This is a genomic window from Serratia sp. CY31944 (assembly GCF_052169175.1).
In the GTDB taxonomy this organism is placed as follows: domain Bacteria; phylum Pseudomonadota; class Gammaproteobacteria; order Enterobacterales; family Enterobacteriaceae; genus Serratia; species Serratia sarumanii.
This window is the reverse complement of record NZ_JBJNLG010000001.1, coordinates 169,626-223,226: the sequence shown is the minus strand read 5'-3', so window position 1 is coordinate 223,226 and position 53,601 is coordinate 169,626. Positions and strand designations below refer to the sequence as shown.

Here is a 53,601-nt window from a genome sequence, read left to right as displayed (position 1 = left end):
GTGGATACTGTTCCCTAACCCCGGTGTGGCGTTGGGCCTGCGTGCCGGTATGTTGTTGAGCGAAATTTCCCGTTCTACGCTGTATTGATTTATCCACGGCGGCGCCCTCAGCGCGCTGCCGTTATTCCCTTCATTATTTTAGTCTGCTATTTCCCGCTATTTTAATTGCCGTAAGGCGAATTTTATTCGTTCTGAAGAGATTCCCTTATGTGAATGAATAAAAGGCGGTGTCAGATGATTAGCTGAAAGTCTTAATTGCCTGGTGAATATGTTAAGACAAAAATGTGAAATAAGTAACGTTTTTAATAACCATGCTAATTTTATTGTTACTTTTGAATCGCGCAGAAAGCACGCAAAACGAAACCTAAATGCACCATATTGGTGCGTTGCACCATTTTGGTTATAACTTATGTGGCAAAATATTCATATATTCAATTGGTTGTGTGATGTTTGTTTTGTAATGTTTAGTTACAAATAAACATGCTTTCTCCTCGTTGTTTCATGAACTTTTTGATTTTAAGTTTTGATTCATGATGCTAATGTCACATCACCCCCGTATTAGGGGTGCTCATAAAATACCAAAAGATAAAATCACAGCCCAAATTATAAATGGGCGTGACGGGCAGGGTTCTAATTATAATATCTAGGAAAATAAATGATGAAACGCAGTGTATTAGCCTTAGCTGTCGCCCTCGGGGCGATCACCTCCTTCGCCAACGCGGCTGAAATCTACAATAAGGATGGCAATAAACTCGACCTGTACGGCCGCGTTAACGCCAAGCATTATTTCAGCGACAGTAAATCCAACGACGGTGATATGACCTATGTTCGCCTGGGCTTCAAAGGCGAAACGCAAATCAATGATCAGTTGACCGGGTACGGCCAGTGGGAATACAACGTCCAGGCCAATCACGACGAAGCGCAGGGCACTACCGGCACCAAAACGCGTCTGGGCTTCGCGGGGCTGAAATTCGGCAACTACGGTTCTTTCGACTACGGCCGAAACTACGGTGTGGTCTATGACGCCGAGGCCTACACCGACATGCTGCCGGAGTTCGGCGGCGACTCCTACAGCTATACCGATAACTTTATGACCGCCCGTTCCAACGGTTTGGCCACCTACCGCAACCGTGATTTCTTCGGTTTGGTGGACGGCCTGAATCTGGCGGTGCAGTACCAGGGTAAAAACGATAGCGACGGCCGCAGCGTGACCAAGCAAAACGGCGACGGTTACGGCCTGTCTCTGGACTATCAGGACATCGGCGGTTCCGGCATCGGCGTAGCGGCGGCGTTCTCCGACTCCAACCGCACCAGCGCTCAAAAAGCGCTGCAGTACGGTAAAGGCGACAGCGCCACCGCATGGACCACCGCGGTGAAATACGATGCCAACCAGGTTTACCTGGCTGCGATGTATGCCGAAACCCGCAACATGACGCCGATCAGCGTCAACGGCACTTCCGGTTTCGCGAATAAAACGCAAAACTTCGAAGTTGTGGCCCAGTATCAATTCGAGAACGGTCTGCGTCCTTCCGTGGCTTACGTGCAGTCCAAAGGCAAGGATATCGAAGGGATCGGTGATGCCGACCTGGTGAAATACGTGGAAGTGGGGGCGACTTACTACTTCAACAAAAATATGTACACCTACGTTGATTACCAAATCAACCAGCTGAGCGACGATAACAAACTGAAATTGGCCAACGATGATATTGTTGCCGTCAGCCTGACGTATCGCTTCTAATCTGCAATTCTCTTACCTTCATCCTGTGTCGGGATTGGTAATCAGGCGGGGCGCAAGCCCCGCCTTAGCTCGTTGACAAAGGCGGAAAAAGCGTGGTTTTTCCTTCTTTGTGGTGAGCAACCGAAAATCAATGAATTGATTTCCCTTATTTTAAATGCTGTTTTCGGTAAACCTGGCAATGTCATCAGGCTTGTCATTCACCTCAGGCGGGGCGCAAGCCCGGCCTTCGTTTTATCGGGATCTCAGCCTTTGGGCGCCAGCCCGACCAGCTCAATGGCGGAACGCAGCGCGGCGAAACGTTGCTGATCCTGCTCACGCTCTATTTCGTTCACCAGCTGTGAAAGAATATTGCTGCCGGAGACCTTTTTATGGTTTTGGATTAACTGCAACACTGCGTCGCCTAACGCCAGGCTGACGTCGTGCAGCAGAGTTTCATATTGCTCGTTGGAGTGAGCCGATGCTGGCATGACCTTTCTCTGTCTCTTTCTTCTTCGGGAGCCGCAATTTAGCAAAACAGCGGCCTTATGCCTCGGAGGAAGACGCAGTTTCCGATGAAATCAGAAATTCCTCAGCGTCGCGCGGGGAGGGCGTTAAAAATCCGAATATTCGCTGGCTGGCAACCAGAAGCCGTCGATAAACTCTTCCATGGGATAACAGCCGGCGTGTCGCAAGTTCTGTTCCTTCATTGCGACCAGGCATTGCGGCTCGTCGCGCAATATGTCGACCACCATTTCACTGCAGCCACCATCCAGATAACAGACAAACATCACCAATGCGTACATCGTTGCACGCCTCCTTCGTCGAGTTGCTCTGTCTGCAACAGTGTAGGTAAAAAAGCGCGATTTTTCAGCATCATTGCGCGATTAATCGCCACCGAAACGCCGTTGACGACACTTTCGGAATACTCTAACCGTTTCTGACGTCGTGAGCGGATGGCATATCCTTTTGTCGATGCTAAGCTTAACAAGCCTTACTTAAACGCATTAGTGAAACCATCAAAAGGAGTGAATATGGGCTTGTTTAACTTCGTCAAAGAAGCGGGCGAAAAACTGTGGGACACAGTCACCGGCAATGCCTCCGCCGAAGATCAAGGCGCCAAACTCAAGGAGCATCTCGATAAGAGCGGCTTGCCGGGCACCGACAAAGTCAATGTGCAGGTGATCGATGGTAAAGCCGTAGTGACCGGCGACGCCGTCAGCCAGGAGTTAAAAGAGAAGATCCTGGTGGCTGTCGGCAACGTGGCGGGCATCAGCGGCGTGGAGGATAAGGTGGCGGTGACGCAACCCGACGCCGAGAGCCGCTTCTATACCGTGAAGAAGGGCGATACGCTGAGCGCCATCTCTAAAGAGATGTACGGCAACGCCAATCAGTACAACAAGATTTTCGAAGCCAACAAGCCGATGCTGTCGAGCCCGGACAAGATTTATCCTGGGCAGGTGTTGCGTATCCCGCAATAACGCGTCGGTCTGCCATAGCCCGGTTGCGTACCGGGCTTTTTTTTGTCCTCTGCAATAGGCGTCTCTTATTTCCCTGCGATCTTGATGCCGGTTACATTTCCCCTGTGTACCCGCTCGCTTGCCGGCAGGCGCGGTGTTGACCCTGATGGGGAAAATTGATAGCGTCATCCCCCGGTTGAGCCGGAACGACCAAGGCGGCAACGTTGGCGCCTTATTCTGAGGGGATGTTTTGCCCCGTCAAACAGCAATGCAGCAGTTGAACGAGTGAAACCGATTTAGTGAAACAACAGCGTAACGCCTCAACGGATAAAAACTATCGAGAAACCTTGGGTGATGCGCAATTTGCGATCGTCGTGTTGGCGGTGGCGTCCTGCTCACTGATTATCTTTACGCTGGCGGTCACGCTGTGGGTGACCTGACGCGATTAACTAGGGGAGATAAAATGGAGCCTAATCTCCATGATGAGACCAAACTGCTGGCGATTATCGGCCTGTTGGTGTCTGTGCTGCTGGTGGTATCAATTCTCTTTGGCGTGACCTATTTCTCCGATCTCAGGCACGCGCAGGACGATATAGACATCATGAGCTGCTATATCAAAGCGTCCTGATCCGCGCAACTGCGCCTGAGCGTCGCCGCTCTGTGGGGAAGCTGTCTTGTGTTAAGCTTGGGCGGTTACCCTTGGCGAATCGGCGCCATTCAGGAGGTTTTTGCGATGAGTCAGTCACGTCCTACGCTCTCTTCACCTGCACGCGAATGCCCTGTCGTTGACGGCGTGCGCCAGATACAACGTATTGCCGTGCGTAACGCAGAAGTGGGGGGCATCCCGATCAACCGTGCGTTACCAACCCGGGAGCGGCGCACCGTCGGCGCCTGGTGTTTTCTCGATCACGCCGGGCCGACGGTCTTCAACGGCACCTCGCCCGGCATGGATGTGGGGCCGCATCCGCACATCGGGCTGCAAACGTTCACCTGGATGATAGAGGGGGAGGTGCTGCACCGAGACAGCCTCGGCAGTGAGCAGGTGATTCGCCCGGGCCAGGTTAATCTGATGACCGCAGGGCGCGGCATTGCGCATACCGAACAGTCGGTGGGTGAGCAACGGCGATTGCATGCCGCACAATTATGGATCGCGCTGCCGGCCGAACATGCCGACATGGCGCCACGCTTCGATCATTATCCTGACTTGCCGCAATGGCAGAATAACGGCGTGAATCACCGTTTGCTGGTGGGGGAATTTGGCGCTTACCGTTCACCGGTGTTTACGCTTTCGCCATTAATCGCCATTGATCTGGAATGGCAGGAAGCGGCGAGGATCGAATTGCCGCTGCGCGATGATTATGAAATCGGCTTTTTGCCCCTTATTGGTGCATTTGAACTTAATGGTGAAACTTTTTCACCTGATGAGTTCGCCTATTTGGGCATGAAGAATAACTCTATTGGGTTAAATGCGCAAAAGGGCAGCCGGGGATTATTAATCGGTGGGGCGCCATTAAACGAAGAGGTCCTTATCTGGTGGAATTTTGTTGGCCATAGCAAGGCTGAAATTACTCGGGCTCAGCATGATTGGGAACAAGGGGCGCCGCGCTTCCCGGCGGTTAGCGGTTATTCTGGTGAGCGCATGACCGCGCCACGCCTGCCCTGGAGCGATGTTTGATAGCGTTAGGATATAATCGCCGCGATTATTCGGCTTATTTCGCTCTAATAAGGCGCAATTAATGTGATCGCGGCTCCAGCTTTACGACAATATAAGGTTTATCGGCGGAAAAGTGATCTGGCGCATATAATGACAGCGAGAAGAAGTTTAGGATAATCCTCAGGAAGTAAGGTTGTCTCCCGTTAGTCAGATGTCAGTGAGGTCATTATGAGCCAGGTACTCTATCGTGCAAGACTGTCCCATGTCGTGGTTGCCACGGCGCTGTTTTGGGCCTCTGTCGCGGCATTGTTGGTCGCCGTATTAAACTAACCTCAAAAAATGACTCCTGCATAAACCCGCCTCGGCGGGTTTTTTTATCTCCGCCGATGGGAAGATGAGAGGCGGAGTTTATAATTGATGGCATCTTCAATAAACGACCGGGATCCTCATGAAGCTCTTTGCCGATATTTTGCTGCTGCTCATCGCAGCGCTCCATCTTTATATCCTGGTGCTGGAAATGTTCCTGTGGCGTACGCCACTCGGCAGGCGCGCATTCGGCACGACGGCGGAGTTCGCCGCCGCCACCCGGGTGCTGGCCGCCAATCAGGGGTTGTACAACGGCTTTCTGGCGGTGGGGTTGGCATGGAGCTACTGGCGTGGGGATATGGCGCTGCAGCTGTTCTTTCTCGGGTGCGTGTTGGCGGCCGGCGTGTTCGGCGGGCTGACCGCCAGCCGCAAAATTCTGTGGGTGCAGGCGCTGCCGGCCGCGATCGCGATACTGGCTGCATGGGCGGCGCGTTAACCCGCCGGTTTGCGGCGGGCTTCAGGCGGATTTTTGGTGAATGACGTGCAGCGGCGGATCGATATGCAGATCGACGCTCAAATCCTGGCGGAAATCATAGGGCGTGATATTAAAACGCTTTCTGAACATGTACGTGAAGTGAGACTGTGAACCGAAGCCAAAGTCCAGGGCAATATCGAAGATCGACGCTTCACTGCTGCGGAGTTGGTAGACCGCGCCGGCCAGACGGCGTTCGCGAATGTATTTGCCGAGCGAAATTCCCGTCGCTTCTTTGAACAGCTTCTGCATGTGCCACAGCGAGTAGCCGGAGTACTCGGCCAGCTCTTCGAGATGGATCACTCGTCCGAGGTGAGTTTCGACCCATTTGCTGAGGGCGCAGACCAATGAGAGGTGGTGTTCTTGTATCATCAGTGCGTCAGTGTGAGACCTACATAGCGATGAAGTATACACAACTTGCCGCCGTGGACAAAAACGCCGCCGGTGTCGGGCGGCAATTATTCGGAAAAACCGCGTAACCGCCGCTTGTCAGCCGAAAGGAAAAACGGCTAATCTGAGACGGTCACCGCCTCGGTGGGGGACGCAAAGAAGGCCGCAGCAAGTAACCGCCAAAACAGAGTCAGCCGTAACAACTCAACGTTGATGGGGTGATCGCATGTTAATGACAGTGATTATTACTCTGGTTGTAATCGTGGGCGTCGGCGCTTTTATGGCGATGCCGGTGATGAGCATGAAAAACGCGGAAGGTGTGGGAGGTGAAGAACCGTGAGAGCAAGAGATATTGCACGCCGCTGAGCGGGGCGAACGCCAATCGGGAAAGCCTGGGTCAGAAACCCGGGCTTTTTGTTGCGCAGGCGCTCAAACGTTTTTCCGCTCGACGGTTTCCTCTCCCCAATAAAGCTGGTCGGCGGTGGTTTTGGCAAAGGCCTTCTCCAGCGCTTCGTCGCTGCCTTCTTCCCAGATTTTCTGCGCCAACACTTCGTCGTTCCCTGCCAGTTCAAAAATGGCTTCGGCGATCTCCACCGAAGTTTCACGCACTGTCGCCCAGGATTTCACATTGTGATTCGCCATAACTTTCTCCTGTTGGTTGTGGCTTGGGGGTGGTTTTTGCCACCGTCATGCTGCAAGTATAGGCTAATCCGCCGCGGGCTTTTGCCCGGCGGTGCGCAGAAGGGGGAAAAAGACGGGGAGAGCGGGCAATGGCGCGGACGCCATGCTATTCTGTGCGGCGTTTGAATCAAGAAGGAAAGTTATTATGTCTGACATGCTGAGCAACGAGCAGGAATTGGCTTCCGATCTGGTCGCTTGCCAACTGGTCATCAAACAGATTCTGGACGTTATCGACGTGATTGCGCCGACCGAAGTGCGCGACAAGATGGCGGGTCAGCTCAAAAGCATCGATTTCTCCACGCACCCTGCTGGCGCCGATCCGGTGACCCGCCGAGCGATTGACAAGGCGATTGCGCTGATCGAGATGAAGTTTACCCGCAACTGAGGCGGAGCCGCCGCAGAGCGGCGGCGTCGGGCGGTGGCGGTTAATCCACCACCGTTTCGATTTTCTTGAACAGCGGGCAGTCGGCTACGCCGATGAAACCGTTGTCGCCATTTACGTACTGGGCGATCGCCACGTTACGCGCCGTCAGGTATTTGCACTGCAATCCCAACCCGCCAACGTTTTTGTTGCTGCCGATCAGCACGCCGTAGCCCGAGATCAAAAAGCCGCCGTAAATGACCGCCAACACCAGTACCCACTTAATCAATTTACTCATCGCATTTCCTCGTTGTCCCTGAGGGAGCATCTAGCCACGGCGCGCATGCGAGGGCAAGGGTAACAGTCTGAAAACCGGGCGATAGCCAGAAATCTAAACGAAAAGTTAAACTTCGTTTAACTTCGCTGTGATAACATGCGCGATAGATTACCCAGATAACAATGAGGCTGCTAAATTTGTTGCGAAAAAAAATCCTCGTGATAATGACGGCCGTCGCTGCCTGCCTGTTTTTCTACCTGCTGGCGCTGGACAGCTATTGCGACGATGGTGGAAATTTTGCGTTGGGCATCTGTTCGGTGACCCGCTTCGTACCCTGGTAAGCAATTTTCGGCAGGGATGTTCGCACGGCCGCCGCGAGTGTTAAGATGGCGGCCTGAATGTCGCAGTAGATAGGGTTTTTCATGTACGATTTAGGTTTTGGCCAGAACGGCCTGTTGTCACTGGCCCTCGCCGCCGTGGCGTTGCTGGCCGGGCTGTGGGTTTGGTTCCTGGTGAACCGCGCCAGCGTGCGCGCCAACGAGCAGATTCGCCTGCTGCAAGAGATTGCCGAGCAACAGCGTCAGCAAACGGCACTGTTGAAGCGTATGGCGCACCGCGCTGGCACTGACGGCGCTGCTGCTGACGACGACGATCTCAGCCCCGCGCTGGATTTCAAAGGTTTTATCCCCGAACGTTGAGCATGATGCTCCGGCTGCCGCTGCCGCCGGGGCGCCTCAGTAAAACACCATGCCCTGATAAGGTTTTTCCCGGCATGCCGCCAGGCGGCTGGCCAAATCGCCGGCATGGATCTCCAATTGATGCCCATCAGGATCGAGAAAATAAAGTGATTCGCCTTCGCTGCGATTGCTTTTCCACTCTTCGACGCCGGCCTGGCGCAACCGCTGGCTGGCCTGTTCAATGTGTTCCGGCGCTACGCTGAAGGCGTAATGGGTGTAATCGCGCTCGCGTTGTTGCGTGCGCCTTTCATCCAGCGACAGGCATAGCCACAACGGCCCCAACGAAAGATAGGCGCCGCCTTGCCAGCGGGCGTGCGGGGTAAAACCCAACAGATGACGATAAAAATCGAAGCTGCGATCGAGATCGCTGACGGCAAGCGTCAGGTGATTGAGGCCGGTCAACATGCATGCGTTTCCTGGGCGCAGAACAGAGAGAAAAGTGTACGCAGGCGCTCAGGAAAGATAAAGGGGGCAAAGCATTAGTAGAGATAATGTGAAAACCGGCGGCGCTGTCATAAAACTGTCGTACAGACATCGTAATGTAGCGCGAACCTTACGAAAGATGGATGAAGCCGATGATTAAATGGTACGAAGAAAGCGATGCCGAAGTGAACCGCAGCATCGCGCTGCTGACCGGAGAGAACCCGGACAAGTGGTATCCCTACGGTGGTGTGAAAGGTAAAGATTACTGCAAGAATCCCTCCGATGCCTGGCCGATCATTTGCGCCAACAAAATCAGTCTGAACCCCGATAACCAAAGCGACAGCCCGCAATGGCAGGCGCGCATGAGCACCCAGGGCGGTGAATGGCAGGCGGACAGCGCAAGCCCGCTGCGCGCGGCGATGATCTGCTTCCTGATGAGCCGACAGGCTAACTGAGTCAAAAATACCGGTGATTGGTAAGAGTTTCTCCTTTTTCTAATAACAGAGCTGTCGTTGGCGGAGGCTGTTTATGAAGCGCATTATCAAAGGTGATAAAAACTTGTCTCATCTGGTGATTGCCCATGCGGCGATCGATCGTCATGCCGAAAGCTTCGGCCAGCGCCGTCAGGGCTGGCCCTCGACCTACCTGATAAAATATCAAAACGATCGCGTGGCGGTGGAAGTGGTCACGCGTAGCCAATCTTATGTCGCCACGCTGATGATCGGCGCGCGCAACCTGACCAAACTGTGCGGAATGCCGGGCTAAACGCCGCTCTTATCCGCTTTCTCACGGTAAAAAAATCGCGCTCCGGCCTGCCGTCTCGGGGCGCTTCTCCTTGATGCTCACGGGGTTAAGTGTTAAAAAGCCGCCCGCAGATACATTTATTGATTGGTGAAATCTTGGCCGACAGCGGCAAGGGTGTACGCCATATGAGGATAAGATGGGCGGTCAGCATCAGGATACTCCGCTAAAACGCGGCTTAAAAAACAGACATATACAGCTTATTGCCCTCGGGGGCGCCATCGGTACCGGTTTATTTCTCGGCATTGCGCAAACCATTAAAATGGCCGGCCCCGCCGTGCTGTTGGGCTACGCCATCGGCGGTTTTATCGCGTTTTTAATCATGCGCCAGCTGGGCGAAATGGTGGTGGAGGAGCCGGTCGCCGGATCGTTCAGCCATTTTGCCTATAAATATTGGGGCGACTTCGCCGGCTTTCTTTCCGGCTGGAACTATTGGGCGATGTTCATTCTGGTCGGCATGGCAGAACTGACCGCTGTCGGCATCTACATTCAGTACTGGTGGCCGGAGATCCCCACCTGGGCCTCCGCCGCGCTGTTTTTCGTGCTGATCAACCTGATTAACCTGGTGAACGTGCGCCTGTACGGCGAAACCGAGTTTTGGTTCGCCATCATCAAAGTGGTGGCGATTGTCGGCATGATCGTGTTCGGCGCCTGGCTGTTGGTCAGCGGCAACGGCGGGCCGCAGGCCAGCATCACCAACCTGTGGCAGCAGGGCGGCTTTATGCCGCACGGCTTCTCCGGGCTGGTGATGGCGATGGCGGTGATCATGTTCTCGTTCGGCGGCCTGGAAATGGTCGGCATCACCGCGGCGGAAGCCGCCGATCCGCGCCGCAGCATTCCCAAAGCCACCAATCAGGTGGTGTACCGCATTCTGATCTTCTATATCGGCTCACTGACCGTGCTGCTGTCGCTCTATCCGTGGGGGCAAGTGGTGGAGGGGGGCAGCCCGTTCGTGCTGATTTTCCATGCGTTGAACAGCAATCTGGTGGCGACCGTGCTCAATGTGGTGGTGCTGACCGCCGCGCTGTCGGTCTACAACAGCGGCGTTTATGCCAACAGCCGCATGTTGTTCGGGCTGGCCAGCCAGGGCAATGCGCCGCAGGCGCTGACGCGGGTTAACAAGCGCGGCGTGCCGGTGCTGTCCATTGCGCTATCGGCGTTGATTACCTCGATCGGCGTGCTGATTAACTACCTGATGCCCGGCAAGGCGTTTGAGCTGCTGATGGCGCTGGTGGTTTCAACGTTGGTGATCAACTGGGTGATGATCTGCCTGGCGCACCTGAAATTCCGCGCCGCCAAGAACCGCCAGGGCGTCATTCCCAGCTTTAAGGCGCTGTGGTACCCGTTCGGCAACTACCTGTGCCTGGCGTTCCTCAGCCTGATTCTGGTGATTATGTATTTCAGCGAAGGGATCCGCATTTCGGTGTTGCTGATGCCGGTGTGGATTGCGGTGCTGTGGTGCGGGTTTATGCTGACGCGCCGTAAAGGCACCAAGCGTTAATCGGTATGCTGCGGAGGCGTATTGCGCGCCTCCGCTTCTTTTCTCGTTAGCCGCGCGGCATAAAGGCGCGCCCCTCACTATGCCCCCGCCCCAGCAGTTTCCGACACAGCAGCAGCAGGGTGCTGATCACGTCGATGGCGACCACGCTGAGCATCAGCAGGGTCAGCATGAAGAATCCGAGCAGCGAACCGCCCAGCACCACCAGCGGGGCAGGTACGCGCAGACGGCGCAGCTTCATGGCGAAATACATTTTCCAGTATTGCTTCTGCGCCAGCAGCGCGCTGCGAATACGGCGCCCCAGGCCGATGCCTGATTTGCGGGATGTAGAACGACTCATAACTTCTCCTTTTCTGTATGCCCTACAAGTCAATCACAAAGATCTTAAGAGAGTCTTAACGGGCTCTTGGCGGCCCTGGCTGTCTCACCGGAGTGAGACAACAGCATACGGCAAAAGGTCCCGAGATGCAGCGCACGGCTGACAAAGTGCGAGCTTCATCGGGTTTGTTACACTGAAAGTCATGCCCGTGCAGGGCGCAGTGGTCGGGAGAAAAGGCAGGATGAAGAGAATCAACCGTTATTACGACGCGGCCAAGGCGCATCACACGCCGGAGGGATTTCGCAACCCGGAACCCTCGCAGCGCCAGGAGGGCGACCTGCAGCGTTGGCAGGATGAACGCAAGCGGCAGGGGCTGCCCAGGCCGCCGCAGCAGGGCTACGCGCAATTTACCGAGCGTTGGTGGCAACCCGCCGATCTCAGCGGCGGCGATGACAGCATTTGGTGGCTTGGGCATGCGTCAATGCTGCTGCGGCTGGGCGGGCGCTATATCCTGATCGACCCGGTGTTGTCCGAACGCGCATCGCCGCTGAGCTTCTACGGCCCGAAGCGCAGAACGCCGACGCCGCTGACGGTGGGGCAACTGCCGGCGGTGGATGCGGTGCTGATCTCCCATAATCATTATGATCATCTCGACAGGCGCACGGTGCGGCAGCTGGCGCGGCGCTTTCCACAGGCCGAGTTTATCGTGCCGCTCGGATTGAAGCGCTGGTTTCGCCGCTATCGGCTGAAGGTGCATGAACTGGACTGGTGGCAGAGCCTGTCGCTGGGCGAACTGACGGTCTACGCCACGCCGGCGCGGCACTGGAGCATGCGCACGCTGTGGGATCGCAATCGCTCGTTGTGGTGCGGCTGGGTGATCCATCATCCGGTGCTGCGGTTTTATTTTTCCGGCGACAGCGGCTATTCGGAACGGCTGGCGGAGATCGGTCAACGGCTGGGGCCGTTCGACGTGGCGGCGCTGCCGATTGGCGCCTATGCGCCGCGCTGGTTCATGCAGGAGCAGCATATGGATCCGCAGCAGTCGGTGACGCTATATCGCGAGCTGAATCAGCCGCGCGCCATTCCCATCCATTGGGGGGTATTCGAATTGGCGGACGAATCGCTCGACGAGCCGCCGCAGCAGTTGAACCTGGCGCTGAGCGAGGCGGGGCTGGATCAGCATCAATTCCACCCGTTGAAGATTGGCGAGCGCATCGCGTTGCAGGACTCGCAGCAAGCGTTCTCTCTTCGCCCTGCGGTACCGGGGAAAGAATAAGATCAACGGTTTGAAAGCGTGGCGGTAATTAGCAGAATCGATAAGCACGGGTGGTGATTCAAATAACCACCCGATCTTCAAGATTTAATTCCATGCCACACTTTCGCTATTCATAAGATTATTCCGGTTATTCAGACTCGTGGCTTTCGGATTATTTAGGATGAAACAACCGGCCAGCGGGAGAGGCGTCTGGAGGTTGCATGCTTATGCAACCGTTGCCCGCGGTACCCGCTTCACTTGCGCCTTCCGACGCGATGGGGTTCTCACCCTGTGGCGGCAGGGTTGAAGACCGACGATGAATGCGCTTTCCGGCGCTAAAGGGTCGGAGGAGCATTGAATAAATTGGCCCCCGTTCATCGATATTCAAATGTTGCATATGACATTCCATAAAGATTCAAATTTTTTAACGCTATAAGCGGCAAAAAAGCGAAAGTGCCGAGAAGGAGAGGCGTCAAAACGATGAAAGTTTTGTTAAAACGCTATCAGAATGCGGGGTCTGGCGCCGTGGTTTTGGCAAGCAGAAAATAGCCGATGCTTCAACATCTTTTGGGCTATTTAAGCAAATGCGGCGCTCGACCGTTTCAAATATGTGCGACATGTCGTTCAGTGATTAAAAATGGCTTGCCATCGCATACAGAGTATGTGATAACGCATCTGGGTAAAACGAGGTACAGTTCTGTATATGTGTGGCATTTTCAGTAAAGAAGTTCTGAGTAAAGACGTTAGCGTTGAATACCGCTTCTCTGCCGATCCTTATCTTAGTGCCTCAAGCAGTAACGACTCTAGTTTGTCTATGTAACGCCCACGGGCGGTTTAAACAATCCAAAGGAAATACTCAAGATGGCAAAGATCAAAGGTCAAGTTAAGTGGTTCAACGAGTCTAAAGGTTTCGGTTTCATCACCCCGGCTGACGGCAGCAAAGACGTGTTCGTACACTTCTCTGCAATCCAGGGTAACGGCTTTAAAACCCTGGCTGAAGGCCAGAACGTTGAGTTCGAAATCCAAGATGGCCAGAAAGGCCCATCTGCAGTAAACGTTACTGCTATCTAATCAGCGTCAGCTGTACAAAAAGCCCGCCTCCGCGCGGGCTTTTTCGTTTCCGTCATCCGGCGGCGATGATGATGCCGGCATACTGGTTGCGGCCTTTGATCCCCGGATGCGTCGGATCCTGCGCGCGCCGATGGCTGTTGCGGCGATAGCTGGTGTACTTGAAGCGCTGCGGCCGCTGCGGGTCGACGTCCGGCGTGCAGATGGTGCAACTGCCGGCGCGGTCAACGGCGGCGAAGCCCAGCGCCGCCAGCTTGTGTTCGGCAATCGCGGCCAAATCCAGATGCCGGTAATGCGGGCTGATCAGCGTGGCGGGCAGCGGCAGGCGCTGTTTAAAATTCTCCACCAGCGCTTCGTCGACTTCGTAGCAGCATGCGCCGGCGGCGGGGCCGATAGAGACCACCCAGTCGGCGGTGTCGCCGTCCTGGCGAATGCGCGCTGCCATCTGTTCCAGAATGCCGTCCAGCAACCCGCGCCAGCCGGCATGAACCGCGGCGATGGCGCCGCCGTCGCGGCGGCTGAACAGCACCGGCAGACAGTCCGCCGTCAGCACGCCGAGCAGAATGCCGGGCTGGCGGGTGTAGAAGCCGTCGGCTTCACCGCACGCCTGCGCCGGTTGCAACACCTCGACGATACGGGTGCCGTGCACCTGCTTCTTTTCCGGCAGCGTGGCGCTGTAGGGCAGCAGATGCCCCGGCAGCAGCGCGAGTTTGCTGCCGAAGCCGTGCTGAATGTGGGGCACCGCATCGAGCAGCGCGGAACGATCGCTCATAAGTTATTTTCACCTGCGTGAGAAAACAGACTCACAGTGTAGCCAGCTTTTTCCCCGCTTGACCAGGTGTTGTTGGCGGCGAAAGCGAGCGGGGATGCGCCTTGCATCGAGCCGACGCCTTCTTTAGACTAGCCGCGCCCTGTCTTTCTGGAAGCCCATTCATGTCCTATCAATGCCCCCTGTGTCATCAACCGCTGCATTTTTCATCGCAACACTGGCGTTGCGACGGCAATCATCAGTTCGATCAAGCCAAAGAAGGCTACGTCAATCTGCTGCCGGTACAGCACAAGCGATCGAAGCAGCCGGGAGACAGCACGGAAATGATGCAGGCGCGGCGCGCGTTTCTCGACGGCGGTTTTTATCAGCCGCTGCAACAGCAGGTGGCAGAGTGGCTGGATTTGGCGCTGGCGGCCGATGCAGGCGCGTTATTGGATATAGGCTGTGGGGAAGGGTATTACACCGCCGCCGTGGCCGCACGGCTGGCGCAGCAGCGCAATATGGCGGTTTATGGGCTGGACGTCGCCAAGGTGGCGATCCGCTACGCTGCCAAGCGTTATCCCGCGGTCTCGTTCTGCGTCGCCTCCAGCCACCGCCTGCCGTTCGCCGACGGGGCGCTGGATGCGGTGTTGCGCATCTATGCGCCCTGCAAGGCGGCGGAGCTGGCGCGAGTGGTGAAGCCGGGCGGCGTGGTGGTGACGGTTTCGCCGGGCCCGCGTCATCTGTACCAACTGAAAGAGCAGGTGTACCAGCAGGCGCAGCTGCATGCCGAACAGGACGAACAGTTCGACGGATTCGAGTGCGAGCGTAAAGAGGCATTGGCCTATACGATGACCTTGCCGGGCGCACAGGCCGCCAACCTGCTGCAGATGACGCCGTTCGCCTGGCGCGCTACGCCGGAGGTGCAGCAGCGGCTGGCGCACGGCGGCGAGTTTGAGTGCGAAACGGATTTCGTGCTGGCGTTGTACCGGCGCCGTGCTTAACAGGCGCAGTGAGCCCAGAAACAAAAAAACCTGCCGCGGCAGGTTTTTTTGTAGCGCGAGCGTCTCAGGCCAGGTAGCCGAGATGCTCCAGCAGAATGTTGACGCCGATACCGATCAGCACCACGCCGCCGAGGATCTCGGCGCGTTTTCCCAGCAGCGGGCCGATAAAGCGGCCGATCATCATGCCCAGCGTCGCCATGATCATGGTGGCGCAACCGATGGCCATGGCGGTGTGCACGATATTGACCTGCAGGAAGGCCAGGCCGACGCCGATAGCCATGGCGTCGAGGCTGGTGGCGATAGCGGTAGCCACCAAGATCCAGAAGCCGTGGCGTTTGACCTTCTCTTCTTCATCGGGCTTGTTGCGCACCCCTTCGATAATCATGCGCATGCCGAGAATGAACAGCAGCGAGAAGGCGACCCAGTGGTCCCATTCCATGATGTATTGGCTGGCGAACAGGCCGATGGCCCAACCGATGAGCGGGGTGATCGCTTCGACCACGCCGAAGATCAGGCCGGTGCGGATCGCTTCGCGGAAACGGGGTTGATGCAGGCTGGCGCCTTTGCCGATCGAAGCGGCGAAAGCATCCATGGACATGCCGAAAGCGAGAATGAGTGTTGCTGAAAGGTTCATGTGAAATAGCCTCGGCCGGGTGGCTCCATATACACGTAACCCACCCCCAACCAAACGACGGAGTTACGTGTCTATGGTCTCGCCAACCTTACCTGGCTGCCCGCACCACGTTTCATACGGCGAAACGAGTATGTTGATACGGGCGTTTCTGGCGTTTTATTCTCCAGAAACCGGCTACTCCCCAATGACGGCGCAACCATACCATATTATTTCCGCCACCGACAACTTTATTCTGGCGTGATGTTCGCGCTTAATTGAGACTCGTTTTCATTAATCTAATTTCATGTGGGAATATAATGTAGATGCGGGTAACAATGTTGCGGAAATAATAGTCTGAGTGAAAGTGACGCAGCCTATTAATTACCCACAGGCCGCGCAAGGTTTGAGCGGTAACAAGGCGGTTATTTGTTTATCTATTGATTGTCAACGAAAAACTGATAAATCTTCTCCAGGTCGTCCAGGTGTGTCACCTGAACCAACAGCCGGCGCTGTTCCAGGTCGATGGCCAGAATACCGTCCTCCGATAAATTCATGGCTTTAATGCGGTTATATTCAACAAACACATTGGCGAAGAAAAACCCCTGCGCTTTAAACACCATCTTGGGAGCGCGAATATAAGAAACATAGATAGCGAGCAGCGCCAAGGAAATAAGCAGGTAGGTGGTTAATACCGCACCATTGTCGGTGACATTGCGGTAAATCAGAATGGCGATCAGGCCGACGAAAATCAGGCTGTCGAGGCGGTGGCGGCGTTTGAGCAGCACCTTGAGGCGCGTTTTGCCTTTCAGCAGATCCATGCCGAATTCGTCATACAGCGAGTACAGCAACAGCAGGGTGATAAACAGCATCAGTACGGCGTCGGTCAGTGACATCTCTTGCTCCACACATAAAAAAGCCGGGGGTTGCCCCCCGGCCGTTTCGAACGATTACAGGCCCAGCAGGCCAATCCAATAGCCAAAGATACCGATGACGAAGAAGCCGATGATGATCCACAGCGCGTTGACTTTCTTGCGCAGCAGCCACATACAGGCGAAGGTCAGCAGCAACGGCACCAGGCCCGGCATCAATTGGTCGAGGATGGTCTGCACCGTGGTCACGTTGGTATGCCCGGTCTGGTCAGTGATCTTGGACACCACCAGCGGGATATTCACGTGCGTCCACTTGTTGACCAGCGCCCCCATGACAAACAGGCCGAGAATGGACGCCCCTTCCGTCAGTTTCTGCAAGAAGCCGCCGCCCATGTCGTTGACGATATCCACCCCTTTACGGTAACCGTAGGCCACGCCGTAGTAGCGGGTCAACAGGCGCACCAGGTTGAACAGCACGAAGAACAGGATTGGCCCGAGCAGGCTGCCGCTCATGGCGATGCCGGCGCCGAGCGCGGCGAATACCGGCCGCACGGTGCCCCAGAAAATCGGGTCACCGACGCCGGCCAACGGCCCCATCAGGCCGACCTTGATGCCGTTGATCGCGCCGTCGTCGATCGGCGCGCCGTTCGCGCGTTGCTCTTCCATTGCCATGGTCACGCCGAGCACCGGCGCCGCCACGTAAGGGTGGGTGTTGAAGAACTCGAGGTGGCGCTTGATCGCCTGTTTGCGATCGTCATTGTTTTCCGGATACAGGCGACGGATCACCGGCACCATCGAGAAGCAAAAACCCAGCGCCTGCATGCGCTCGAAGTTCCACGAACCCTGGAACAGGTTCGAGCGCAGGAATACGCCGCGAATATCGGCCGGCGTGAGTTTCTTTTGAGCAGTTGTATCAACCATTTCTCTCACCTATTCCTAGTCGAGTTCGTTATCGAGATCGTTCGCGTTAGCCGGGCCGGCCTGGACAACCTGAGACTTGTTGTATTTCGGGCTGAGCTGGATATACAGCACGGCCATCACCACGCCGATGACACCGAGCGCCACCAGGTTGAAGTTGGTGAAGGCGGCGGTCACGAAACCCAGGTAGAAGAACGGCATCAGGTAGCCGGCGCGCATCATGTTAATCACCATCGCGTAACCGACCACCACGATCATGCCGCCGGCGATGTTCAGGCCGCTGGTGACCACTTCCGGGATCGAGTTGAGCAGGGCGTGTACCCCGGCGGTACCGACCGAGATGGCGACGATGACCGCCGGGATGGCGATACGCATCGCCTGCAGCAGCAGGGCGCCGATGTGGATCCAGGTGATGGCCCGCAGGCTGCCGCGCTCCGCCGCGCTGTCCGCAGCGTGCTGGAAGGCCACGGTGAGGGTGCGCACGATGATGGTCAACACCTGGCCGGCCGCCGCCAGCGGAATGGCCAGGGCGATACCGGCGCCGACGCTTTGCCCGCCGGCGATGACCAGAATGGTCGAGATGATGGACGCCAGGGCGGCATCCGGCGCGACCGCCGCGCCGATGTTCATCCAGCCCAGGGCGATCATTTCCAGCGTACCGCCGATAATGATGCCGGTTTTCATATCGCCGAGAACGAAGCCGATCAGGGTACAGGCGACCAGCGGACGGTGGAACTGAAACTCGTCGAGGACGGAACCCATCCCGGCGATACAGGCAACGATAAATATCAGCACAATCTGAAGAGTGGTGATCTCCATTGCACTTCTCCTATGACCAAAAAAGCTCTGAGTAAAATAATCAGCGGCTGGCGCCACTAATTGAGTTTGTTAATCAGGTCCATCATTTTTAGCCGGCTGTCGGACGAGACCTTACGCACCTCCAGCTCGATACCGCGATCGTTCAGTTTCTTAAACGCTTCGATATCTTTTTCATCGACGGAAACGGCGTTGTTCACCTGGGTTTTCCCCTGACGGAACGCCATGCCGCCGATATTGACGGATTGAATATCCACGCCGCCCTCCACCAGACGCAAGACGTCGGTCGGGTTGGTAAACAACAGCATCACGCGGTCGTTGGCGTATTTCGGGTTGTTCCAGACGCGGATGGCCTTCGCCACGTCCACCACGTGGGCGGTGACGCCCGGCGGGGCGACCTGGGTCAGCAGGGTTTTGCGCACATGGTCGGCGGCGACTTCATCGCTGACGACGATAATGCGGCTGACGTTGGTCTCTTTGGTCCAGCGGGTAGCGACCTGGCCGTGAATCAAGCGGTCATCGATGCGCGCCAGGCCGATTTTCATGTGGTCATTCGGCCCCAGCGGCGCCTGAGGGGCAGCGGCTTTGGCGACGGGTGCTGCGGGTTTTGCGGGTTCTTCCTGCGGTTTTTTCAGCGCTTTCACGCCTTCGCGGCCGGTTTCCAACGCCAGCGCCACCAGTTCATCGAAGGCGGGGTTGTCGTCCCGCGCCATGAAGGTTTCCACCAGCATCGGAATGTTGACCCCGGTGACGACCTCATAGTTTTCCTTGTCGACCGCAATGCGGCTGGCGGCGTTGAACGGGCTGCCGCCCCAGGTATCCACCAGGAACAGCACGCCGCCACTGGTATCCAACCCACTGATTTTTTCGTTGTACTTGACGATTAACGTCTCGGCATTCTCACCGGGAACGAAGTCTATAAAGGCGACGTTGTCCTGCTCGCCCAATAGCATCTCCGCCGTTTTCAGCAGTTGTTCCGCTGCAGCCCCGTGTGTGCCGATGATAATAGCTATTGCCACTCGCTACCTCCTCGTTGAACTCCAGGCGCGGTTTGTGTCGTTTCTCCGCGCCGTCTTGGCAGTCACTTCCGCGGTTCAGATACATTATGGTAGAAAAAAAGAAACGCACGCCTAACATTTCTCACGCAGTTTCAAATGCCTGTGCGCAATACTTCACGAACGCGACATTTATTTTAGTGAGTGAAAAAATATTTTTTGTGACGCTGCTCCGCTATTGAATGCTCGGAGAAATCTTAGCTGTCGCAGATGACATGACGGGGGCGTCACCCTAAACCGCCGTTGAAAAAGCCGCTTTGTCCCCCAGAAAAATCCTGATACAGTAATTCCTTCTTTCATTACTAAGGAGTGAAGGGCCTCAGCCCTCCCTATGGACTGTCACCGAAGTTACTGTTTTTCCAGGTTTCACCCGCCACCCGCTGGCGTTGCATATGCTGTTCGGCCCTTCGGCCATCTCCCGGCAATCCCATCCCGTCACCTTGCTATTGTCGACTGCACCCATGCAGCGGCGGCATCGTCACGTCTGAGCGGCGTGCGCTCATTCCCACTTTTCTCTGGAGTCTGATATGGAATTTTTAATGGACCCCTCTATTTGGGCGGGGTTGCTGACGCTGGTGGTGCTGGAAATCGTGCTGGGCATCGACAACCTGGTGTTCATCGCCATTTTGGCCGACAAGCTGCCGCCGAAGCAGCGCGATAAGGCGCGCATCATCGGCCTGTCGCTGGCATTGCTGATGCGTTTGGGCCTGCTGTCGGTGATCTCCTGGATGGTAACCCTGACCACGCCGCTGTTCAGCGTCGGCGATTTCAGCTTCTCCGGCCGCGATCTTATCCTGCTGTTCGGCGGGGTATTCCTGCTGTTCAAGGCCACCATGGAGCTGCATGAACGGCTGGAAGGGCAGACGCATCAAGACGGCGCCAACCGCGGTTACGCCAAGTTCTGGGCGGTGGTGGTGCAAATCGTGATCCTCGACGCGGTATTCTCGCTCGATGCGGTGATTACCGCCGTGGGCATGGTGAACGATCTGCCGGTGATGATGGCGGCGGTGGTGATCGCGATGGCGGTGATGCTGTTGGCGTCGAAGCCGTTGACCAACTTCGTCAACGCGCACCCGACCATCGTGGTGCTGTGCCTGAGCTTCCTGTTGATGATCGGCCTGAGCCTGATCGCCGAAGGCTTCGGTTTGCATATTCCTAAAGGCTACCTGTATGCCGCTATTGGCTTCTCGATCCTGATTGAATTGTTCAACCAGATCGCGCGTCGCAACTTTATCAAGCATCAAGCGCGTCGCCCGATGCGCGAGCGCACCGCGGAAGCGATCATGCGCCTGATGGGGCAGCAGCGTACGCAGCAGACGGACGATGCGGTCGCCTTGCCGCGGGATGAAACCTTTGCGGCGGAAGAGCGCTATATGATCAGCGGCGTGTTGACGCTGGCCTCGCGTTCATTGCGCAGCGTGATGACGCCGCGCACCGACATTTCCTGGGTCGACTGCGAGCGCTCCCGCGAGGAGGTGCGCGCACAGCTGCTGGATACGCCACACAGCCTGTTCCCGGTGTGCCGCGACTCGGTGGATGAGATCGTCGGTGTGGTACGCGCCAAGGATCTGCTGGTGGCGCTGGAGCAAGGGGAAGATATCGCCGAGTTCGCCGCCCGCACGCCGCCGATCGTGGTGCCGGAAACCATGGACGTCATCAAGCTGTTGGCGGTGCTGCGCCGCGCCAAAGGGCGTCTGGTGGTGGTCACCAATGAGTTCGGCGTGGTGCAGGGGCTGGTGACGCCGCTGGACGTGCTGGAAGCGATTGCCGGTGAATTCCCGGACGAGGACGAAACGCCGGACATCGTGGCGGAAGGCGACGGCTGGCTGGTGAAGGGCGGAACCGATCTGCACTCGCTGGAACAGGCGCTGGCCTGCGATGACCTGGTCAGCCCCACCGCCGACTACGCAACCCTGGCGGGGCTGCTGTTGGCCCATTACGGGCAGATGCCGGTGGCGGGAGATAGCATTGAGCTGAACCACCTGCGGTTCGATATCGTTGAGGTGTCCGAATACCGTATCGAACTGGTGCGCGTTACCCGCGTCGTCCTGGACGAGACGGCGCACGCGTAACCCTCCCGCCGGGGGCTCAGGCCTCCGGCGGATCCTCTTCCGCTTTCCTGACGCGCGATTCGTACTGCTGCAACCACAGCGGGAAAACGTGGATCGGCATCGGCTTGGCGAAATAATATCCCTGCAGGGCATTGACCTCGCGTGAGCGCAGATAGTCGGCCTGTTCCTCCGTTTCCACCCCCTCTGCCACCAGTTTCAGCTTCAGGCGCTGCGCCAGCGTAATGATGGTGTCGGTCACCGTGGCGTTGACCGCGTCGGTGCCGATGGCGGCGGTAAACCCGCGATCGATCTTCAAGACGTCCGGGCTGAGGTTCTTCAGGTAGCTCAGCGAGCTGTGACCGGTGCCGAAATCGTCGATGGCCAGCATGATCCCCATGTCTTTCAGCGTGCGGATCTGGTCATACTGAATTGCCGACAGCGCGGTGCGTTCGGTCAGTTCCAGCATCAATGAGGGCATCGGGTGCGCCGGCAGCCAAATCTGGCGAATATCGTCGATGATATTGAGCGTTTTAAAATGCTCGGCGGCGACGTTGATGCTGATGTAGAACGACGGCCGGGGCGGAAACAGCTGCAGATTTTCCGTCACGGTGCTCATCAGATAGCGGGTGAGCGGAATGATCAGCTCATGCTGCTCGGCAAGCGGAATAAACACGTCGGGCGAGATCCACCCTTGCCGCTTCTTTTTCCAACGCAGCAGCATCTCAACGCCGGCGCAGCGCCCGGTATCGCTGTGGATGATCGGCTGGCAGTAGACGCGGAACTCGCGATGGGTGATGGCATGGCCGATGTGATAAGACAGGCTCATGCGGTTGGCGGTGAGCAGATAGACCACATAGGCGGCCAACAGGCTGATCAGCAGCGCCAGCGGAATATGGCGCGGCAGGGCGGAAAGCGCCAGCATGCCGATCTGCGGGCCGAACAGCGAAATCGAGAACGGATACAGCGCGGAGCCGGCGGTGTAGCGCAGATCGTTGGTCAGGGTATCGCGGCTCAGGATTTCGCGGCGGCCGTATTCCAGGCTGCTGTCGGCCACGTTCAGCACCACGCGCTGAACGTAAGGCTCCTGCGGCTCGAGTAAAAAGTTGGACAGCAGCTCGATATTGAATACGTGCAGCACGCCGCTGGTTTTATCGCGGGGCGATGGCGTCCACAGCACCAGCGTGGGCAGACCTTTGCTCACCGCCAGCGAGGGGCGCAGCGCCAGCCTGGCGTCGCTGTTGACGAAGGTAGGCATCACCGCGGCCAGCTGATAATGACGGGCACCAAACAGGCTGGAGCAATAAATAATGCCGTTCTTCACCAGCAACATGGCGCGCAGCGCCTGATTTTGCGCGGCGCGAAAGCGCAGGGTCGATGACACGTTCTCGCAGGGCTGGTTCAGCATGTCCATGCTGCGTTCCGCCTGCAGCTGCGCCGGCGTCAGCAACTGGTTGAGCTTGCCGACGGTGCGGGTGGCCAACGTGTGTTGGCTCAACTCGATGCTTTTGACCTCTTGATAGTAACGGGTATACAGCGATACCAACAGAATAGCCGCGCCCACCGCTCCGGCCAGCAGCCAACGGTAGTAACGATATCGGGACGCGGCGAGGTGGGTCATCAACATCCGGTAAATCCTTGTTCGGTAATCCAGCTCCGAGTCACAGTCAGGCCATTGATCCTTAAGTTGCGCTCGGCTAATTCTAGCCTGAGGTTATACAAGATTGATGGTAACTCAGTAAATTATTTCAGTTTGGTAAAACAGAAGGCCAATTTGCAGGCTAACCGCCGGATCGATGAGAAAAATGCAGGATATTTTTTTGTGACATTATCACTAAAACGTTCAATGAATTGATTACCCATAAAAAACCCCGCCGGGCGGCGGGGTTATCTGTCAGTCGCATTGCACCTTGATTGCCAGGCCGCCGCGTGACGTTTCGCGGTACTTGGCGTTCATGTCTTTGCCGGTTTCGTACATGGTCTCGATCACCTTATCCAGCGAAACGCGCGGCTCGCTGGTGCGGCGCAGGGCCATGCGGGCGGCGTTGATCGCCTTGACCGAGGCGATGGCGTTGCGCTCGATGCACGGCACCTGCACCTGGCCGGCGACCGGGTCACAGGTCAACCCCAGGTTGTGTTCCATGCCGATCTCCGCCGCCACGCACACCTGTTCAGGGCTGCCGCCCAGCAGTTCGGCCAGGCCGGCCGCCGCCATGGAGCAGGCTACGCCGACTTCACCCTGGCAGCCGACTTCGGCGCCGGAAATGGAGGCGTTCATCTTGTACAACGCGCCGATGGCGCCCGCCGCCATAAAGTAGCGGATATAGATGTCCGGGCTGACGGACTCGATGAAGTGATCGTAGTAAGCCAGTACCGCAGGCACGATGCCGCAGGCGCCGTTGGTCGGCGCGGTAACCACGCGGCCGCCGGCGGCGTTTTCTTCGTTAACCGCCAGCGCGAACATGTTGACCCAGTCGATCACGTTCATCGGATCGCTGGACAGTTTGTCCGACGCCACCAGCATGCGGCGCAGCGCGGAGGCACGGCGCGGCACGCGCAGCGGCCCCGGCAGCACGCCTTCGGTGTTCAGACCGCGATCGATACAGGCGCGCATGGTTTGCCAGACGTTGCCGAAGTAGGTCTCGATCTCTTGCTTGCTGTGCAGCGCCAGTTCGTTTTGCATCACCATGCCGGACAGCGACAGGCCGGTTTCGCGGCAGTGATCGAGCATTTCGCGTGCGGAGTTGAACGGATAGGGCATTTGCAGCTCTTGCTCGGCGTCCTTACCGAAGTTCTCCTCGTCGACGATGAAACCGCCGCCGATAGAGTAATAGGTCTTGCTGTACACTTCTTTATCGCCGGCGAAGGCGTGGATCTGCATGCCGTTTTCATGCAGCGGCAGGTTGTCGCTGCGGAAGACCATGCCGCCGTCGCGCGGGAAATCGACTTCATGCAGGCCGTTGGCCAGCATCAGGCGTTGACGTTGTTCTACATCGCGAATAAAACCCGGAATGCTATCGATATCGACGGTGTCCGGCATGTTGCCGGCCAGGCCGAGAATGATGGCGATATCGGTATGGTGACCTTTGCCGGTCAATGAGAGTGAGCCGTAAACGTCTACGGCAACACGCGTGATAGAAGGCATCAGGCCTTTATTTACCAGATCGTCGACAAACTGTTTGCCGGCTTTCATCGGTCCAACCGTATGAGAGCTGGACGGGCCGATGCCGATCTTAAACATGTCGAAAACGCTAATCACGCTAAAACTCCTTAAAGAGACGTATTGTTATGGCTGCGGCGGTTAAAAACCGCGCAGGGAACAGCGATATTGTAAAAGGGCCGTGCGGGTTCGGCTGCCTTTTTCGCATGAAATTAAATAATCCGTGGTGTCGCTTTTTTTCCTGATTACCCGGGGCGAACCCTTAAGCGGGGTATCCGCTTTCGCCCAAGCTCCATTAGCGGTAATCGCGCCAGCCTTCCGTGCTGAACGCCGCCGGCTTAATCCCTGTTTCTACAGTGGTTTATCTCGGGCGGTGGTATTTTACAGGTATTTCGTAAGGTTTAAGAGAGGGTTTACAGTTTTTTTAAAACCATTCAACCGGAACGGTAGTTGAAAAAGCGATCAAATGAAGTGATTTCGATCGCTTTACCTGCAGCTGACGCCGACGGCCATGCCAGATTGCGAGTCAGATCACGCAATGCGGGCTAAATACTGACCTGTTGCGCCAGGCGGCGAATGATGGCGGCGGTCAGCCCCCAGATAAACTGGCTGTGATACAAGGAGAGATAAATGCGGTGCGTGCGGCCGGCGCGATGAATATCCAGCGGGTAGTAACGCGACAGGGTCAGCGCTTCTCGCAAGGGCATCTCGAACACGTCCGCCACTTCACCCTCGTTGGCGCGGAACTGCACGTCCGGCGGGATCAGGCCGACGATAGGCGTGACCTGAAATCCGGTGCTGCTGTCGAGCGGCGCCATTTGGCCGAGGACGGTCACCGCGTGCGGCGGTATCGCCACTTCTTCCTGCGCTTCCCGCAGCGCCGTGACGATCGCCGATCCGTCTTCGGCGTCGGTCTTGCCGCCAGGGAAGGCCACCTGGCCGGCATGTTTGCGCAGCGAGTCGGCGCGGCGGGTCAACAGCAGCGTCGGCTCGGCGCGGCAGACGATCGGGATAAGCACCGCCGCCGGGCGCACATTGTGCGAGATCTGCGCCGCCTGCGGCAGCTGCAGTTGAAAACGGCTGATAAAGGCGTGCAGCGAGGCCGGTGAGTTCGATGGGATCACGACGGGGCATACTCCCCAAGCTGCGGCAGAATACGGCCAACCTTGTCGAAGGTCTCCTGGTATTCCGCCTGCTCCTGGCTGTCCGCCACGATGCCGCCGCCGGCGGAGCAGTGGATGCGGCCGTTTTCGGTGACGAGCGTGCGGATGGTGATGTTGGTGTCCATGGTGCCGCAGGCGCTCAGGTAACCGATGCTGCCGCAATAGGCGTTGCGCCGCTGCGGCTCCAGCTCTTCGATGATTTCCATCGCGCGCACCTTGGGCGCGCCGGTGATCGAACCGCCGGGGAAGCAGGCGCGCAGCAGCTGGGTGGCCGAGGCCTGCTCCGGCAGGGTGGCGGTAATGGTGCTCACCAGGTGGTGCACGGCGGGGAACGGCTCCACGACGAACAGTTCCGGCACCCGTACGCTGCCGGGCTGGGCGACGCGGCCGATATCGTTGCGCAGCAGATCGACGATCATCAGATTTTCAGCGCGATCCTTGGGCGAATCGGCCAAGCGGCGCGCCTGCGCGGCGTCCTGCTCCGCGTCCGCCAGCCGCGGCAGCGTGCCCTTGATCGGGCGGGTTTGGATGCGCTGCTGCGCCAGCCACAGGAAGCGCTCGGGAGAGACGCTCAGCACGCTGTTGTGCGGTAGCCGCAGGAAAGCGGAGAACGGCGCACGGTTGCAGGCGCTCAGTCGGCAAAACGCCTGCCATTCATCCCCCTGATAGTCGGCGGAGAACCGCTGCGCCAGATTAATCTGGTAACAGTCGCCGCTGCGCAGGTAGTGTTGAATACGTTGGAACTTCTCGCCGTATTGCCGGCGGCTCATATTGGCACGCCAGCCGCTTAGCAGCGTGAAGGGGCGCTCCGTCGGCGCGGTTTGGCTAGTAAGCCAGCGCCAGCGCTGCTCCACATCGCCATAGCTGAGCAGCGTCAGGGTTTGCAATTGGTGATCGGCAATCAATGCCCAGTCATAAATGCCCACCGCCATGTCCGGCAGAGCGAGGTCGGCTTCAGCCAACTGCGGCAAGGTTTCCACCCGGCGCCCGAGATCATAACCGAACAGCCCCAGGGCGCCGCCCTGAAACGGCAGATCCGGGTTAAACGCCGGCTGCCAGCCTTGCGCCGCCAGCTGCTGCTGCAGCAGGGAGAACGGATCCTTCTGAGACTCAATGGTGACGCCGTCACTTTCGATTGTCGTGCCGGCGCCCTGGGTGGTGAGCGTAACGCGCGGCTGTGCGACCAGGATATCGAAGCGGTTATGCGAATGGTCGGCGAAGCCAGAATGCAGCAGCATCGCCCAGGGCTGTGCTGAAAGCGGGGCGAAAAGCGTCATCAGGGCACTGCGGCTGTAGGGCAACGATTTTATGTTTGGGGCGGTTACGCTCATGAACGTCAATAAACCTGGCTGTGAGGGCGGCGATATCTGGCGGCTAGTGTGCCATAGACGGTCACGTCATGCATGTTTTGCCATGCGCGGCATGCAGCACAGTTCACATAAACGGCAGTTCAATAAACCTGAAATAAGGCATTTTTTGCGCCATTGATTATACTTCGATATGTTAAAAATTTAACGTCAAATGCACTGGAAGCCTATTTGCCGCGGGCGCAAGGCCCGAAAAATATAAAAAAAGATTCGTTAATTTCATAAATTTATTATTTCTGCTTGTTATTAGATGCGGAGCGGCGTGGTTTTGCCTGATTTTAGCCAGCGTCGCCGCCCTTTGGAATTAATGGGTTAATTACTCAGCGCTTTCTGGCGCTGGTTTGAATAAAGAAAAGCAGGTTCGGTTCCATTAGCCGCTGCGGGAATTTGCAGGCGTCACGCTATTTCAGCGTGCGCTGAACCCTATGCGTCTTTTAGAAAAGTAAAATTATTATTTTGTTACATTATCCTTAAAGAGCTGCCTATGTCGTTAATGCTGAGCGTGATCGTCCCGATGCACAATGCGGGGGAATTATTGGAGCCTTTCCTGGCCTCGCTGCTGGCCCAGCGTGAGCAGCGGTTGGAGGTGATCATCGTTAACGATGGTTCCACCGACGGTTCGGGGGAGATCGCACACCGTTACGCGGCGGCGCATCCGCATATTCGTGTGATCGATCAAGCCAATGCCGGTGTTTCTAACGCGCGCAATGCCGGGCTCGCCGTTGCCCGAGGCAAATATGTGGCGTTTCCCGATGCCGACGATGTGCTGGCGCCGGACATGTATTCCACGCTGCTGGAACAGGCGGAACAACACCAATTAGACGTGATGCAATGCAATGGCGAACGCTATTTCACCAGCCAGGATGAATTGCAGCCGATTTTTCCCGAGGCGCGTTTGCGCACCACCGACGTTATCACCGGCGTACAGTGGTTTGAACGTGCGCTGAAATCGCGAAAGTTTATTCACGTTGTATGGCTGGCAATATATCGCCTCGACTTTATTCGCCAGCATCGGCTTTATTTCGAGCCGGGATTGCATCACCAGGATATTCCCTGGACAACGGAAGTCATGTTTAATGCCAAACGGGTCAAATATTTAAGCACGCCGCTGTACCGTCAACGGGTGCACGACAAATCGATCAGCAACCGCCGTCGCACCGGTCAGGCGAACGTGGATTATCAACGCCACTATATGAAAATCGTCGAGATGCTGGAGCGGCTCAACCGGCGCTATGCCGGCACTGTCGCCATTCGTCCGGCTTTCCATTGGCAAATCACCCGCGAAGCGCTGGGCATTTGCCACAGCATTCGTCGTGAACCGGATCCGGCAGCCCAGAGTCAGATCACCGAAGAGTTCTATCAGCGCGGCATCGACAGAGCGATGTTCGCCAATGCGCGCGGCCTGAAACAGGGGTGGCATGTCATGCTGTGGCGGCATCGGCTGAAGCAGTGGCGCAGCGATAACGGCTGCTCGCAACCGGCCTGAGCCACAAGACGTTGGGATCCGCCGCGTTAGCGCGTATACTCCTTCTCCCTTTTGCCGGAGAAAACGACACATGCATGCAGGTATGCCATTACTGAGTCACGCGGAGCAGCAGGAAGCGGCGGATCGCATCCATCAACTGATGGAGCAGGGCATGAGCAGCGGTGAAGCCATTGCTCGCGTTGCGCAGGAAATTCGCGAGAAGCATCAGGGCGCTCAGGTTGCGGTACTGTTCGATGACGATGATGAAGACGAGCAGCATGAGGCCGCCCCGGAGGCGTCGCGGAATGACGATGCTGAAGAAGACGAAGACTATTGACGTTATCGGGGCCGCGCAAGCGGCCCCGTGAGTATCAGCCGTTGACCGCTACGGCGGCGGCGGCTTGTTTCGCTTGCTCCACCGCCTGTTCCGTTGTGTTCGCCGTCGCCAGCGCCACGCCCAGGCGACGCTGCCCGGCGATCTCCGGTTTGCCGAACAGGCGCAGCTGGCTGTGCCCGCGCAGCGCGTGTCCCAGGCCGCTGAAGCGCACATCGCTGCTGGTCAGCTGGGGCAGGATCACCGCCGAAGCGGAAGGGCCGAACTGGCGGATGGCGCCAATCGGCAACCCGAGAAACGCGCGAACGTGCAGGGCGAACTCGGACAGATCCTGTGAGATCAACGTGACCATGCCGGTATCGTGCGGCCGCGGAGACACCTCGCTGAAGATCACGTCGTCACCACAGACGAACAGCTCCACGCCGAACAGGCCGAAACCGCCCAGGGCCTTCACCACCTTCTCCGCGATAGCCTGAGCACGGCTCAACGCCGCGGCTGACATGCGCTGCGGCTGCCAGGATTCGCGATAGTCCCCATCCTCCTGACGATGGCCGATCGGCGCGCAGAAATGTACGCCGTCCACGGCGCTGATGGTCAACAACGTAATTTCAAAATCAAATCTTACCAGCCCTTCGACGATCACCCGGCCGCCGCCGGCGCGGCCGCCCTGTTGGGCGTAATCCCAGGCGCTTTGCAGCTGTTCAGGCGTGCGGATCAGGCTTTGTCCTTTGCCGGAAGAACTCATCACCGGTTTGACGATGCACGGGTAGCCGATGTGCTCGACCGCCTGCCGGAAAGTCGCCTCGCTGTCGGCAAAGCGGTAGCTGGAGGTGGGCAGGCCAAGCTCTTCCGCCGCCAGACGGCGGATGCCTTCACGGTTCATGGTCAGGCGCGTGGCTTCGGCGCAGGGCACCACGCGGTGGCCCTGGCGTTCAAGCTCGACCAGCATGGCGGTGGCGATCGCTTCGATTTCGGGAACGATATAGTCCGGCCGCTCTTGTTCGATAACGGCTTTCAGCGCGTCACCGTCCAGCATATTGATGACGTGGCTGCGGTGCGCCACGTGCATGGCGGGGGCGTCGGGATAGCGATCGACGGCGATCACTTCCAGGCCGAGGCGCTGGCATTCAATGGCGACTTCTTTGCCCAGCTCCCCGGAGCCGAGCAACATAACGCGGGTGGCGGAAGGGCGCAGGGCGGTTCCAATCGTTAACATAGTTTCGTACCTGGATCGGTGAAAGTAAGCGGATTGATGATCGGCGGGCAGTATATACGAAAACGATTGCGTGCGCAGCCGCTGCGCCAAGTTTGTTGCTAACTTGCTGTTTTTATAACAAGCAGAAATATTTGCCCTGCATGGGCGATTATGCGTTAATAACCGACGACGAAAGAAAGCCTACATATAGCATGGTTTTCGCGTCTCGTGCCGTCAAGGCAGGTTTATCAAGTAAAGGAAACACAAATGAGCAAGATCACTGGTCACGTTAAATGGTTCAACGAAAGCAAAGGTTTCGGCTTCATCACGCCTGCCGACGGTTCTAAAGACGTTTTCGTTCATTTTTCCGCTATCGTTAGCGATGGTTTCAAGACCCTGGCTGAAGGCCAGCAGGTTGAGTTCTCCATCCAGGACAGCCAACGTGGCCCTGCCGCAGCCAACGTCGTCGCCATTTAACGACGGAGCCGCCAAGAAACCCGCCGCCGGCGGGTTTTTTTATGCCCGCTGCCCGTAACGCCGCCCATCTCTGTTATCATTTGCCGCTGATTCGGCGCCAACCTGCGGGCGCGCCGCCATTCCATTCGTCATATAAGAGTTATCGCCGTGAGCACAGTTTCTTTTTCTTCCCTGCCGCTGCCAGCCGAACAGTTGGCCAACCTCAACGAACTGGGGTACGCCAAAATGACGCCGGTGCAGGCCGCCGCGTTGCCCGCCATTCTGCAAGGGCGGGACGTGCGCGCCAAGGCGAAAACCGGCAGCGGCAAAACGGCGGCGTTCGGCATTGGTCTGCTGAATAATATCGTCGTCGCTCAGGTCGCCACGCAGGCGCTGGTGCTCTGCCCCACCCGCGAATTGGCCGATCAGGTGAGCAAAGAGCTGCGTCGCCTGGCGCGTTTCACGCAAAACATCAAAATCCTGACGCTGTGCGGTGGCCAACCGATGGGGCCGCAGCTCGATTCGCTGGTGCACGCGCCGCACATCGTGGTGGGGACGCCGGGGCGCATTCAGGAGCATCTGCGCAAGAAAACGCTGCTGCTGGACGAACTGAAGGTGCTGGTGCTGGATGAGGCCGACCGCATGCTGGACATGGGCTTCGCCGACGATATCGACGATGTGATCAGCTACACGCCGCCGCAGCGTCAGACGCTGCTGTTTTCCGCCACCTATCCGGCGGGTATCGAACGCATCAGCGAACGCGTTCAGCGCCAGCCGCTGAGCGTCGAAGTGGGCGATGACGAAGCGCAGACCGCCATCGAACAACGCTTCTATGAGACCACGCGCGATCAGCGCCCGGCGCTGCTGGTGTCGGCCATTCGTTATCATCAACCTGCGTCCTGCGTGGTGTTCTGCAATACCAAACGCGATTGTCAGACGGTGCTTGAGGCCCTGGAGGCCCGCGGCATCAGCGCATTGGCGCTGCATGGCGATCTGGAGCAGCGCGATCGCGACCAGGTGTTGGTGCGCTTCGCCAACCGCAGTTGCCGGGTGCTGGTGGCGACCGACGTCGCAGCTCGCGGGCTGGACATCAAAGAGCTGGAGCTGGTGGTTAACTACGAACTGGCGTTCGATCCCGAAGTGCACGTGCACCGTATTGGCCGTACCGGCCGTGCCGGCATGAGCGGGCTGGCGATCAGCCTGTGCACGCCGCAGGAAATGGCGCGGGCGCATGCGATTGAAGACTACCTGCAGATGACCGTCGATTGGGCGCCGGTGTCCGAGCTGAGCGGGGCCGCCAACGGCTCGCTGGAGGCGGAGATGGTGACGCTGTGCATCGACGGCGGCCGCAAGGCGAAGATCCGCCCCGGCGATATCCTCGGCGCGCTGACCGGCGATGCCGGGCTGACGGCGGCGGAAGTGGGCAAGATCGACATGTTCCCGGTGCATGCCTACGTCGCGATCCGTAAAGCCAGCGCACGCAAGGCGCTGCAACAGCTGCAACAGGGCAAAATCAAAGGCAAGAGCTGCAAGGTGCGGCTGCTGAAATAAGCCGAAGGCGGGCGGCGGTTTGCCTTCCCGCCACTATCTATTTATACTGTATATATTTACAGGTATTTGAGCATTTGAGGACGCACGCATGGCGGTTGAAGTTAAATATGTGGTGGTGAGAAACGGTGAGGAAAAAATGACTTTCGCGAGCAAGAAAGAAGCCGACGCCTACGACAAAATGCTGGATTTGGCGGATAACCTCGGAGAGTGGTTGCGACAGGTACCGCTGAACCTGGATGACGAACAGCGCGAAGGGCTGAGCTTCTTCCTGGCGGAGAATAAGGATGCGCTGGGGCTGATCCTGCGCGGCGCATCACCGGCGGAAACCGGCAAGAAACCGACGGAAGCGAAAGCGAAAAAAGCAGTCTCTAACTCAAAAGAGGGATCTGCGTCAGAAAAGCAAGCGGCATAATGGCTTATGTTGCGGTGTTGTGATGAAAAAGGATCTAAAATGAGCCGTGAAATAACTTTCTTCAGCCGCTTTGAGCAAGACATTCTGGCGGGGCGCAAAACCATCACCATTCGGGATGCCAGTGAGTCGCACTTCGAACCGGGCGAGGTATTGCGCGTAAGCCGCAATGAAGACGGCGTATTTTTCTGCTTTATCGAAGTGCTGTCGGTAACGCCGGTGCGCCTGGATGCGCTGACCGAACGCCATGCACAGCAGGAGAACATGTCGCTCGGCGAACTGAAGCAGGTGATCAAGGAAATCTATCCGGGTCTGGATGCGCTGTTTGTCATCGAGTTCGTCAAACGGTAACCCTTTGCCGAAACCCTGTTGTGAGCCAGGGATGGGCGCCCGGATAGCGCTAATCACAACGGGAGGAGACATGAAAAAAACGGCTTTGGCTATCGCCTTGTTGGCCATGATGGGAGCATCGACTGCGGTGTGGGCGCAGGTTCAAGAGCAACGCAGCGCCAAGGTGGGGCAGTGTGCGGGGCTGCAGCCGGCGGATATCGCCGCCCAGGTCAAGCGCGACTTCTTGCAGAACCGCATCACGCGCTGGGAGGCGGACAAAAAACTGCTGGGCACCGCTACCCCGATCGCCTGGGTTAGCCCGGATGCCATCACCGGCAAGGATCAGGTGTGGCAGGTGCCGCTGACGGTGCGTGGCACCAAAGCGGATAAAACCTACAACGTGACGCTCAACTGCAACACCGGCGAGATCGCCTACAGCGCGCCGCAGTAATCGTTTTCCGCAATGAAAAGCCCGCCTGGCGGCGGGCTTGATGCATCAAGAGGCGGTCAGTCGCTAAACGGGATCACCAACTCACCCGGTTTCACTTCCAATCCCTTCGCCAGTTTTTTCGCCAGCGCTTCGGTTTTGCTGTTGTCAGGATTCAGCACATAAGCCGGCTTTTGGTCGAAGTAAGACTTCAGCGACTGATTCAGATATGGCGTCAGCGCTTTCATCACCGTCTGCATTTTTTCCGGCTGCACGCTGTAATCGGTCAGTTCCATGTCTTTAAGGTAAATGGCGCCCTGTGCACGGTCGTAAACCGGCTGCGCTTTCAGCGTCAGCTTCAGATCCGCCGCCTGCGGGCCGAGAATCGACGTGATATTGACCTTGGCATCGCCGGAAAGGGTGACCTTGCCCGGCTCGCTGCGGCCAATCTGGCTTTGCAGCTGCGTCAGTACGATGTTGGCGTCCACCAGGCCGGGCACGCCGATCTGCTTCTGATAGTCGTTGTGTTTCTGCAGGTAATCATTCACTTCCTGCTCGCTCAGGGTGTACTGGGTCAGTTGATTGCAACCGGCCAATACGCCGGCGAACAGCAGGGCGGCTGCGCCCATCAGGATCTTCTTCATTAATGCCTCATTGCGACTGCTGGCGAAAAGTGCTGCAGATAATTGATTAATCATTATAAACGTTCCGCCTGCCCCTGAAAACGGCAGGCGGCGATGTGCAGGGGATAGTGCGCGCAAAAGCGGGCGACACCTATCGGATAACGCCGAAAGCGTCAACGCCGCAATCGCAGCGCCAAGAGCGCCACGCCGGCCAGGCAGGCAGCGCCCCCCAACAGCGGGAACAGCGGAATGCCCCACAGCCGCAGCGAAGAATGCATCAGATAAGGCGCCAGGCCCAGGGCAAAAGCGGCGGTGACGATAGCGATGGCCAGGGTGACGGCGGCGCGCTCCAGCGCTTTGCTCAACTGACCGAGGTTCCTGACGTTGATATCGGCATTGAGCTGCCCGCGTTTCAGACGGCGAACCAATAGCCGCAGGGTTTGCGGCAGTTCTTCTCCGGCGTCGAGCGCTTCCCCGCCCAGAGCCAACAGCCGCTGGCGCACGGCGCCCGGGGCATAGCGTTGCAGCACCGTTTGTTGCAGCATCGGTTTGAGGGTGGCGACGATGTCGAAGGCCGGATCCAATCGGTGCAGCACGCCGTCGGCAGTGATTAACGCCTTGAACAGCAGCACCAGATCGGGCGGCAGCGCCAGTTGGTGCTCACGCGCCATCACCAGCAGGTCGGTCAGGGCCTTGCCCAAGGTCAGAGTGGCGGCGGCCTGTTTGTCGAGAAAGTTTTGCGCCGCCAGCTCCAGATCCATCAAATCCAGCGGTTCGCTGTCCGACCAGGCGATCAGCGTGTTGACGATGCCTTCGGACTGACGATCGGCGATGGCCTGCAGCAGCAGGAGCAACTGGTTGCGCCGCCGCTCGGACAGCTGGCCCACCATGCCGAAGTCGATAAAGCCGACGCGGTCACCGCTCAGCGCCATGACGTTGCCGGGGTGAGGATCGGCGTGATACAGCCGATGTTCCAGTACCATGCTCATAAAGGCGCGGGCGCCGCGTTGCGCCAGCAGCGGGCCGTCAAAGCCCGCTGCCGCCAGCTGCTGAGGGTTTTCCGGCGCGGTGCCGGGCAGGTATTCCTGCACTAACAGGCGCGGGGAAGACCATTGCCAATAGATTTTCGGCACGACGACGTCAGGTTGATGGGCGAACATCCCGGCGACGCGGTCGCAGTTATGCCCTTCGTGGGTCAAATCCAGTTCATGATTGAGCGCCGTCGCCAGCGCTCTGACCATCTGCCGCGGCCGATAGCGCGCCAGCGCCGGGCTCTGCTGCTCTACGGTTTCCGCCAGCGAGGCCAGCAGCCGCAAATCGGCGTGGATGGTTTTCGCCAGACCGGGCCGCAGCACTTTCACCACCACCTGTTCGCCGCTGTGCAGGCGTGCGCGGTAGATTTGCGCCATCGACGCCGCCGCCAGCGGCGTGCGATCGAATTCGGCGAACAGCCGCTCGGGTTCGCCGCCCAGGTCGGCAACGATCTGTGGCGCCAGCGTTTCCCATGGCAACACTGCCGCCCGGCTGTGCAGGCGATCCAGTTCGTCGGTCCAGGCCGGATCCAGCAGGTCGGAACGCGTGGCCAGGATCTGGCCGAATTTGACGAAGGTAGGCCCCAGCGCCTCGAGCGCTTCGCGCAGCCGCTCAGGCAGGGTTTGGGCGTCCTGTTGGGCGGATCCAGCGCGGGCGCCGCGCAGCAAAGCCCCCAGACCCAGCAGACGCAGAACGTCTTGCAGGCCATAACGGATCAGAACGGAGGTTATTTCCTTCAGCCGCGCCCGATCGCGAGCGGTGGCGAGCACCATTTTCAGCATCAGTACGCCATATCCTTTTGGTTGCTCAAACGTTATTGTTCCATATCCAGCAGCAACGGCACCTCGCTGCGCTGCGCCATGTGGTTGCGGTAGGCTTCCACGTTATCCGGCAGCGCAACCCCGGCGACGATCGACAATGAGCGCAGCAGCGGGAACAGGTGAATATCGTCCTCGGACAGTTCGCCGTTCACCGCGTCGGCGGAGACGATCAGCGGCGACAGCGCTTGCAGATCGGCTTCCAACTGGGCGATCAGATCGGCGCTATTGGCGAGATGCTCGGCGAAATCCCCGATTGACGCCTGCTTTTTATCAATAAAGTAACGGCGGGCGCTGTCGGTGGCAAACTCTTCGAAATCGGCATGCGCAATTCGCGGCAACAACAATTTCGCGCTGTAACCGCCCACCCGCTGCAGCCACTCGGCGATGGCCGGGTTGGTGCGGCCGGTCAGTACCGGCTTGCCGTCCAGAGCATCGACATAGCGCACGATATCGAGGCTTTCCGGCATCGCTTCACCGTTGTCTTTGACCAGGATAGGCACCATTTTTTGGCCGATCAGGTTAAACGGAGTCGTTTCATCGTCGTTGAGCAACGTGACCAGGCGAATCGGCAGACGTTTCAGGCCGAAAATCATGCGGGCTTTCACGCAGAATGGGCAATGATCGTAAATAAACAGTTTCATGCTTGCTCCGGGTTGTCAGGTTTTAACAGCAATAGTTACCACAGCTTATCGAGGCTGTCTTGACGTGCGTGTGTTGGATGGTGCGTTATTGCGAAATTGCCCGCGCATCGGCGCGGGACAGGGGGCGTTATTTCTTGGCCGGTACTGAGTTGAGCACATCGATCAGGTGAATGCGAGCTTCATCCAGATCGATTCGGTCACGTTCGTTGGCGGCGGTGACGACCTGCAGCTGTTTGATAATATCGTTTTTCAGGCCGGCGTCGCTGGCGAGGATATGGGCCAGCGCCTTCTCCACCAGGGTGGCGCGCGCATAAATCATGCGCAAGTTCAGTATCATATGTTCGAGTAGTTGCGGTAATTTTGCTTCTTCACTCATGCCGACGGGCTCCTGTGGGTGTTTTTACTAACAGGATAGCAGCTGTTGCCGATTCGGCCGGATTTCTATGGCGTCAACCGCGGCGCAGCATCATCGACGCGCTGCGCCGCGGGCTGAACTGCCAGTACAGCGCCAGCAGCGTAGCGAAGCCTACTGCACCAAGCAGCAACCAGGGCAGCTCCGGCATGTTCATCGTCCGGCCGGTATCGTACATCCAGCCGCCGCCGGTATAACCCAACGCGCCGCCCAGCGCCAGGCCGAGGCGGCTGAAGCCCATATAGCTGCCGCGCGCACGCGGATCGGCCAGCGAAGCGCTCAGCGTTTCGCGCGCCGGTTCGGCGATGATCGATCCCAGATAGAAGCAGCAGATCAGCGTGAATACCCCCTGCAAGCTGGTGGCGAGACCGATCGGCAGCAGGCTGAGCGTCATCAGCAACAGGCCCGCCATCAGGCGCTGCTCTAGCCGGAAGTGTTTTTCTCCCCAACGCGCCAGCGGATAGAGCAGCGATAGCGACAGCGCCGCTTCAATCGCATACATCCATTTCACTGCCGCCGGTGAACCGGCGATTTCGTTGACCACGATCGGCATCATCAGCATCACCTGCACCGCCAGCATGTAATAACCGGTCAGCGTCAGGACATAGGTGAGGAAGCGGCGATCGCGCAGGACCCGCAACATGCCTTCCTTCATCGGTATGCGTACGGTAGAGATGCGGTAACCCGGCAGTAGCCAGGCGTTCCAGCCGGCGGCCAGCACGAAGATCGCCGCTCCAACCCAGCAGACAAAGTGAAAGTCGTACTGCAGCAGCCAACTGCCGATCAGCGCGCCGACCACCGCACCGGCGCTGTCCTGCATCATCAGCAACGAGAAAAAACGGCCGCGTTCGTGCGGACGGGTCAGCTTGATCACCAAAGCGGTGCGCGGCGGATCGAATAACGTGCCACCGAGGGCGGACAGCGCGCAAGAGAACCACAGGATCCAGGGGGCATCGGCCATCGCCATGGTGGCGAAACCGGCGGCGCGCAGCAGCATGCCGGTGACGATCATCGGCTTGGCGCCGAAGCGATCGGCGATGGCACCGCCAAAGATGCCGAGCCCTTGTTGCAACAGCTGCCGCAAACCCAGCGCGATGCCGACGATCAGCGCCGCCCATCCTAATTGATCGACAAAGCGGATCGAAATAAGCGGAAAAACGACAAAGAAGCCTAAAACCACCAGCAGATTATCGAGCAACAGAAAATATTTACCCAAGCTGCGTGCTTGCGACACCAGAGACATGCTTCACCATGAGCAATTAAAGAAAGAGGGGGGAACAACGCTTCCATTCTCTACCCAATTCCCCTACGGCGACAGGGGGCGTGTAGATAATATTTTTTTATCGTCAAGGTGTTACCTGTGCTGCAAAATGGGCGGAAAAACGCCGTAAAACGCGTATTCGGCGATTTACTGAGCGACCGGGATTTTACCTCGGGGGCGGGCTACGGTTATATTGAATGCGGGGAAGTGCGGTTCTGAGGCGCTATTGGCAAAATAAAGTCATGGCATCAGATCGGCGCCGGAGAATTATCCACGCGGCTTCCCAATAAATACTTCTTATCGAACCGTTTTGACTGCGGGGGAAATGATGTTCGGCTATCGCTCTGCATCGCCAAAAGTACGTCTTACAACCGACCGGATGGTGGTCCGTTTAGTGAATGAACGGGATGCCTACCGTCTGGCGGATTATTATGCCGAGAACCGAGCCTTTCTCAAACCCTGGGAGCCGGTGCGCGACGAAAGCCACTGTTATCCTTCCGGCTGGCAGGCGCGTCTGGGCATGATCACCGAAATGCAAAAGCAGGGCAGCGCCTACTATTTTATCCTGCTCGATCCAGAAGAGCAGGAAGTGCGCGGCGTGGCGAACTTCAGCAACGTGCTGCGCGGTTCGTTTCATGCCTGTTTCCTCGGCTATTCGCTGGGGGAAAAGTGGCAGGGGCAAGGGCTGATGTTCGAAGCCTTGCAGTCCGCCATCCGCTATATGCTGCGCCAACAGCGCATGCACCGCATCATGGCCAACTATATGCCACACAACCAGCGCAGCGGCGCATTGCTGACGCGTCTGGGATTCGAACGCGAAGGTTACGCCAAGGATTACCTGCTGATCGACGGCCAGTGGCAAGACCACGTTTTGACGGCATACACCAATAAAGAGTGGCTACCCCCACGTTGAGGCCAAACGATGAAATATGAATTGAACGCCAGAGAGGCCCGGGTTATCGGCTGTCTGTTGGAAAAACAGGTCACGACACCGGATCAATACCCGCTTTCGCTGAATGCCATTACGCTGGCATGCAACCAAAAAACCAACCGCGAACCGGTGATGGACCTGAGCGAAAGCGAAGTGCAGCAACTGCTCGATCTGTTGCTGCGCAAACATTTCCTGCGCACCCTCAGCGGGTTCGGCAATCGGGTGGTGAAGTACGAACAGCGGTTTTGCAACTCCGAGTTCGGCCAGCTGAAACTCTCGCCTGCCGAACTGGCGGTGATCGCCACCTTGCTGTTGCGCGGCGCGCAAACGCCGGGCGAGCTGCGCACCCGCACCAATCGGATGCACGAGTTCAGCGATGTCAGCGAGGTCGAACAGGTGCTGCAGCAACTGGCCACGCGCGAAGATGGCCCGTTCGTGGTGCGCCTGGCGCGTGAGCCGGGCAAGCGCGAAAGCCGGTTCATGCATCTGTTCAGCGGTCAAATTGATGAAGCGCCGCCGGCGGCGTTCGACGCTGAGGACGACGGCGAACTGAGCGCCAGAGTCAGCGCATTGGAAAGCGAAGTGGCGGAGCTGAAACGGCAGTTGCAACAGCTGTTGGCGAGGGATGCGAATGACTAAATTGCGTGTAGGCGTGGTGGGGTTGGGCAGTATCGCGCAGAAGGCGTATCTGCCAATCCTCGGCCAGGCGGCGGATTGGACGCTGGTGGGCGGTTTTTCGCCCAATCAGCAAAAAGCCCAGCCGCTGTGCGACAGCTACCGTATGGCCTGTTTCTCCCGTCTGGACAGCCTGGCCGAACAGTGCGACGCGGTCTTTGTTCACAGCAGCACCGCGAGCCATTTTTCGGTGATAGGCGAGTTGCTGAACCGCGGCGTGCACGTTTACGTCGATAAACCGCTGGCGGAGACGCTGGAGCAGGGCGAGCAGCTGCTTGAGCAGGCCGAGCGGCGAGGCAAAACGCTGATGGTGGGGTTCAACCGCCGTTTCGCGCCGCTTTACCGGCAGCTCAAACAGCAAATGAATCAGCCGGCCTCCATTCGCATGGATAAACATCGGGCGGACAGCGTCGGCCCGCACGATCTGCGTTTTACCCTGTTGGATGATTACCTGCACGTGGTGGACACTGCGCTGTGGCTGGCGGGCGGGCGGGAGCAACTGCTGAGCGGCAGCCTGCGCGCCAACGCCGCCGGTGAAATGCTGTACGCCGAGCATCACTTCGCCTGCGGCGACACGCAGGTGACGACCAGTATGCATCGCCGCGGCGGCAGCCAGCGCGAAAGCGTGCAGGCGGTGACCGACGGCGCGCTGTATCAGTTGATCGATATGCGCCACTGGCTGCGTGAAGATGCGCAGGGCGAGTTGGAGCAACCGGTGCCGGGCTGGCAAAGCACGCTGGTGCAACGCGGCTTCGACGGTGCGGTGCGGCATTTCCTTGATGCCGTCGCCAACCAGAGCGCGCCGGAAACCGGCGGCGAACAGGCACTGGCCGCCCAGCGGGTGGTCGAGCGTTTGCTGCGGGATAACTCTATGTAACATATGGCGGTAGCTATTCTTTTCCGGATGCGTAAACTGAGCCGATTGTTTCACTGACGCCTGCTGTTGCAGGCGTTGATATTTACGGTACCTATCAGACAACCACATGAACCTACTCAAATCCTTGGCTGCCGTCAGCTCGATGACGATGTTTTCGCGGGTGTTGGGCTTTGCCCGCGATGCGATCGTTGCGCGCGTGTTCGGGGCCGGCATGGCAACGGACGCCTTTTTCGTGGCGTTCAAACTCCCGAATCTGTTACGCCGTATCTTTGCCGAAGGGGCGTTTTCGCAGGCCTTCGTGCCGATCCTGGCCGAATACAAGAGCCAGCAGGGTGAAGAGGCGACGCGCACTTTTATTGCCTACGTCTCCGGGCTGCTGACGCTGGTGCTGGCGGTGGTGACGGTGCTGGGGATGCTGGCCGCGCCCTGGGTTATTTACATTACTGCGCCGGGCTTTACCGATACGCCCGACAAGTTTGCCCTGACGTCGGCGCTGCTGCGCATCACCTTCCCCTATATTTTGTTGATCTCACTGGCTTCGCTGGTGGGGGCGATCCTCAATACCTGGAACCGCTTCTCGATCCCGGCTTTTGCGCCAACGCTGCTTAACGTCAGCATGATCGGTTTCGCGCTGTTCGCCGCTCCGTATTTCAACCCGCCGGTGCTGGCGCTGGCCTGGGCGGTGGTGGTGGGCGGCGTGCTGCAGTTGGGGTATCAGCTGCCGCATCTGCGCAAGATAGGCATGCTGGTGCTGCCGCGCCTCAAGCTGGGCGATGCCGGGGTCTGGCGAGTGATGCGCCAGATGGGGCCGGCGATCCTCGGGGTGTCGGTCAGCCAAATCTCGCTGATCATCAACACCATTTTCGCTTCGTTCCTGGTGTCCGGCTCGGTGTCCTGGATGTACTACGCCGACCGCCTGATGGAGTTTCCCTCCGGCGTGCTGGGCGTGGCGCTGGGCACCATCCTGCTGCCGTCGCTGGCCAAAAGCTTCTCGAGCGGCAACCACGACGAGTATTCGCGCCTGATGGATTGGGGGCTGCGTCTGTGCTTCCTGCTGGCGTTGCCGAGCGCCATCGCGCTCGGCATTTTGGCCAAGCCATTGACCGTTTCGCTGTTCCAGTACGGCAAGTTCAGCGCCTTTGACGCGGCGATGACGCAACGCGCGCTGGTGGCTTACTCGGTTGGGCTGATGGGGCTGATCGTGGTTAAAGTGCTGGCGCCGGGCTTCTATTCGCGGCAGGACATTAAAACGCCGGTCAAGATCGCCATCATCACGCTGATTATGACGCAGGTGATGAACCTGGCGTTTATTGGTCCGCTGAAGCATGCCGGCCTGGCGCTGTCGATCGGTTTGGCGGCCTGCCTGAATGCCTCGCTGCTGTATTGGCAGCTGCGCAAGCAGAAGATTTTCCAGCCGCAGCCGGGTTGGGCGCTGTTCCTTACCAAGCTGGTGATCGCCGTGCTGGTGATGTCGGCGGTGCTGATTGGCGTGATGTGGCTGATGCCGGCCTGGGATCAGGGCAATATGCTGGAACGTTTGCTGCGTTTGGCTGCGGTGGTGGTGGCCGGTGTGGTGGCCTACTTTGGCGTGCTGGTAGGGTTGGGCTTCCGCCCGCGCGACTTTGCGCGCCGCGCCGCCTGAGCCGAAAGCAAGAACAAAAAAAGGTCGCCCAGGCGACCTTTTTGCTTTCCGCACGGTGCGGTTTACATGCGTTCGACGGTTTCGATACCCAGCGTATCCAGACCGGTTTTCAGCGTTTTCGAGGTCAGCAGCGCCAGCTTCAGGCGGCTCTGACGCGCTTCTTCGCTGTCGGCGTTCAGGATTTGGCAGTGCTCGTAGAAACCGGAGAACAAGCCGGCCAGATCGTACAGGTAACTGCACATGACGTGAGGCGTGCCTTCACGCGCGACGGTGGTGAGCACCTCTTCGAACTGCAGCAGGCGGGTAGCCAGCGCAATTTCACGCTCTTCGGTCAGCGTCAGCGGCAGCGTCAGGCTGCTTTCGTCGATGCCGGCGCGCTTGAATACTGATGCCACGCGGGTATAGGCGTATTGCATATAAGGCGCGGTATTGCCTTCGAAGGCCAACATGTTATCCCAGTCGAAGACATAGTCGGTGGTGCGGCTTTTCGACAGATCGGCGTATTTCACCGCGCCGATGCCGACCACGCGGGCCACGGTCTTCATTTCGTCTTGCGGCATGTCCGGGTTTTTGCCAGCGATCAGCTGTTCGGCGCGTTCGATTGCCTCATCCAGCAGATCGGAGAGCTTCACCGTACCGCCCGAGCGGGTTTTGAACGGCTTGCCGTCTTTGCCCAGCATCATGCCGAACATGTGGTGTTCCAGCGAGACGGACTCCGGCACGTAACCGGCCTTGCGCACGATGGTCCAGGCCTGCATCAGGTGCTGATGCTGACGGGAGTCGATGTAATACAGCACGCGATTGGCGCCCAGGGTTTCGTAGCGGTACTTGGCGCAGGCGATATCGGTGGTGGTGTAGAGATAGCCGCCATCCTTTTTCTGGATGATGACGCCCATCGGATCGCCGTCCTTGTTCTGGTATTCGTCGAGGAACACCACGGTGGCGCCTTCGCTTTCCACCGCCAGCCCTTTGGCTTTCAGATCGGCGACGATGCCCGGCAGCATCGCGTTATACAGGCTTTCGCCCATCACGTCGTCTTCGGTCAGCGTGACGTTCAGGCGGTTATAGGTCAGCTGGTTTTGCGCCATGGTGATGTCGACCAGCTTGCGCCACATTTTCAGGCAGTACTGATCGCCGCCCTGCAGCTTGACGACGTAAGCGCGCGCGCGCTCGGCGAACTCGGCGTCTTCGTCGTAATGCTTCTTGGCTTCGCGATAGAACTGTTCCAAATCGGACAGGCCCATGTCGCTGGCGTTTTCGTTCTGCATTTTTTCCAGGTAGGCAATCAGCATGCCGAACTGGGTGCCCCAGTCGCCGACGTGGTTGGCGCGGATCACTTTATGGCCCAGAAACTCCTGGGTACGCGCCGCGGCGTCGCCGATGATGGTGGAGCGCAGATGGCCGACGTGCATCTCTTTCGCCACGTTCGGCGCGGAGTAGTCGATAACGATGGTTTGCGGCTCAACCGGCGCAATGCCCAGTTTCGGTGCGTTCAGCACCTGGTCGGCCTGGCGGGCGACCCAGTCGCTGTTCAGGAAAATGTTGATAAAGCCGGGACCGGCGATTTCCACTTTACCGGCGACGTCGCTGAGATCCAGCAGTTGCACCACTTTTTCCGCCAGCTGCCGGGGCGGCATGCCCAGCTTTTTGGCGACGGACATCACGCCGTTGGCCTGGTAATCACCAAACTGCGCCTTGGCGGAAGGGCGAACCTGCGCTTCGCAATCGGCTGGCGCGCCAGCGGCGATCAGCGCCTGGCTGACTTTATCTGAAAGAAGAACCTGAATATTCACCGGGTTACCTTAATGACGAACGAGGGGCTGAAGCCAGCCCCTGTGGGATTCAACGGTGGCGGGCGCGATGGGCGACCGCCACAAAACAGCCTGCAATTGTAACCGATCTGACGGAGTCCGTCAGCAGTTGGCGCGGCCGCTGCGATGAAACAGTTGTCGGGTGCGGCGCGTTGATTGCCGGAAGGTGAAAAGCAGAATGAGCTGAACAGAATGTACGGAGGGGAGAGTTGCGAAGCTAGCGCTTTTTATTGCGGCGACCGGCATCCAGCGTGTTGACGCTGCGTGATTTGAAATGACGGTAGATGGCGTATACGGCGATAATTATCAACACCAAGGATATCGTCAGCAATAACATAATGATCATCTCGAATTTAAATTTCCTCCAAAGTAGCCGAGTTGTCTTGGTGAATCAATTGTCTGGGGTTAAATTAAGATAATCCTTAGCTTTTAATCAATTAATGCGTTTTATTTTCTTCTTTTACAATGGGTTGTGATTGCGGATTTGTGCGACATTGATAAGTGAGTCGTTTTGATTAAACCCAGCGATTCAATCGGCTTGACCAATGGCCTGCAGAGGATTTTGTGCAAAATAACTTAAATCATAGCGTCATAAAGAAAAGGTATAATGTCTTGCGAAAAATCTTATTTTTTATTTTTCCGTTGATTTAATAAGCTGCCACCTTAATAAAAATCCGGCTTTTATTCTCCGTGCCCGCAACCAAAAATCATGCTGAACTGCCGCCGAAAAACCTCGCAACGCTGGCGAGCGCTGTCGCCAGCGTGTAAATTACGGCGTTTAACTTTGCGCCCCGTTGTTTTGAGGTTCCTATGACCACTCCCTTGCAGGCCATTGCCGAGCTTGACGATCTGAAGCTCGACCTGCCGCGTTTCGAACAGGCGTTGCACCAATTTGCCGCCAAATTGCGGCTTGATCTGTCCGCGTTTACCGCCGATCACATCTCTCTGCGCTGTCACCAGAACGCCACCGCCGAGCGCTGGCGCCAGGGGCTGATGCAGTGCGGGACACTGCTGTCCGAATCGATGATCAACGGGCGACCTATCTGTCTGTTCGATTTGTCTCAGCCACTGGCCGTTGGGCCGTGGCGGATAGACTGCATCGAACTGCCGTATCCGGGGGAGAAACGCTATCCGCACGAAGGCTGGGAACACGTTGAATTAGTGCTCAGTGGCGATCCGCAGACGCTGTACGCCCGGGCGTTGAGCCACCTGGCCGATGAAGCGTTGCTGGCACCGGGGATCAAGCTGAAGCAAAGCTCGCCAAAAGGCGAGGGCGAACGGCTGCCGAACCCGACGCTGGCCATCACCGACGGAACGGTCACGATCAAGTTTCATCCTTATTCCATTCGAGACATCGTCGCCAGCGAACAAGGTTAGCCAGGCAGTGCCGCACAGGCTCGCGCCATGCGATCGAGCGCTTCATCGAGCAGGGCCCATCGGCAACCAAAGTTAAGCCGCACAAAGTGCCGATCGCCAAAGTCCAAACCGGCGCTTAGCCCAACGCCCGCACGTTCGAAGAACTGATGCGGGTTATCCACCGGCAACGTGCTGCAGTCTATCCAGGCCAGGTAGGTGGCCTCGACAGGCAGCAACGTCAAACCCGGCATGGCGTTGATACGCTTTGCCAGCCGATCGCGATTGGCGCGCAGGTAAATCAGCTGCTCATCCAGCCAGGGTTGCCCGTATTGATAAGCCGCCTGCGCCGCCACCAGCGCCAACAGATTGACCTCCGGCACGATACCGCTGCGCGCGCGTTTCAGCTTTTGTCGCAGCGCTTCGTTGGGAACGATCGCCAGTGAAGCGCCCAGTCCGGCGAGATTAAACGTTTTTGACGGCGACATCAGCGTCACGCTGCGTTGGGCCGCATCGTCATTCAGGGTGGCGAAAGGGGTATGCCGCACGCCGGGTTCAAGCAGCAGCTCGCAGTGGATTTCATCGGAACAGACGATTAAATCGTGCTCGCGAGCGAACTGATGGTGCTGCAACAGCTCATCCCGGCGATAAACGGTGCCACCGGGATTCTGCGGGTTGCACAGCAACAGGAGTTTCTCGTTGCCGCTCAGCCGATCATGCAGCGAGGAAAAATCCAGCACCCAGCGTTGGCCGGTCGCCTTCAGCGGCACCGCGAGGTGCTCGCGCCCGGCGAATTTGGCCGCTTTGCGAAACGGCGGATAAATGGGAGAGGGGGCCAGCGTGCTCTGATGTCCTTCGGTGCAGGCCCGCACGCACAGGTTCAGGCCGCACACCAGCCCAGGCAGGAAAATGATCCATTCGGGCTTGATGTGCCAGCCGTAGCGCTCTACCATGCGGCGGGTAAAAACCTCAATAAGATCAGGGGATGGGTGGGTGTAGCCGAATACGCCGTGCGCCACGCGGCGCTGCAGGGCTTCGATCACCGCCGGCGGTGAGGTGAAATCGCTGTCGGCGACCCAAAGCGGGATGATGTCGCTGCCGCGATATTTATCCCACTTAACGCTGTCACTGTGACTGCGGTCTACCCATTGATCAAAATTGAATGCCATAGTTACAACCCTGAGCCGGTTTATGCCTATGCATGAGCCTACGTGAGAAATGAAGAAATGAACAATTGCCGCCGTATGTTGGCCGTTATCTGGGGGTGACAATGATAAAACTGGAAGTTTGTTGCTTTAGCGTCGACTGTGCGCTGACGGCCGAACGGGCGGGCGCCGATCGCATTGAGTTGTGCGCCAGCCAGAGCGAGGGGGGATTGACGCCGAGCTATGGCACGCTGCGTCTGGCGCGCGAGCGGGTTTCGATCCCGGTGCATCCGATCGTTCGCCCTCGCGGTGGCGATTTCTGCTACGGCGCGGTGGATTTCGAGGTGATCAAACAGGATCTTCGCCAGATCCGCGAGATGGGGTTCCCCGGCGTAGTGGTCGGCATGCTGGACGAAGAAGGGCACATCGATCTGCCGCGCATGCGCGAAGTGATGAGGCTGTGCGAGGGCATGGCGGTGACGTTCCATCGCGCGTTCGACATGTGCCAGAACCCGATGGTGGCGTTGGAGCAACTGAGCGAGCTGGGCGTGGCGCGCATTCTGACCTCCGGCCAGCAGCAGAGCGCCGAACTGGGCCTGCCGTTGCTGCGCGATTTGCGCCAGGCCAGTCAGGGCCCGGTAATCATGGCGGGTGCCGGCGTGCGCCTCAGCAATCTGCACAAGTTTGTCGATATTGGCCTGCATGAACTGCACAGCTCTTCCGGTCACCTGGTGCCGTCGACCATGCGTTACCGCAAGGCGGGCGTCACCATGTGCTCCGATAACGAGTTTGACGAATTCAGCCATTATTGCGTGGATGGCGAAATGGTGGAGGCGATGAAAAACGCGCTGGCCTTGGTTGATCCCCTGGCGCAAAGCGCATAAACACGCAGCTAACCGCGTTTGACAACCGGTTTCCGGGCCGTAAGACCCCTTTGCGTGTCACTGAGCCCTCGGCGATCACGCAAGTACCAGGCCCCGGCGTTTTGCCGGGGCTTTTTTTATGTCTTTGACCCGTCCTGAATAGCGTTGACACGTTTTCGACTTAAATCCGGAGAACGTGATAATGGCCGAGTTTAAACGCACACAACGCGACTATCCTTTGTCTTTTAAAATTGCTGTTGTTGAGCAGGTTGAAAAAGGCGAAATGACCTACAAGCAGGCTCAACTGCGCTATGGTATTCAGGGTCGTTCGACCGTTCTGACCTGGTTGCGCAAGCATGGCCACCTTAACTGGGCCCCAGGTCTTCCTCTCTCCAGCCGGGAGTTGCCCATGAGCCAACCGTCTGCCCCTTTAACTCCTGAGCAAAGGATCAGGGAACTTGAAGAACAGCTTGAGCTTGTCACCCAGAAAGCGGAGTTCCTGGATGCTGTCGTTAACGTGCTGAAAAATGATTATGGGATCAGTGTCATAAAAAAGCGGCCAGGCAAGTCCTCACGCAAAAACAGCCCCCAAAAATAACCATTACCCGGGCCTGCCAGTTCCTGGGACACAGCCGACAAGCCTGGTATCAGCACAATACACGGCTTAGTAAGCAGCGGGTTCGTGATGTCCGGATCGTCGATTTTGTTAAAACGATAAGAGTACGTCAGGCGCGTATCGGGACCCGTAAGCTGCATTATTTACTGAATAAACAATCAGATGATGGATTGCATGTTGGACGTGACCGGTTGTTCTCTCTGCTGAAGGAACGCCGGCTGCTGGTGCCAGTCAGACGGGCGTACCATAAAACAACGGACAGCCATCATCGTTTTCGGCGACATCCCAATTTATTAAAAACGGGACCGGAACAGGTGGTGGTCAGGCGACCAGAACAGGTATGGGTAGCAGATATTACCTATCTGCCAACCCGGAATGGCATGGTCTATCTGAGCCTAATAACGGATGCCTGCTCAAGGAAAATAATGGGCCATCATGTACACAGCGATCTGCGTACTGACAATGCTGTGCAGGCTCTGAAACAGGCCTTAAAGCAGAGAAAAACGACTCAGCCACTGATCCATCACTCGGACCGTGGAATACAATATTGTTCAGCAGGTTACCAGTCAATCCATGAAAAATACGGGCTAATCTGCTCAATGACAGATGGCTATGACTGCTATCAAAACGCATTGGCGGAAAGGGTGAACGGGATACTGAAGACGGAGTTTTTGCTATCACGCCCGGCAGATCTGGAGCAGGCAAGAAAGATGGTGAGGGAATCGATAGAAATTTACAACAGAGAACGGCCTCACCAGTCGCTAAAATACAAAACGCCTGATGCGGTGCATCAGGCGTTTTACAGGCATAAAAGTGTCAACCTATACTAGGACTAGTCACTTGCGAAGACGTGGTGCCCGTTTCACGCTGTTTCTCTGTCGCACTGCCCCCCATCTCTTCTTGCGCTCATCATGCCCTGCTGATAAGTTTGTGAGTTAAAATCCTTTAAATATCATAATATTAAATGATTTTTTGGTATGCATTTTCGTGGTGAATGATTTGCGCTCTGCCGCTCATCGCCACGTCTGCATTTTCATACCTGTTCATTGCCGGCCTATGGCCGGAACATCACAGCATTAATGAGGAGAGCCGTCGATGCAGCCGCGGAGCGCGTTGGCGGCGGACTTAACAAGGAGATAACGATAATGACCCGAACGGCACACTGTTTGACCGCTGCGCTTTTGCTGACCTTGACCCTGAGCGGCTGCCAGACCGCCAAGCGGCCTGTTTCTACATTAAGTAAGCCGCCCAGTGCAGAAGACATTGCGGAACAAGACAAGCGGCAGCGTGAAGCCGAGCGTATACAGCAGTGCCAGCGCGAGTTGGATGCCATGCGCGGCATGGATAACGAAAAATACCAAAAATTCAAACGCGAATTCGATACCTTGATGGGCGGCGCCGCGCAGTATGCCGGGGTACGCCAGCGGGTCAACACGGGCACGCAGGAAACCGTCGACGCCCTGTATCGTTATCGCACCAGCCGTCTGTGCGCAGACATCAGTTCTGCCATGATGACCGGCCTGGCTGAGCGCGGAGAGCGCGCCCAATGACCCCTCGTGCGAGAAAGGCATTACTGAGCCTGATGATACCGCTGGCGTTTGCGCCAGCGATGGCCGCAGCGGATGACGATGTGCCGGCATTACTGCAGTTCGCCGAGCGCTACCAGCGGCAGGACGCACCGGCAGCTGACGCCGCGGTTACTCCCTCCCGGGAAACCCAAAAGCCGGCGCCCCGGCCGGTTCAACCGCGTGAAACGAGCTCGCAGAGAAAGCAACTGGCGCAGTTGCAAAAGACGCTGCGCGAGAAAGAGGCTCGATTGGAGCAACAGCAAACCGCTATTCAATCACTGCAGCAGGAGCTGACCGCGTTGCGGGTTGCGTCGTCCCTGACGGCTGCCGATAAACCGACAGCTGCTCCCGATCTGAGCGCGTTGAGCGACTTCGCCAGCGGCGTGCGACGGGCGCTGAACCTGACGCCGCAGGAGCGCAAGGCTCAGGCGCAGATCGCCGAGGCGCAGGCAGCGTTAGCGCAGGAAAAACAACAAACCGAGGAGCGCGATCGGCGTATCGCCTTGCTGGAACAACGGCTGGCGGCGTTGCCTGAACAGGCGGATAGCGACTGGCAGGAGAAACTGACGGCGGCGCAGACCGCCAACGATAAAGCGCGCCAGCGTTATGAGCAGGACAAACAAGCGGCCGCCGCTGAGCTGGCGCAACAGAAGGCAGAAGCCGCCAAGGCACTGGGCGCATTGCAACAGCAGCTGGCGCAACTGCAAAAAGAGCAGGAGAATCAACGGCAACAGGCCGAGCGGCAAGAGAAAAGCCTGAAGACCGCGCTGGCGCAACAGAAGGCGGAAGCCGCCAAGGCGACGGGAGAACTTCAGCAGCAGCTGGCACTGCGGCAGAAAGAGCTGGATGAACAACGGCAACAGGCCGAGCGGCAAGAGAAAAGCCTGAAAACGGCGCTGGAACAGCAAAAGGCCGAAGCCGCCAAGGCGACGGGCGAACTTCAGCAACAGCTGGCGCAGCTACAGGAAAAAAACAAGACGCAAGCCGAGCAGGCGAAGGCATTGGCGCAGCGGCTGGCAACGGCGGTGGCGGAAAGCGAAAAATCAACGCTGCAACTGGCGAAAACGACGGAGCAGGCAAAAAAAAACGCATTGGCGCTAGCGGACGCCAACCAAACGCAGCAGGCATTGCGTGAGGAGCTGGATGGGCTGCGCTCTCGCGCCAAATGGCTGCCGGATGCGCGGGCGCTCGAGAAAAAGCCGGCGCAACAGAGCTATGCTGCCGGTGTCGCTTTGGGGCGCGATATTCAAACGATGCTGGCGGAGCGTAAAAATTGGGGCATCAATCCCGATAAAACCGTGCTGCTGGCGGGCGTGATCGATACCTTCAACGGCCATTACCAGCTAAGCGATGCGCAGTTGACCCGTGCGCTCGCGGAGTCGGAAAAAGCGGTGAACGACGCCCGGAACCAGGCTGCGAAGGTGCAAACCAGCAAGGGCGAGGCGTTCGTCACCGAGTTTAAAAAGAAAAAGGGCACGCAGAAGTCGCCTTCCGGTTTCTGGTATCGCATCGATTATGCGGGTGATGAAGCCATTAAGGAAAACGCGCGGGTGGACATCGTGGTGAAGGAAAGTTTAACCGACGGCAGCGTGATTCAGGATATGGATCGCAGTGGGAAGGTGATGTCACAGCCGCTCTCTGCCTATCCGCCGTTGTTCCGCGAGGCGATCGGCCATCTGAAAAATCATGGTTCGCTGACGATGGTGGTGCCGCCGGCGTTGGCGTACGGTGAAACGGGCTATGCGCCGCAGATCCCGCCGAACGCGACCATGGTGTATGAGCTGCGGATTGTCGATGTCAACAACGGGTAACGTCGGGCCGGCCCAGGCCGGCCCGATTAGCGAGCGCTAGGGCTTTTTGGCGGTCAGCACGGCGCGCAGGGGCGCCGGATAGCCTTCGATCGTTTTGCTGCGATCGTTCGGATCGAGGAATTCGGCCAGTGATTCGCTGGTCATCCAGCCGGTGCGGCGCTGCTCTTCGAGGCTGGTGACGCACATATCGGCGATCTTCACGTCGACGAAGCCGCACTTCTCCAACCAACATTTCAGCGCCTCGGCGGAAGGGATGAAATACACATTGCGCATCTGCGCATAACGATCGCCCGGCACCAGCACCTGGTGACGATCGCCTTCCACCACCAGCGTTTCCAGCACCAGTTCACCTTCAGCCACCAGCTGGTTTTTCAACTGATACAGATGATCGAGCGGCGAGCGGCGGTGATACAGCACCCCCATCGAGAACACGGTGTCGAATGCCGCCAATTCCGGCAACTGCTCGATGCCGAGCGGCAGCAGGTGGGCGCGCTGATCGCCGCCTAATAGCTTGCGCACCGCTTCGAACTGACACAGGAACAGCTGCATCGGATCGATGCCGACGGCGAGGTGTGCGCCGGCGCCAATCATGCGCCACAGGTGATAACCGCTGCCGCAGCCGACGTCGAGAATGGTGCGGCCGGCCAGCGGAGCAATGTGCGGCAGCACGCGATCCCACTTCCAGTCGGAATGCCATTCGGTATCGATATCGATGCCATACAGCGAGAACGGCCCTTTACGCCATGGCATCAGGGTGCGCAGCATTTTCTCGATGCCTTCAAGCTGGCCCGGCGACAGGCCCGGCTCCATCTCGGCGCGCACGCCGTGCAGCAGATCGAGACGGGTTGGGGTCAGCGTCGGCAAATGCTCGACCGAGTTGAACCACTGTTTGAATTTGCCGTGCAGCGATTCGCGTTGCCAGGCGCTCAGCTGCGCAGGCAGCGTGTCCAGCCAATGGCTGAGGGGGCTTTTGGCGATGCGTTGATAGAAATCACCGAACTCGATCATTGCGCATCCCCCGCTTTCAGGGCGATCAGCGAACCGAAGTTGAAGCATTGGAACCACACTTCGGCATGCTCGAACCCGGCCTGTTGCAGGCGCGCCTTGTGCGCTTCCACCGAGTCGGTGAGCATCACGTTTTCCAGCATGCTGCGTTTTTGGCTGATCTCCAGCTCGCTGTACCCGTTGGCGCGTTTGAAATCGTGGTGCATGTTGAACAGCAGCTCGCCGACTTCAGTGTCCTCAAAGCTGAACTTCTCCGACAGCACCAGTGCGCCGCCCGGGCGCAGGCTACGATAGATTTTCTCCAGCAGACGCAGGCGATCGGCCGGTTCGAGGAACTGCAGCGTAAAGTTCAGTACCACCATCGAGGCGTTCTCGATCTCGATGTCGCGAATGTCGGCTTCGATGACATCGACCGGCGTGTCGGCGCGGAAGGCGTCGATATGGCGGCGGCAACGTTCCACCATCGCCGGCGAATTGTCGACGGCGACGATATTGCAGCCGGGCACCTTGATATTCCGCCGCATCGACAGCGTCGCCGCGCCCAGCGAGCAGCCCAGGTCATACACCCGGCTGTCGGGTTGCACAAAGCGCTCGGCCAGCATGCCGATCATCGAGATGATGTTGGAATAGCCGGGAACGGAGCGTTGGATCATGTCGGGGAACACTTCGGCGACGCGTTCGTCAAAGGTCCAGTCGCCCAGTTTGGCGATGGGGGCGGAAAAAAGGGTATCGCGGTTTGGCATAGCGGCAAATCAGTTCAGAATTCGAAGCTGCGTAGTCTAACAGAAAAGCGCAAAAAAGCGGAGCGGAAGCAGGCGGCGCGGCCGCCTGATGATAAAACGAGATCAGTGCAGGCTGAAAATCAGATCCCAGGGCAGATAGAAGATATTTGCCAGAACCATCAACAACAAAGAGATATAGGTCGCGGCCATGCCCGAACGGCGCCAGCGAACCTCGCGGTTGCGTAAACCGTAGTAATGCACCAGTCGCCCGGCCATCAGCATCAGGCCGCAAAGGTGAATCATCCAGATTTCCGCGCCGTTCATTTCCATAATCACCAGCAAGACGGCAGCAATCGGAATGTATTCAACGGCGTTGCCATGCACGCGG

The 53,601-nt window shown here is 57.8% G+C and carries 62 protein-coding genes and 1 riboswitch (2 of these 63 running past the window's edge); of the genes, 34 read left to right on the top strand and 28 right to left on the bottom strand.

What is annotated here, in order from left to right; translation table 11 throughout:
- Together astE and ompC are read left to right on the top strand one after the other, a co-directional pair.
- Nucleotides 1-88, top strand: the final stretch of a protein-coding gene (gene astE / locus ACJ8IN_RS01100) for a succinylglutamate desuccinylase (protein ID WP_308325801.1). Its footprint begins 896 nt before the window's first position; 88 of the gene's 984 nt are visible here — the last part of the coding sequence; the start codon falls outside the window, past its left edge; the stop codon is at nt 86-88.
- 567 nt (nt 89-655) lie between these two features.
- Nucleotides 656-1,738 (top strand): porin OmpC, encoded by a 1,083-nt coding sequence (gene ompC / locus ACJ8IN_RS01095; protein WP_308325800.1) that lies wholly within the window; start codon nt 656-658, stop codon nt 1,736-1,738.
- A gap of 242 nt (nt 1,739-1,980) precedes the next feature.
- Here the strand turns inward: ompC and ACJ8IN_RS01090 are convergent, their stop codons facing one another.
- Together ACJ8IN_RS01090 and ACJ8IN_RS01085 are read right to left on the bottom strand one after the other, a co-directional pair.
- Complete coding sequence (locus ACJ8IN_RS01090; RefSeq protein WP_033654433.1) at nt 1,981-2,205, bottom strand: biofilm development regulator YmgB/AriR family protein; 225 nt, start codon at nt 2,203-2,205, stop codon at nt 1,981-1,983.
- 123 nt (nt 2,206-2,328) lie between these two features.
- Entirely contained in the window at nt 2,329-2,520 is a 192-nt protein-coding gene (locus tag ACJ8IN_RS01085; protein WP_004934567.1) for a YebW family protein, read from the bottom strand.
- A gap of 228 nt (nt 2,521-2,748) precedes the next feature.
- Between ACJ8IN_RS01085 and lysM the strand changes: the two genes are divergently transcribed.
- From lysM to ACJ8IN_RS01060, 5 genes are all read left to right on the top strand, one after another.
- Nucleotides 2,749-3,195 carry a peptidoglycan-binding protein LysM gene (lysM, locus tag ACJ8IN_RS01080; RefSeq protein WP_033634902.1) on the top strand — a complete coding sequence of 149 codons (447 nt, stop codon included), beginning with the start codon at nt 2,749-2,751 and terminating at the stop codon, nt 3,193-3,195.
- Between the two features lie 278 nt (nt 3,196-3,473).
- Nucleotides 3,474-3,614, top strand: a complete 141-nt coding sequence (locus ACJ8IN_RS01075) for a hypothetical protein (RefSeq protein WP_162846225.1) — start codon at nt 3,474-3,476, stop codon at nt 3,612-3,614.
- Nucleotides 3,615-3,637: 23 nt separating this feature from the next.
- Nucleotides 3,638-3,802 (top strand): hypothetical protein, encoded by a 165-nt coding sequence (locus ACJ8IN_RS01070; RefSeq protein ID WP_162846224.1) that lies wholly within the window; start codon nt 3,638-3,640, stop codon nt 3,800-3,802.
- Between the two features lie 105 nt (nt 3,803-3,907).
- Nucleotides 3,908-4,849, top strand: a complete 942-nt coding sequence (locus ACJ8IN_RS01065; protein WP_074026458.1) for a pirin family protein — start codon at nt 3,908-3,910, stop codon at nt 4,847-4,849.
- A 427-nt stretch (nt 4,850-5,276) separates the two neighbouring features.
- Nucleotides 5,277-5,630: a DUF1304 domain-containing protein gene (locus ACJ8IN_RS01060; RefSeq protein ID WP_033654431.1), complete on the top strand. Its 354-nt coding sequence runs from the start codon at nt 5,277-5,279 to the stop codon at nt 5,628-5,630.
- Between the two features lie 21 nt (nt 5,631-5,651).
- Here the strand turns inward: ACJ8IN_RS01060 and ACJ8IN_RS01055 are convergent, their stop codons facing one another.
- Together ACJ8IN_RS01055 and ACJ8IN_RS01050 are read right to left on the bottom strand one after the other, a co-directional pair.
- Nucleotides 5,652-6,038, bottom strand: coding sequence for a helix-turn-helix domain-containing protein (locus ACJ8IN_RS01055; protein ID WP_004927697.1), 387 nt, complete (start codon nt 6,036-6,038; stop codon nt 5,652-5,654).
- Between the two features lie 447 nt (nt 6,039-6,485).
- Nucleotides 6,486-6,698 (bottom strand): YccJ family protein, encoded by a 213-nt coding sequence (locus ACJ8IN_RS01050; RefSeq protein WP_004927694.1) that lies wholly within the window; start codon nt 6,696-6,698, stop codon nt 6,486-6,488.
- 184 nt (nt 6,699-6,882) lie between these two features.
- On the opposite strand from ACJ8IN_RS01050, the gene ACJ8IN_RS01045 reads away from it, so the two are divergent.
- The gene (locus ACJ8IN_RS01045) at nt 6,883-7,122 is read left to right on the top strand and encodes a DUF2766 family protein (RefSeq protein WP_004927692.1); all 240 of its coding nucleotides are present in this window, start codon (nt 6,883-6,885) and stop codon (nt 7,120-7,122) included.
- A 40-nt stretch (nt 7,123-7,162) separates the two neighbouring features.
- Here the strand turns inward: ACJ8IN_RS01045 and ACJ8IN_RS01040 are convergent, their stop codons facing one another.
- Nucleotides 7,163-7,396 carry a YobH family protein gene (locus tag ACJ8IN_RS01040; RefSeq protein ID WP_004927690.1) on the bottom strand — a complete coding sequence of 78 codons (234 nt, stop codon included), beginning with the start codon at nt 7,394-7,396 and terminating at the stop codon, nt 7,163-7,165.
- Nucleotides 7,397-7,557: 161 nt separating this feature from the next.
- On the opposite strand from ACJ8IN_RS01040, the gene ACJ8IN_RS01035 reads away from it, so the two are divergent.
- Both ACJ8IN_RS01035 and ACJ8IN_RS01030 read left to right on the top strand, forming a co-directional pair.
- Nucleotides 7,558-7,716: a PhoP/PhoQ regulator MgrB gene (locus ACJ8IN_RS01035; RefSeq protein ID WP_004927688.1), complete on the top strand. Its 159-nt coding sequence runs from the start codon at nt 7,558-7,560 to the stop codon at nt 7,714-7,716.
- 81 nt (nt 7,717-7,797) lie between these two features.
- Nucleotides 7,798-8,073 (top strand): YebO family protein, encoded by a 276-nt coding sequence (locus ACJ8IN_RS01030; RefSeq protein ID WP_033647694.1) that lies wholly within the window; start codon nt 7,798-7,800, stop codon nt 8,071-8,073.
- A 36-nt stretch (nt 8,074-8,109) separates the two neighbouring features.
- Here ACJ8IN_RS01030 and fos read toward each other — a convergent pair whose 3' ends face one another.
- Nucleotides 8,110-8,517: a fosfomycin resistance glutathione transferase gene (gene fos / locus ACJ8IN_RS01025; RefSeq protein WP_060426065.1), complete on the bottom strand. Its 408-nt coding sequence runs from the start codon at nt 8,515-8,517 to the stop codon at nt 8,110-8,112.
- Nucleotides 8,518-8,687: 170 nt separating this feature from the next.
- On the opposite strand from fos, the gene ACJ8IN_RS01020 reads away from it, so the two are divergent.
- The 3 genes from ACJ8IN_RS01020 to ACJ8IN_RS01010 all read left to right on the top strand — a co-directional run bounded on the left by ACJ8IN_RS01020 (nt 8,688) and on the right by ACJ8IN_RS01010 (nt 10,837).
- Nucleotides 8,688-8,990, top strand: coding sequence for a phage protein NinX family protein (locus ACJ8IN_RS01020; protein WP_004927682.1), 303 nt, complete (start codon nt 8,688-8,690; stop codon nt 8,988-8,990).
- A 73-nt stretch (nt 8,991-9,063) separates the two neighbouring features.
- The gene (locus ACJ8IN_RS01015; RefSeq protein WP_004927680.1) at nt 9,064-9,300 is read left to right on the top strand and encodes a DUF4060 family protein; all 237 of its coding nucleotides are present in this window, start codon (nt 9,064-9,066) and stop codon (nt 9,298-9,300) included.
- A gap of 175 nt (nt 9,301-9,475) precedes the next feature.
- Nucleotides 9,476-10,837: an amino acid permease gene (locus ACJ8IN_RS01010; RefSeq protein ID WP_060421412.1), complete on the top strand. Its 1,362-nt coding sequence runs from the start codon at nt 9,476-9,478 to the stop codon at nt 10,835-10,837.
- 46 nt (nt 10,838-10,883) lie between these two features.
- Here ACJ8IN_RS01010 and ACJ8IN_RS01005 read toward each other — a convergent pair whose 3' ends face one another.
- Nucleotides 10,884-11,174 (bottom strand): hypothetical protein, encoded by a 291-nt coding sequence (locus tag ACJ8IN_RS01005; protein ID WP_033647690.1) that lies wholly within the window; start codon nt 11,172-11,174, stop codon nt 10,884-10,886.
- A 220-nt stretch (nt 11,175-11,394) separates the two neighbouring features.
- Here ACJ8IN_RS01005 and ACJ8IN_RS01000 point away from each other — a divergent pair, with 220 nt between their 5' ends.
- The 3 genes from ACJ8IN_RS01000 (at nt 11,395) to cspE (ACJ8IN_RS00990) (ending at nt 13,479) form a co-directional block, all read left to right on the top strand.
- Nucleotides 11,395-12,429, top strand: a complete 1,035-nt coding sequence (locus ACJ8IN_RS01000; protein WP_308325799.1) for an MBL fold metallo-hydrolase — start codon at nt 11,395-11,397, stop codon at nt 12,427-12,429.
- Nucleotides 12,430-13,111: 682 nt separating this feature from the next.
- Complete coding sequence (locus tag ACJ8IN_RS00995) at nt 13,112-13,228, top strand: DUF2627 domain-containing protein (protein WP_002211058.1); 117 nt, start codon at nt 13,112-13,114, stop codon at nt 13,226-13,228.
- A 41-nt stretch (nt 13,229-13,269) separates the two neighbouring features.
- Nucleotides 13,270-13,479, top strand: a complete 210-nt coding sequence (gene cspE / locus ACJ8IN_RS00990) for a transcription antiterminator/RNA stability regulator CspE (protein ID WP_002221949.1) — start codon at nt 13,270-13,272, stop codon at nt 13,477-13,479.
- Nucleotides 13,480-13,531: 52 nt separating this feature from the next.
- Here cspE (ACJ8IN_RS00990) and pgeF read toward each other — a convergent pair whose 3' ends face one another.
- Nucleotides 13,532-14,248, bottom strand: a complete 717-nt coding sequence (gene pgeF / locus ACJ8IN_RS00985; protein WP_033634893.1) for a peptidoglycan editing factor PgeF — start codon at nt 14,246-14,248, stop codon at nt 13,532-13,534.
- Between the two features lie 161 nt (nt 14,249-14,409).
- Here pgeF and rlmA point away from each other — a divergent pair, with 161 nt between their 5' ends.
- Entirely contained in the window at nt 14,410-15,228 is an 819-nt protein-coding gene (rlmA, locus tag ACJ8IN_RS00980) for a 23S rRNA (guanine(745)-N(1))-methyltransferase (protein ID WP_308325798.1), read from the top strand.
- Between the two features lie 64 nt (nt 15,229-15,292).
- On the opposite strand, the gene mntP is transcribed toward rlmA, so the two are convergent.
- The 5 genes from mntP to manX form a co-directional block, all read right to left on the bottom strand.
- Nucleotides 15,293-15,862 (bottom strand): manganese efflux pump MntP, encoded by a 570-nt coding sequence (gene mntP, locus ACJ8IN_RS00975; RefSeq protein ID WP_197846303.1) that lies wholly within the window; start codon nt 15,860-15,862, stop codon nt 15,293-15,295.
- An 11-nt stretch (nt 15,863-15,873) separates the two neighbouring features.
- A riboswitch (yybP-ykoY riboswitch) is annotated at nt 15,874-16,057 on the bottom strand.
- 218 nt (nt 16,058-16,275) lie between these two features.
- Complete coding sequence (locus ACJ8IN_RS00970) at nt 16,276-16,734, bottom strand: DUF986 family protein (RefSeq protein WP_033647681.1); 459 nt, start codon at nt 16,732-16,734, stop codon at nt 16,276-16,278.
- A gap of 54 nt (nt 16,735-16,788) precedes the next feature.
- Nucleotides 16,789-17,631: a PTS mannose transporter subunit IID gene (locus tag ACJ8IN_RS00965; RefSeq protein WP_033634889.1), complete on the bottom strand. Its 843-nt coding sequence runs from the start codon at nt 17,629-17,631 to the stop codon at nt 16,789-16,791.
- Nucleotides 17,632-17,646: 15 nt separating this feature from the next.
- Nucleotides 17,647-18,447, bottom strand: coding sequence for a PTS mannose/fructose/sorbose transporter subunit IIC (locus ACJ8IN_RS00960; RefSeq protein ID WP_308325797.1), 801 nt, complete (start codon nt 18,445-18,447; stop codon nt 17,647-17,649).
- A gap of 56 nt (nt 18,448-18,503) precedes the next feature.
- On the bottom strand, nt 18,504-19,463 hold the full coding sequence (gene manX / locus ACJ8IN_RS00955) for a PTS mannose transporter subunit IIAB (protein WP_033654424.1): 960 nt from the start codon (nt 19,461-19,463) through the stop codon (nt 18,504-18,506).
- 563 nt (nt 19,464-20,026) lie between these two features.
- On the opposite strand from manX, the gene ACJ8IN_RS00950 reads away from it, so the two are divergent.
- Nucleotides 20,027-21,571 (top strand): TerC family protein, encoded by a 1,545-nt coding sequence (locus ACJ8IN_RS00950; protein ID WP_047571585.1) that lies wholly within the window; start codon nt 20,027-20,029, stop codon nt 21,569-21,571.
- A gap of 16 nt (nt 21,572-21,587) precedes the next feature.
- On the opposite strand, the gene ACJ8IN_RS00945 is transcribed toward ACJ8IN_RS00950, so the two are convergent.
- From ACJ8IN_RS00945 to pabB, 4 genes are all read right to left on the bottom strand, one after another.
- Complete coding sequence (locus ACJ8IN_RS00945) at nt 21,588-23,174, bottom strand: EAL domain-containing protein (protein WP_033634885.1); 1,587 nt, start codon at nt 23,172-23,174, stop codon at nt 21,588-21,590.
- A 267-nt stretch (nt 23,175-23,441) separates the two neighbouring features.
- Nucleotides 23,442-24,806, bottom strand: coding sequence for an L-serine ammonia-lyase (sdaA, locus tag ACJ8IN_RS00940; RefSeq protein WP_033634884.1), 1,365 nt, complete (start codon nt 24,804-24,806; stop codon nt 23,442-23,444).
- A 446-nt stretch (nt 24,807-25,252) separates the two neighbouring features.
- Complete coding sequence (locus ACJ8IN_RS00935) at nt 25,253-25,831, bottom strand: CoA pyrophosphatase (protein WP_308325796.1); 579 nt, start codon at nt 25,829-25,831, stop codon at nt 25,253-25,255.
- Nucleotides 25,828-27,201 (bottom strand): aminodeoxychorismate synthase component 1, encoded by a 1,374-nt coding sequence (gene pabB / locus ACJ8IN_RS00930; RefSeq protein WP_047571780.1) that lies wholly within the window; start codon nt 27,199-27,201, stop codon nt 25,828-25,830. The genes ACJ8IN_RS00935 and pabB overlap by 4 nt, the downstream gene beginning before the upstream one ends.
- Nucleotides 27,202-27,721: 520 nt before the next feature.
- On the opposite strand from pabB, the gene ACJ8IN_RS00925 reads away from it, so the two are divergent.
- Nucleotides 27,722-28,723, top strand: a complete 1,002-nt coding sequence (locus ACJ8IN_RS00925) for a glycosyltransferase (RefSeq protein WP_033634882.1) — start codon at nt 27,722-27,724, stop codon at nt 28,721-28,723.
- A gap of 70 nt (nt 28,724-28,793) precedes the next feature.
- On the top strand, nt 28,794-29,039 hold the full coding sequence (locus ACJ8IN_RS00920; protein ID WP_033634881.1) for a YoaH family protein: 246 nt from the start codon (nt 28,794-28,796) through the stop codon (nt 29,037-29,039).
- 34 nt (nt 29,040-29,073) lie between these two features.
- Here ACJ8IN_RS00920 and purT read toward each other — a convergent pair whose 3' ends face one another.
- Nucleotides 29,074-30,252, bottom strand: coding sequence for a formate-dependent phosphoribosylglycinamide formyltransferase (gene purT, locus ACJ8IN_RS00915; protein WP_308325795.1), 1,179 nt, complete (start codon nt 30,250-30,252; stop codon nt 29,074-29,076).
- Between the two features lie 246 nt (nt 30,253-30,498).
- Here purT and cspE (ACJ8IN_RS00910) point away from each other — a divergent pair, with 246 nt between their 5' ends.
- The 5 genes from cspE (ACJ8IN_RS00910) (at nt 30,499) to yebF (ending at nt 33,428) form a co-directional block, all read left to right on the top strand.
- Nucleotides 30,499-30,708, top strand: a complete 210-nt coding sequence (gene cspE, locus ACJ8IN_RS00910) for a transcription antiterminator/RNA stability regulator CspE (protein ID WP_004927572.1) — start codon at nt 30,499-30,501, stop codon at nt 30,706-30,708.
- A 147-nt stretch (nt 30,709-30,855) separates the two neighbouring features.
- Nucleotides 30,856-32,238, top strand: a complete 1,383-nt coding sequence (gene dbpA, locus ACJ8IN_RS00905; RefSeq protein WP_060421399.1) for an ATP-dependent RNA helicase DbpA — start codon at nt 30,856-30,858, stop codon at nt 32,236-32,238.
- Nucleotides 32,239-32,326: 88 nt separating this feature from the next.
- Entirely contained in the window at nt 32,327-32,650 is a 324-nt protein-coding gene (locus tag ACJ8IN_RS00900) for a YebG family protein (protein WP_047571590.1), read from the top strand.
- Between the two features lie 39 nt (nt 32,651-32,689).
- Nucleotides 32,690-32,998, top strand: a complete 309-nt coding sequence (gene yqfB / locus ACJ8IN_RS00895; RefSeq protein ID WP_004927562.1) for a N(4)-acetylcytidine aminohydrolase — start codon at nt 32,690-32,692, stop codon at nt 32,996-32,998.
- 70 nt (nt 32,999-33,068) lie between these two features.
- The gene (gene yebF, locus ACJ8IN_RS00890) at nt 33,069-33,428 is read left to right on the top strand and encodes a protein YebF (RefSeq protein ID WP_033634875.1); all 360 of its coding nucleotides are present in this window, start codon (nt 33,069-33,071) and stop codon (nt 33,426-33,428) included.
- A gap of 56 nt (nt 33,429-33,484) precedes the next feature.
- Here the strand turns inward: yebF and ACJ8IN_RS00885 are convergent, their stop codons facing one another.
- The 5 genes from ACJ8IN_RS00885 to mdtH all read right to left on the bottom strand — a co-directional run bounded on the left by ACJ8IN_RS00885 (nt 33,485) and on the right by mdtH (nt 38,176).
- Nucleotides 33,485-34,048, bottom strand: a complete 564-nt coding sequence (locus ACJ8IN_RS00885) for a lipoprotein (RefSeq protein ID WP_004927555.1) — start codon at nt 34,046-34,048, stop codon at nt 33,485-33,487.
- Between the two features lie 152 nt (nt 34,049-34,200).
- Nucleotides 34,201-35,841 carry an ABC1 kinase family protein gene (locus tag ACJ8IN_RS00880; protein WP_308325794.1) on the bottom strand — a complete coding sequence of 547 codons (1,641 nt, stop codon included), beginning with the start codon at nt 35,839-35,841 and terminating at the stop codon, nt 34,201-34,203.
- A gap of 32 nt (nt 35,842-35,873) precedes the next feature.
- On the bottom strand, nt 35,874-36,521 hold the full coding sequence (gene grxB / locus ACJ8IN_RS00875) for a glutaredoxin 2 (RefSeq protein WP_308325793.1): 648 nt from the start codon (nt 36,519-36,521) through the stop codon (nt 35,874-35,876).
- A 127-nt stretch (nt 36,522-36,648) separates the two neighbouring features.
- Nucleotides 36,649-36,897: a hypothetical protein gene (locus ACJ8IN_RS00870; protein WP_033634870.1), complete on the bottom strand. Its 249-nt coding sequence runs from the start codon at nt 36,895-36,897 to the stop codon at nt 36,649-36,651.
- Between the two features lie 73 nt (nt 36,898-36,970).
- Complete coding sequence (gene mdtH, locus ACJ8IN_RS00865; protein WP_308325792.1) at nt 36,971-38,176, bottom strand: multidrug efflux MFS transporter MdtH; 1,206 nt, start codon at nt 38,174-38,176, stop codon at nt 36,971-36,973.
- Nucleotides 38,177-38,522: 346 nt separating this feature from the next.
- Between mdtH and rimJ the strand changes: the two genes are divergently transcribed.
- The 4 genes from rimJ (at nt 38,523) to murJ (ending at nt 42,319) form a co-directional block, all read left to right on the top strand.
- Nucleotides 38,523-39,107 (top strand): ribosomal protein S5-alanine N-acetyltransferase, encoded by a 585-nt coding sequence (gene rimJ, locus ACJ8IN_RS00860; protein WP_033638511.1) that lies wholly within the window; start codon nt 38,523-38,525, stop codon nt 39,105-39,107.
- Nucleotides 39,108-39,116: 9 nt separating this feature from the next.
- On the top strand, nt 39,117-39,764 hold the full coding sequence (locus ACJ8IN_RS00855) for a YceH family protein (protein WP_033647660.1): 648 nt from the start codon (nt 39,117-39,119) through the stop codon (nt 39,762-39,764).
- Nucleotides 39,757-40,677: a Gfo/Idh/MocA family protein gene (locus tag ACJ8IN_RS00850; RefSeq protein ID WP_060423445.1), complete on the top strand. Its 921-nt coding sequence runs from the start codon at nt 39,757-39,759 to the stop codon at nt 40,675-40,677. Before ACJ8IN_RS00855 ends, ACJ8IN_RS00850 begins: the two co-directional genes overlap by 8 nt.
- 106 nt (nt 40,678-40,783) lie before the next feature.
- Nucleotides 40,784-42,319: a murein biosynthesis integral membrane protein MurJ gene (gene murJ, locus ACJ8IN_RS00845; RefSeq protein WP_033654412.1), complete on the top strand. Its 1,536-nt coding sequence runs from the start codon at nt 40,784-40,786 to the stop codon at nt 42,317-42,319.
- 62 nt (nt 42,320-42,381) lie between these two features.
- Here murJ and argS read toward each other — a convergent pair whose 3' ends face one another.
- On the bottom strand, nt 42,382-44,112 hold the full coding sequence (gene argS, locus ACJ8IN_RS00840) for an arginine--tRNA ligase (RefSeq protein WP_308325791.1): 1,731 nt from the start codon (nt 44,110-44,112) through the stop codon (nt 42,382-42,384).
- Nucleotides 44,113-44,940: 828 nt separating this feature from the next.
- On the opposite strand from argS, the gene ACJ8IN_RS00835 reads away from it, so the two are divergent.
- Nucleotides 44,941-45,507, top strand: coding sequence for a VOC family protein (locus tag ACJ8IN_RS00835; RefSeq protein ID WP_033647652.1), 567 nt, complete (start codon nt 44,941-44,943; stop codon nt 45,505-45,507).
- On the opposite strand, the gene ACJ8IN_RS00830 is transcribed toward ACJ8IN_RS00835, so the two are convergent.
- Nucleotides 45,504-46,652, bottom strand: coding sequence for a MalY/PatB family protein (locus tag ACJ8IN_RS00830; protein WP_308325790.1), 1,149 nt, complete (start codon nt 46,650-46,652; stop codon nt 45,504-45,506). The two genes, ACJ8IN_RS00835 and ACJ8IN_RS00830, sit on opposite strands and share 4 nt — an antisense overlap.
- 101 nt (nt 46,653-46,753) lie before the next feature.
- Here ACJ8IN_RS00830 and cutC point away from each other — a divergent pair, with 101 nt between their 5' ends.
- From cutC to ACJ8IN_RS00810, 4 genes are all read left to right on the top strand, one after another.
- Complete coding sequence (cutC, locus tag ACJ8IN_RS00825) at nt 46,754-47,512, top strand: copper homeostasis protein CutC (RefSeq protein ID WP_033634860.1); 759 nt, start codon at nt 46,754-46,756, stop codon at nt 47,510-47,512.
- A gap of 178 nt (nt 47,513-47,690) precedes the next feature.
- Nucleotides 47,691-48,937 (top strand): IS3 family transposase gene (locus ACJ8IN_RS00820; protein WP_373275763.1). Its coding sequence is split into 2 segments (ribosomal slippage): nt 47,691-48,039 and nt 48,039-48,937, totalling 1,248 coding nucleotides; the frame shifts between segments, so codons are not numbered across the junction.
- A 315-nt stretch (nt 48,938-49,252) separates the two neighbouring features.
- The gene (locus ACJ8IN_RS00815) at nt 49,253-49,657 is read left to right on the top strand and encodes a hypothetical protein (RefSeq protein WP_033654407.1); all 405 of its coding nucleotides are present in this window, start codon (nt 49,253-49,255) and stop codon (nt 49,655-49,657) included.
- Nucleotides 49,654-51,486, top strand: a complete 1,833-nt coding sequence (locus ACJ8IN_RS00810; RefSeq protein WP_308325788.1) for an FKBP-type peptidyl-prolyl cis-trans isomerase N-terminal domain-containing protein — start codon at nt 49,654-49,656, stop codon at nt 51,484-51,486. The genes ACJ8IN_RS00815 and ACJ8IN_RS00810 overlap by 4 nt, the downstream gene beginning before the upstream one ends.
- A 36-nt stretch (nt 51,487-51,522) precedes the next feature.
- On the opposite strand, the gene cmoB is transcribed toward ACJ8IN_RS00810, so the two are convergent.
- From cmoB to ACJ8IN_RS00795, 3 genes are all read right to left on the bottom strand, one after another.
- Nucleotides 51,523-52,494 carry a tRNA 5-methoxyuridine(34)/uridine 5-oxyacetic acid(34) synthase CmoB gene (cmoB, locus tag ACJ8IN_RS00805; protein ID WP_103773587.1) on the bottom strand — a complete coding sequence of 324 codons (972 nt, stop codon included), beginning with the start codon at nt 52,492-52,494 and terminating at the stop codon, nt 51,523-51,525.
- Nucleotides 52,491-53,234, bottom strand: a complete 744-nt coding sequence (cmoA, locus tag ACJ8IN_RS00800; protein ID WP_103773588.1) for a carboxy-S-adenosyl-L-methionine synthase CmoA — start codon at nt 53,232-53,234, stop codon at nt 52,491-52,493. The genes cmoB and cmoA overlap by 4 nt, the downstream gene beginning before the upstream one ends.
- Nucleotides 53,235-53,336: 102 nt before the next feature.
- On the bottom strand, nt 53,337-53,601 hold the 3' portion of the coding sequence (locus ACJ8IN_RS00795; RefSeq protein ID WP_004932387.1) for an MAPEG family protein. It continues 131 nt past the right edge of the window; only the last 265 of its 396 coding nucleotides appear in the window; its start codon lies off the right edge, out of view; its stop codon occupies nt 53,337-53,339.

Excerpts from the sequence above, each read along its gene's own strand:
- ompC (WP_308325800.1), top strand. The coding sequence starts at position 656 with ATGATGAAACGCAGTGTATTAGCCTTAGCTGTCGCCCTCGGGGCGATC.
- ACJ8IN_RS01090 (WP_033654433.1), bottom strand. The coding sequence starts at position 2,205 with ATGCCAGCATCGGCTCACTCCAACGAGCAATATGAAACTCTGCTGCAC.
- ACJ8IN_RS01085 (WP_004934567.1), bottom strand. The coding sequence starts at position 2,520 with ATGTACGCATTGGTGATGTTTGTCTGTTATCTGGATGGTGGCTGCAGT.
- lysM (WP_033634902.1), top strand. The coding sequence starts at position 2,749 with ATGGGCTTGTTTAACTTCGTCAAAGAAGCGGGCGAAAAACTGTGGGAC.
- ACJ8IN_RS01070 (WP_162846224.1), top strand. The coding sequence starts at position 3,638 with ATGGAGCCTAATCTCCATGATGAGACCAAACTGCTGGCGATTATCGGC.
- ACJ8IN_RS01065 (WP_074026458.1), top strand. The coding sequence starts at position 3,908 with ATGAGTCAGTCACGTCCTACGCTCTCTTCACCTGCACGCGAATGCCCT.
- ACJ8IN_RS01060 (WP_033654431.1), top strand. The coding sequence starts at position 5,277 with ATGAAGCTCTTTGCCGATATTTTGCTGCTGCTCATCGCAGCGCTCCAT.
- ACJ8IN_RS01055 (WP_004927697.1), bottom strand. The coding sequence starts at position 6,038 with ATGATACAAGAACACCACCTCTCATTGGTCTGCGCCCTCAGCAAATGG.
- ACJ8IN_RS01050 (WP_004927694.1), bottom strand. The coding sequence starts at position 6,698 with ATGGCGAATCACAATGTGAAATCCTGGGCGACAGTGCGTGAAACTTCG.
- ACJ8IN_RS01045 (WP_004927692.1), top strand. The coding sequence starts at position 6,883 with ATGTCTGACATGCTGAGCAACGAGCAGGAATTGGCTTCCGATCTGGTC.
- ACJ8IN_RS01040 (WP_004927690.1), bottom strand. The coding sequence starts at position 7,396 with ATGAGTAAATTGATTAAGTGGGTACTGGTGTTGGCGGTCATTTACGGC.
- ACJ8IN_RS01035 (WP_004927688.1), top strand. The coding sequence starts at position 7,558 with ATGAGGCTGCTAAATTTGTTGCGAAAAAAAATCCTCGTGATAATGACG.
- ACJ8IN_RS01030 (WP_033647694.1), top strand. The coding sequence starts at position 7,798 with ATGTACGATTTAGGTTTTGGCCAGAACGGCCTGTTGTCACTGGCCCTC.
- fos (WP_060426065.1), bottom strand. The coding sequence starts at position 8,517 with ATGTTGACCGGCCTCAATCACCTGACGCTTGCCGTCAGCGATCTCGAT.
- ACJ8IN_RS01020 (WP_004927682.1), top strand. The coding sequence starts at position 8,688 with ATGATTAAATGGTACGAAGAAAGCGATGCCGAAGTGAACCGCAGCATC.
- ACJ8IN_RS01015 (WP_004927680.1), top strand. The coding sequence starts at position 9,064 with ATGAAGCGCATTATCAAAGGTGATAAAAACTTGTCTCATCTGGTGATT.
- ACJ8IN_RS01010 (WP_060421412.1), top strand. The coding sequence starts at position 9,476 with ATGGGCGGTCAGCATCAGGATACTCCGCTAAAACGCGGCTTAAAAAAC.
- ACJ8IN_RS01005 (WP_033647690.1), bottom strand. The coding sequence starts at position 11,174 with ATGAGTCGTTCTACATCCCGCAAATCAGGCATCGGCCTGGGGCGCCGT.
- ACJ8IN_RS01000 (WP_308325799.1), top strand. The coding sequence starts at position 11,395 with ATGAAGAGAATCAACCGTTATTACGACGCGGCCAAGGCGCATCACACG.
- ACJ8IN_RS00995 (WP_002211058.1), top strand. The coding sequence starts at position 13,112 with ATGTGTGGCATTTTCAGTAAAGAAGTTCTGAGTAAAGACGTTAGCGTT.
- cspE (WP_002221949.1), top strand. The coding sequence starts at position 13,270 with ATGGCAAAGATCAAAGGTCAAGTTAAGTGGTTCAACGAGTCTAAAGGT.
- pgeF (WP_033634893.1), bottom strand. The coding sequence starts at position 14,248 with ATGAGCGATCGTTCCGCGCTGCTCGATGCGGTGCCCCACATTCAGCAC.
- rlmA (WP_308325798.1), top strand. The coding sequence starts at position 14,410 with ATGTCCTATCAATGCCCCCTGTGTCATCAACCGCTGCATTTTTCATCG.
- mntP (WP_197846303.1), bottom strand. The coding sequence starts at position 15,862 with ATGAACCTTTCAGCAACACTCATTCTCGCTTTCGGCATGTCCATGGAT.
- ACJ8IN_RS00970 (WP_033647681.1), bottom strand. The coding sequence starts at position 16,734 with ATGTCACTGACCGACGCCGTACTGATGCTGTTTATCACCCTGCTGTTG.
- ACJ8IN_RS00965 (WP_033634889.1), bottom strand. The coding sequence starts at position 17,631 with ATGGTTGATACAACTGCTCAAAAGAAACTCACGCCGGCCGATATTCGC.
- ACJ8IN_RS00960 (WP_308325797.1), bottom strand. The coding sequence starts at position 18,447 with ATGGAGATCACCACTCTTCAGATTGTGCTGATATTTATCGTTGCCTGT.
- ACJ8IN_RS00950 (WP_047571585.1), top strand. The coding sequence starts at position 20,027 with ATGGAATTTTTAATGGACCCCTCTATTTGGGCGGGGTTGCTGACGCTG.
- ACJ8IN_RS00945 (WP_033634885.1), bottom strand. The coding sequence starts at position 23,174 with ATGTTGATGACCCACCTCGCCGCGTCCCGATATCGTTACTACCGTTGG.
- pabB (WP_047571780.1), bottom strand. The coding sequence starts at position 27,201 with ATGAGCGTAACCGCCCCAAACATAAAATCGTTGCCCTACAGCCGCAGT.
- ACJ8IN_RS00925 (WP_033634882.1), top strand. The coding sequence starts at position 27,722 with ATGTCGTTAATGCTGAGCGTGATCGTCCCGATGCACAATGCGGGGGAA.
- ACJ8IN_RS00920 (WP_033634881.1), top strand. The coding sequence starts at position 28,794 with ATGCATGCAGGTATGCCATTACTGAGTCACGCGGAGCAGCAGGAAGCG.
- purT (WP_308325795.1), bottom strand. The coding sequence starts at position 30,252 with ATGTTAACGATTGGAACCGCCCTGCGCCCTTCCGCCACCCGCGTTATG.
- cspE (WP_004927572.1), top strand. The coding sequence starts at position 30,499 with ATGAGCAAGATCACTGGTCACGTTAAATGGTTCAACGAAAGCAAAGGT.
- ACJ8IN_RS00900 (WP_047571590.1), top strand. The coding sequence starts at position 32,327 with ATGGCGGTTGAAGTTAAATATGTGGTGGTGAGAAACGGTGAGGAAAAA.
- yqfB (WP_004927562.1), top strand. The coding sequence starts at position 32,690 with ATGAGCCGTGAAATAACTTTCTTCAGCCGCTTTGAGCAAGACATTCTG.
- yebF (WP_033634875.1), top strand. The coding sequence starts at position 33,069 with ATGAAAAAAACGGCTTTGGCTATCGCCTTGTTGGCCATGATGGGAGCA.
- ACJ8IN_RS00885 (WP_004927555.1), bottom strand. The coding sequence starts at position 34,048 with ATGAAGAAGATCCTGATGGGCGCAGCCGCCCTGCTGTTCGCCGGCGTA.
- ACJ8IN_RS00880 (WP_308325794.1), bottom strand. The coding sequence starts at position 35,841 with ATGCTGAAAATGGTGCTCGCCACCGCTCGCGATCGGGCGCGGCTGAAG.
- grxB (WP_308325793.1), bottom strand. The coding sequence starts at position 36,521 with ATGAAACTGTTTATTTACGATCATTGCCCATTCTGCGTGAAAGCCCGC.
- ACJ8IN_RS00870 (WP_033634870.1), bottom strand. The coding sequence starts at position 36,897 with ATGAGTGAAGAAGCAAAATTACCGCAACTACTCGAACATATGATACTG.
- mdtH (WP_308325792.1), bottom strand. The coding sequence starts at position 38,176 with ATGTCTCTGGTGTCGCAAGCACGCAGCTTGGGTAAATATTTTCTGTTG.
- rimJ (WP_033638511.1), top strand. The coding sequence starts at position 38,523 with ATGTTCGGCTATCGCTCTGCATCGCCAAAAGTACGTCTTACAACCGAC.
- ACJ8IN_RS00855 (WP_033647660.1), top strand. The coding sequence starts at position 39,117 with ATGAAATATGAATTGAACGCCAGAGAGGCCCGGGTTATCGGCTGTCTG.
- ACJ8IN_RS00850 (WP_060423445.1), top strand. The coding sequence starts at position 39,757 with ATGACTAAATTGCGTGTAGGCGTGGTGGGGTTGGGCAGTATCGCGCAG.
- murJ (WP_033654412.1), top strand. The coding sequence starts at position 40,784 with ATGAACCTACTCAAATCCTTGGCTGCCGTCAGCTCGATGACGATGTTT.
- ACJ8IN_RS00835 (WP_033647652.1), top strand. The coding sequence starts at position 44,941 with ATGACCACTCCCTTGCAGGCCATTGCCGAGCTTGACGATCTGAAGCTC.
- ACJ8IN_RS00830 (WP_308325790.1), bottom strand. The coding sequence starts at position 46,652 with ATGGCATTCAATTTTGATCAATGGGTAGACCGCAGTCACAGTGACAGC.
- cutC (WP_033634860.1), top strand. The coding sequence starts at position 46,754 with ATGATAAAACTGGAAGTTTGTTGCTTTAGCGTCGACTGTGCGCTGACG.
- ACJ8IN_RS00815 (WP_033654407.1), top strand. The coding sequence starts at position 49,253 with ATGACCCGAACGGCACACTGTTTGACCGCTGCGCTTTTGCTGACCTTG.
- ACJ8IN_RS00810 (WP_308325788.1), top strand. The coding sequence starts at position 49,654 with ATGACCCCTCGTGCGAGAAAGGCATTACTGAGCCTGATGATACCGCTG.
- cmoB (WP_103773587.1), bottom strand. The coding sequence starts at position 52,494 with ATGATCGAGTTCGGTGATTTCTATCAACGCATCGCCAAAAGCCCCCTC.
- cmoA (WP_103773588.1), bottom strand. The coding sequence starts at position 53,234 with ATGCCAAACCGCGATACCCTTTTTTCCGCCCCCATCGCCAAACTGGGC.